Source organism: Staphylococcus pragensis (assembly GCF_004785665.1).
Lineage (GTDB): Bacteria > Bacillota > Bacilli > Staphylococcales > Staphylococcaceae > Staphylococcus > Staphylococcus pragensis.
In genome coordinates, this window is the sequence record NZ_SRPJ01000002.1 from 115,343 (window position 1) to 173,013 (window position 57,671).

Below are 57,671 nucleotides of genomic sequence, written 5' to 3' on the forward strand. Positions count from 1 at the left end.
ACAGCCAGCATCTTCTAACATACGTGCCCAATGAACGTTGTTTTCTTCGTCGAAACGTGCTTTTAATTCTACAAGCACAGTTACTTGTTTACCTTTTTCAGCAGCTTCTTTCAAGCTGTTAATGATAGGTGAATCTTTACTTACACGGTATAACGTTTGTTTAATCGCTACTGTGTTCGGATCATCAGCCGCTTCACGAATGAAATCAACGATAGGTTCGAATGATTCGTATGGATGGTGGAAGAAGATGTCACGTTTTAGTGCAAGGTCATACACATTGTTATTGCCTAAAGAACGTGGAATTTGTGGTGTATATTTCTCATACGTTAAATAATTTAATTTATGTGATAAATGACCAACTAGACCAAAGATAAATGTTAAATCTAATGGACCGTTTAAGAAATACACATCTTGTTTATCAACTTCAAGTGTTTCAATTAACCAGTCTAAATCATCTGGATTAGCTGTACGTCCATCTACTTCTAAACGTACGGCTGAACCACTTTTACGTTCTTTTAAGAAACGTTCGATTTCGATTAATAAATCTTCAGCACCATCTTCATGGATAGTTAAATCGGCATTTCTTGTAATTCTGAAAGTAAAGGTATTTAGAACCTCATATCCAGTAAATAAATAATTAATGAAATACGTAATTACGTCTTCGACCATAACTACATATTGTTTAGCTCCTTCATTGTAAGTTAAGAATCTTGGAATGAGTGAAGGAATTTGGACAATAGCTGAATTAATTGCATCCTCAGTATCAATATCAACGAAGATATTTAAGCTTTTATTATTAAGTTTTGGGAAAGGATGGTACGCATCAATGCCAAGTGGTGTTAAAGTTGGTAAGATTGTTAATTTGAAATCTCTTTCTAACTTAGTTAATAATGTGTCAGATAGTTCATCCGGTTTGCACATCACGATGTCGTAATCTTTTAATTCCTCAATTAATTCATTGTAGCGTTCGTATTGTTTATCAACGTATCTTTTTGCTTTTTCTTGGATAGCATCAACTTGTTCTTGTGGTGTCATTTGCGCTTTGTTTTCTGGTTTGTCATAGCCCATTTTTACTTGGTCTTTCAAACCAGCGACACGAACCATAAAGAATTCATCTAAGTTCGAACTAAAAATTGACACGAAATTTAATTTTTCGAGTAGTGGATTGTTATTATCGTATGATTCTTGAAGTACGCGATAGTTGAAATCCAACCAACTTAATTCGCGGTTATTGTAGTATTGTGGTAAACTGATATCATTTTCTCCCAATTGAGTTTGCATATTCCAAATACACCTCGTCATTTCCTCAAATATACTTTATTTATAGTGATTTAATAGTCAATGGCAGAATGACCTAATTCTAAGATAGCATATTAATTTTAAGATTTTGTAAAGATGATGGAAACTTTCCCTTTAAGTATCTTTTCGATATGTTTTTTCTGTCTATTTGCTTGATATTCTTCAGCAATAGGTTCACCGTCTGTGTAATAAACAGTTAGTTCGTAGTCATCTTCACCTTTTTTCTTTTTCTTCAATTCCACATCGTCAACAAAACTTGTGTGTGAAATATTTAGCGCGTTGATGAATTTAATGATGCCACCTAATGTTTGAATCGTGTCGATTTCTTTACTACTAAACCATTCTGTTTCTTTGCAATAAAATTTAAGTAGCGATTTATTTTTAAAGCTAGCGAGTAATGCAAGTTTCACACGGTCTTTATGTGTGTAACCATTAATCATTGAGTTCGCGATAATATAGTAAGTATGTGGTGAACTTGAATCTGAATCGATAAAGCTACCTAGATAATAAATATAAGCGCCTTCTTCAAATAGACGTTGGTCGTTATCGCTAATATCTAAATCACGCATCTCAATAAGTTGTGCTAGTAAAGATTTAGCTAATTTTAAACGCGCTTGTGAACTCACATCCTCGATATGATATTCACGTGCTAAAAAATGGATTGACTCTTTGCGCACATTATTTTTATTAAACACATCTGGATAGCTTTCACGAATTTGTTTAATGACATAGCCTTCGCGTAATCCGTTTCTTGAAAATGTAAACTGTGTTGCATCTACTTTTTTATAAAGTGTTTTAAAGACGGATACAGCTGGTAGAATAATGTCTACACGGTCACGACTTAACCCATCTAGGTTAGTTAAATCATCACGTGAACTTTTACGGATAATGTCATACACTTCATCAATATCTTTATTAGACATTGTATAGTTATGTACACCGCCGATAGGATAAGAATGTTCTGATTGATGGATACGCGCTACGTTTCGCGCAGAACCACCTACACCAACTAATGCCACTTCTTGATCTTTTAACCAATCTAATGTATCAAACTGTTGAGATAAGAACTTCTCCATATCTTTAATGGCACTTTTATCATTGTGATCTTTGCCTTCAAAGAATTTGCGTTTTAAAGTGACAACACCAAATGGGAAACTATGTGATTCAAATAGTTCTTTGTCTTTAAATAGAGTGACTTCTGTAGAACCACCGCCGATATCTACTGAGACACCATTTTCAATTTCAGTCGTATGTGTAATCGCATAGTAACCGTAATATGCTTCATCTTTTTCAGGTACGATTTTAATATCAAGACCGACTTCTTTCTTCACTTCTTTCACAATTTCATCGTTGTTCTTTGATTGACGGATTGCAGCCGTCGCAATCGGATGCAACTCTGTAACATTAAATTTATCTGAAACAGATTTGAAACTGTGTAATGCATCGATTAAGACATGTATGCCTTCTTTACTCATTTTATTATCTTTAGTGAGATATTGACTCAAACGAGCAGGGGTTTTAATATTAAGCAATTCACTAAGACCTGTATTTTTATCGAATTTAAATATTACTAATCGGATGGTATTTGATCCAATATCGATTAAACCTATACGTTCTTCCATCATGTCCTCCTCAATGACTAGAATATGTGTTGAATTTTATTACTTATTTATACTTTTATTTTACCGTAATATTGGGGATTGAAAAAGGGAGCAAAAGGAAATCTTAGTTTAATAATATGAAAAAGGAGTGAAACAGAAATCTTTGATGAAAAAGTTTCGTAGTCTCACTCCCTGTAAGGATGACTGGGATTGAAAATGCTTAATATAAGCACACTTTCAATTCAGTTAGCTGCTATCACTTTATAAAATTAGACTGTGGTATTTAATCATTTTCAAACTCTTGTATCCATTTATTTAGGTATTTTAACAGGGCCACCTGGTCCTAGTGGTATGCCAAGTAAGTACCAGACAATCACGAATATGGTCCAGGCGATACCTAAAGCAATGGTGTATGGCATGAGACTTGAAAGTAATGAACCCAGTTTCATATTTTTATCATACTTTTGCGCATAAGAAAGCAGTAATGGCATATAAGGCATCATTGGTGTAATAGGATTGGTAACTGAGTCACCCACACGATAAATCATTTGCGTGAAAGCAGGGTGGAAGCCAACTAAAATCATCATTGGTACAAATATTGGAGCGAGAATACCCCATTTAGCTGATGCACTACCAATTAACATATTGACTATACTACTTAATAAGATGATACCGATAATAAGCACGATACCATTCTGATGTTGTAATAATTTAGCACCATACACTGCGACGATAATGCCTAAGTTACTCCATTGTAAAAAGGCAAGTAATTGAGCTGCGAAGAATACAATTAAGATGAATGAACCCATTGAACCTAATGAATCTGCAACCATAGTACCTAAATCTTTTGTGCTTTTAATTTGTTTACTCATAACGCCATAAATGACGCCAAGAATTAAGAATAGGACTAGGATAACTAATCCGACACCGTTAATTAATGGTGAATCATCTATTAAACTACCTGTCTTCGGATTACGCAGCCAACTTGATTCAGGAATACAACAAATAATGAGCGCAATCACTAAGATAAGAAATGATATGTTTGCCCATAAAAGTGCTTTCTTCTCAGTAGGTGTTACTTTAGAAGATGTTTCATCCTCCTCATCTAAATCTGATTGACTTTCATCATATTTTCCTAAATGAGGCAGCACAATCTTAATTGTCACGAAATAAATCACGGGTAGTATTAAGAATACACTGGCAGCGATAAAGTACCAGTTCATTGCGACATTGATTTTAACGTTATCTGAAACTATTTTTGTAGCTGGTTCAGTAAAGGCATACACGAGTGCATCTTGCATACCGATTAATAGATTGGCACCGAAGCCACCAACTGCTGCAGCGTAAGCCATTGTTAAACCTGCGATAGGGTGGTAGCCAATCTTAATGAAAAGCATAGCAGCAAGTGGTGGTAAAATCACTGTGGCTGCGTCTCCCGCTAAACTACCTAAGATACCAATTAAAATAATTGTAGGTAAAATCAGTTTGTTAGAGGCTTTGTTTACGACAGAAATCATTAGTTTGTCAAAGTAGCCAGTTTTTTCAGCGGCACCGACACCAATCATAACTGCAAGCACCAAGCCAAGCGCTGGAAATTCAGAGAAATTTTTAATTGCATCATTCATAATCATCGCAATGCCATCTGTACTAATAATACTTTTAGCATGGATGATTTTCCCTGTACCGGGATGTTTAACTGAGATATTAAATAGTGAAACAATCCATGTGATGACAGCTAAACCGACACACATGAGAAAGAAGAGTACTGCTGGATCGGGTAATTTATTACCCACTTTTTCAACGCCATTTAAAAACTTTGTAAGTAAAGATGGTTTATCTTTTGTATTTGTGGTCATGAAATGGCCCCCTTTATTAGATAACGTAAAGTATAACAAACTAATTTTTAAAATATAGCAATATTCAGAAATTTAAATATAAGAATTATTTATTACTTGAATAAGTTATTTAAATTTATGAATTGTTAAATTGAGGTTTAAAATTTTTTGGGTTAAGCGCTATCATTCGTTTGCCCGCGTTTGAGATGCTTCATTTTGTGGAAAAAGAACGAAGAATACAACAATAAAGTTGAGTAGAAATCAATTTGGGAGCGTGAACAGTTATGAAACGTTTAGAAAACAAAATTGCAGTGATTACTGGAGCGAGCACTGGTATTGGGCAAGCGTCTGCGAAAGCATTAGCTGAAGAAGGTGCGCATGTCTTAGCATTAGATATTTCGGATGATCAACAAGTTCAAGATTTCGCGAAGACAGCGAAAGAAGAATATGGACGTATTGACGTCATTTTTAATAACGCAGGTGTGGACCACAGCGCAGGTCGTATTCATGAATATCCAGTGGAAGTGTTTGATAACATCATGAACGTAGATATGAGAGGGACATTCCTAGTAACGAAATTCTTACTTCCATTAATGATGGATAATGGTGGTTCTATCATCAATACCGCTTCATTCTCAGGGCAAGCAGCTGACCTATACCGTTCAGGATATAACGCTGCGAAAGGTGCAGTTATTAACTTTACGAAATCTATTGCGATTGAATATGGTCGTGAGAATATCCGTGCTAACGCAATTGCACCGGGTACAATTGAAACACCATTGGTAGATAACTTAGCAGGTACATCTGAAGATGAAGCGGGTAAAACTTTCCGTGAAAATCAAAAATGGGTAACACCTATGGGCCGCTTAGGTAAACCAGAAGAAGTAGGCAAGCTAGTAGCCTTCTTAGCGTCAGACGATAGTTCATTTATTACTGGTGAAACAGTTCGTATTGATGGCGGCGTGATGGCATACACATGGCCTGGCGAAATGTTAAGCGATGATAATTGGAAAAATACAGTAGAATAGAGATAAAATGTGGTAAAAAAAGTCGTTCTATTAATTTAGAACGGCTTTTTTAATTCGTTATTTAAAACGAAAAGACGACTAACACCAATACACCATTTAAAACCCCCAGTCTACTGCCATAGACTGGGGGTTGGTGTCATTATATGACGATACTGTTCGTTAAGATAAATATACCATAAATGAATATAAAAATACAATTTTTAACTAGTAAGTTACCATTTTATTTTGTCATAAGCATCATCGTTAAGTGAGCGGACGATTTCAGTTACAAGTCGTACTGAATTTTCATAGTCATCAGTATGCAACACTGACACATTTGAGTGCATATAACGTAATGCGACACCAATAGAAATCGTAGGGATACCTTCATTAGCGACATGAATACTACCTGCGTCTGTACCACCGCCTGGCGTTGTATCCCATTGAACAGTAATATAATGTTTCTTCGCCACTTCCTTGATGTGTTGACGTAACCCTTGATGTGCGACATTTGAAGCGTCCATTAATATAACTACAGGTCCATTACCGATAGCTGTCTCACTGCCTTGATTTGTCATTCCTGGTGTGTCATATGCTACAGCAACATCTACTGCGATGGCTAGATCAGGTTTAATTTTATTGGCAGCCACTTTAGCACCACGTAAGCCGACTTCCTCTTGCACAGTTGCGCCAGAATATAAATCGATGCCAATTTGTTCATCTTTTAAATTTTTAAGAACATCGATAGCAAGCGCGCAACCATAACGGTTATCGAAGGCTTTAGCTGTTAAATATTTGCCATTTGCAAGTTGTTCGAACTCACTATATGGCGTAATCATATTACCAATTTCTACGCCATGTTGTTCTGCATCTTCTTTACTGCGCACGCCAATATCGATAAACATATCTTTAATATCGATTGGCTTTTTACGTGCTTCTGGTGTAAGGACGTGAGGCGGTTTAGAACCAATGATACCGCGAATCTCTTTGCCATCGTCCGTCGTGATCGTTACTTTTTGTGATAACATCACTTGATTCCACCAGCCGCCAATCGGTTGGAACTTAATGAAACCATTATTATCAATGCTTGTCACGATGAAGCCAATCTCATCTAAATGACCTGAAACCATTAATGATTTTGTGCCTGTTTTACTTTCTTTTTTCCCGAAAATGCCACCCAAACCGTCTTCGATAATTTCATCACTCACAGGTTCTAGATAATGACGCATTGTTTCTTTAACTTTGCGCTCATAACCTGCAATACCATTTACGTCAGTCAATGACTTGAGTAATTCGATTGATTCTTTCATATGTATGTGCCCCCCTAATATATGTAATTACAATCATTGTAGCATGATTAAACTTAATTTTCTGAAAAAATAGCGGTTTAAAATATAAAAAGAATTGAAAAATCTCACATCCTCAATAAGTAAGTGCTATAATTTATTGTAAAGATGAATAAAAGGGAAGTAGAGGCATATCATGAAGAAATTCTTAATATTAGTGGGCATTGTTGTATTAAGTGTAAGCTTGTTAAGTGCTTGTAGTAAAGAGCGTTCCAAGACATATGAAGGTGATGTTGATGGTAAACATGTCATCACGACTTTGACTTATAAGAAAAATAAAGTATTAAAACAAAACACAATTAGTACGTTAAAATATAATGATTTAGGTATGTCGAAAGAAGAAGGTAAAAAAGCATTTGATGATAATCGTTCGCTGAAAGATTATAAAGGCGTATCGTATAAATTAGAAGATAACCATGAAAAATGGGTTGAAAATGTTGAGATTGATTACAAAAAAGCTAATCTTAAAGAAATTGGAAAACAACTTCCGTACGCTACATTATCTAAGAATGGTAAAAAAGTGAATATGGAAGGGTCAGTACGTTATTTAAAACATTTAGGATTTAAACAAAAATCGAATATGACAGATGACTAAAAAAGAAGGAGTAGGCATTTTCGCCTGCTCCTTTTTAAATTATGAAATACTATTTAATGCAGCGTCTAAATCATTAATAATATCTTCAGCGTTTTCAGTACCGATTGATAAACGTACCATTTCTGGAAGTACACCGGATTGACGTTGTTCTTCTTCAGTTAATTGTTGATGTGTCGTACTTGCTGGATGGATGACTAATGATTTTGAATCACCGACGTTTGCAAGTAATGAGAATAGTTGTAATTCATCAACGAAGTGAGCGATGTCTTCAATTGAACCATCAACACCAAATGTTAAGATAGCGCCTTGGCCTTTAGGTAAATATTTATTTGCAAGTTGATGATATTTACTGTTTTCAAGTCCTGGATAATTAACCCATGTCACTTTAGGGTGTTGATCAAGGAAGCGTGCTACTTTTAAGGCATTTTCAGAGTGACGTTCCATACGTAAATGAAGTGTTTCAAGACCGATTAGGAATTCATGAACGTTGTAAGGAGAAACGGCTGAACCTAAATCACGTAATAACTGAACGCGCGCTTTCGTAATGTATGCAGCTTCGCCAACATCTTTCGTATAAGAAATACCGTGATAGCTAGGGTCGGGTTCAACTAAACCAGGGAATTTGACGTTGTCCCAATTGAATTTACCACTATCGACGATGATACCACCGATAGAAGTACCATGACCGCCAATGAATTTAGTGGCAGAGTGAATGACAACGTCTGCGCCATGTTCGAATGGACGACATAAGTAAGGAGAGGCAAAAGTATTATCAATGATTAATGGAACCCCGTTGTCATGAGCAATATTTGCGACAGCTTCAATATCTAATACATCAATGGCAGGGTTACCAATTGTTTCTGCATAAATCGCACGTGTTTTATCATTAATTGCTTTTTTAAAATTATCTGGCTGACTTGGATCAACGAAATGGACTTTGATGCCTAATTTTCTAAAAGTAATATTTAATAAGTTGAAAGAACCGCCATAAAGGTTTGAAGAGGCAACGATCTCTGAGCCAGTTTCAACAATGTTGAGTAAGGCGAGGGTGATGGCTGCTTGACCAGAAGATGTAGCGAGCGCACCTACGCCACCTTCTAATTGAGTGACGCGTTCTTCGAAGACATTTTGCGTAGGGTTCATAATTCGTGTATAGATATTTCCAGGTTGGGCAAGGGAGAATAAATCTTGAGCATGTTGAGTATTATCAAAAACATAACTTGATGTTTGATAAATCGGTACTGCACGTGATTTAGAGAATTCATCGATGACTTGACCTGCATGAATCGTTTGAGTTTCAAATTTCCAATTTGGGCGTTGTTCTGACATGGTGAGGACCTCTAATAAATTGAATTTTCAGATAATTATATTTGTATATATTATACAGAAGTTGGAGGATAAATCAAACTGATTTACTCGGGATTGAAAAATTAATATAAATTAAGAGGCTAGACAAGAAAGCTAATCTTTTCGGAAACTAATTAACGGCTTCCCAAAAGCAGGATTTTCGGCAGAGACCGTCACGACTCGAAAAAATTTGAGAAACAATTTTGCTCATCGTTCGGTTCTGCTCAAATCCTAAACGCTTTTGTCCAGACCTCTGTGCTTTAACTGATTAATTTTAATTTATAATTTGCGATATCTTGAAGCGTACCATCGCCTCGTTTAATGACGATATGGTCTTTTGTAATTTCGTTTGGACTTTTAACGCCAACAGCAGCTGCGATATTGAATAAACCTTCATGTAAACTTGTTACATAATTAGTCACGCGATATTGCTTTTCATCAATAATTAATGCTTTTTCTTTTTTAGGATCCGTTGTTGCCACGCCAACTGGACACGTATTTAAATGACATTGTTGACTCATAATACAGCCAACACTTATCATCATACCGCGTGCGACGTTAACTAAGTCAGCACCTAAGCCTAAAGCAATAGCAATTTTATCTGGCGTAATTAATTTACCTGATGCGAAAATTTTTGTTTTATCACGCACGTTATAGCGTTCCAACATTCCAGAAACGATAGGTAAAGCCGTAAACAAAGGTAAACCTACGCCATCTTGAAGTTCTTGGAAAGTAGCCCCTGTACCACCTTCGCCACCATCGATAGTGATAAAGCTCGGATAAATATCTAGTTTCACCATAGTTTGTACTAACTTTTCAATTTCATCTACTTTGCTAACTACAATTTTAAAGCCGACTGGTTTTTGACTAATCCCACGAATTTTATCAACAAATTTAAATAACTCTTCGGGTGAATTAATAAAATTGAAGCGGTTAGGTGAGTTAATTGTTTTATGAGGTTCAACATTTCGAATCTTAGCGATTTCTTCTGTAACTTTATTACCTTCCATATGACCGCCACGTGTTTTAGCACCTTGAGCAAGTTTAAGTTCATATGCTTTAATTTCTTTGTGTTGATTTAACTCTTTGAATAAATCCTCGCTAAAGTTACCGTCTTTATCACGTACCCCGAATAATCCTGGTCCAATTTGGAAGATGATGTCGCCGCCACCTTTAAGATGGAACTCTGATAGACCACCTTCTCCTGTATTCATCCACGTTCCTGCTCGTGCTAACCCTTTTGATAAAGCAGTAATCGCATGAGAACCCAATGCACCATAACTCATTGCCGATTGACCTACAAGACGTTTGACTCTAAATGGATGCGCCAGCTCTTCCCCTAAGACAACTGCATTCTCATCAGATAAATAAAATGGATCAATTTCTTGTTTCTCACGATGTTCATCACGTGTAAATAATTTTTGATTATCTACTTTATACAGAAATGTAGAAATCATTTGGCTATTATCTACTTGTAACTCCGTAGCTTGTAATGGGAACATTGTATTGCGTATGTAGAATCCTTCTTTATATTCTCTTAACGTCCCGAAACTTGCCATACGTGAATTATATTTCCCTGATAGTACGATGTCTGTATATTCTTGTCTTGAAAATGGCTTTCCTTCTGTATCGTTCGCAAATAAATACTGACGTAATTCTGGGCCGATTTTTTCAGCAAAATAACGCACTCGACCTAATACTGGATAGTTACGTAATACGCTATGTTGTGTTTGTTTACGATCTTTCAATAAGAAAATGAATGCAAGTACTAGTAAGCCAATAATGATGATGAAAATCATAACATTAACTATAAATTGCATGGTAGTAAGTAATTCATTCATTTATATTTTTCCCCCTTTTCCCCTTTATATCTCAATAATATAGTATTTATTATTTTTTACAATTAAACATTTAAATTTTTTATAAATTAGTAAAAGTACAAATTTAATAAAAATCAATTGGTCTTAATGATAAGGTTATTTTAAAATAGTAAAATATGAGTGTTGTAAGTTTGAGGTGACATATGGAGAAAGAGAAAGAAGTTATTAAATATGTAGTACCTAGAAATCGATGGGGAAGTAATGAAATAGTAAAAAAAGATTTCCTACTTATTCCTATTTTTATATTTTTTCAAATATTGATGCCAATTATTATTGTGTTCGGTGTGTTAGGGGTAACGGCGATGATTACTCAAGATCCACCGCCATTATATTTTTATAACTTAACATTGAGTATTAGTTTCGTTGTTGCGCAATTCATAGTGATTGTAGCGTTTTTTGCCTTGCATAAATTTTATATTGCGGATGTTGCACGTCGCCAATTCTATTATGCTAAACAATATATAAGTATGATTGTGGTCACAGCCATCATTGCTTTAATCGCTTATTATGGCGTTAACATGATTGCATCGATGCTCTCATCACCTTTAGGTTATGACAAGACGCAAGCTCAAATTCGCTTGCAAGGATTATTTACCCATCCTAGTGGCATATTCTTTACATTTTTCACGATGGTCATTTTCCGACCTTTAATAGAAGAACTCATCTTTAGACATTTAATCATACATGAATTAGGTAAACGTTTAAGCTTAGGTCTTGTAGTTGCATTTAGTTTAGTTGTCGAAGTTAGCTCACATGTGTACGACTTAATATCTTGGCTAGAAATCTTACCATATATGATACTCTCACTCGGTGCTATCATTGTTTATTTAAGAAGCGGTAAGAACTTAGTAGCGTCTTTCTTGTATCATAGCTCTGTACAATTGGTCATATTTATTATTACAATGATTGAGAGGCTTTTTTAATTTTTGAAAAGTAATATCGCTTACTTTTCCAAGAATCAGAAGATAAGGAGAGACAGATGACTTCGAAATATAATGATTCGCAACAAACAAATGAACGACCACCATTGAGGAATGAATTTGCTTCTAAACGTGTAGTGAAAAGAGATTTCTGGCTTATCCCTGCCTATTTAGGATTTAATATGCTGTTTCCTACTATATTAGTATTGATTACTATGATAGGCGTGGCTCTAGTGGCAGGACATATGACTGAAAATGAATTTGAACGCAATTCTATGGCTTGGGGACAAATTTTCACTTTAATTGGTCAATGCCTAATATTATTGTTGTTCTATTTAATGCATTATAAAACGCTTATTCCCTTAGCTATTCAACGTTTTAAAGATTTAAAGAAACACATTGTACTAATTATTGTCGTATTAGTAGCAATGTATTTATTACAAGGCGTTTATGGCTTTTTTATAGAATTATTACCTGTGAAATATCAATTCGATGATACAGCTAACAATAAAGCCATTGAACAATTATTTACAGTTAAGTGGTTATGGCCAATTCTATTTTTAGATATCGTCATCATTACGCCAATTGTAGAAGAACTATTATTTAGACATCTTATCATTCATGAATTAGGTAAGAAATTAACGTATGGCGCAATGTATGTTATTTCTATTTTAATTTTTGCTGGGTTACACGTACTTGGTGCGACATCACCCTTTGAAATAGGACCCTATTTAATTATGGCTACTGGCTTCGTGGTTGCTTATCATCTTAGTGGTCGAAATTTAGCGACAACTATAACGTTACATATGATCAATAATTGTGTATCCTTTATAGCAATTATTGTTCCTATTATTGCAGGTAAATAATAGGGTATAAAGAAGTAAGACGTGATTCAGACGTTAGTGTACTGAAATTGAACGTCTTACTTTTTTGTTTTATAAATAAGATTTTCAATAAATAATTAAATTAATTTTTGCAAAAAATTAAATTTAAATACTTGATAAATAGTAGTAGGATAGGAATAAGGAGGTTAGAACTCGATGTTATTAGAAATTAAAAATCTAAGTTATAAAGCATCTCGCCGTACAATTTTAAATAATATTAACTTCCAAGTTGATAAAGGCGAAACGATTGCTATAGTAGGCCCTTCAGGTAGTGGTAAAAGTACGTTTTTAAAACAAATCAACAATTTAATTAGCCCTACGAAAGGGGAACTTTATTTTAAAGGAAAGCCGTATAGCGATTATCAGCCAGAAACACTGCGTTCTCAAATTAGTTACCTTATGCAACAAAGTGAGCTATTTGGAGAAACCATTGAAGACAACATGGCATTTCCAGCAATGGCCCATAACGACACATTTGATAAAGAAAAAGCTAAAAAATTATTAGAAATGGTGAATTTAGGGGACTATTCTTTAAATTCAAAAATTGAACACTTATCAGGTGGGGAACGTCAAAGAATTACAATTGCACGTCAATTGATGTATAAACCTGAAATATTGTTACTTGATGAATCTACAAGTGCCTTAGATACAAAAAATAAAGAAAAAATTGAAAAAATGATTTTTCAACTAGCAGATGAAGGTGTCGCTATTTTATGGATTACACATAGTGATGATCAAAGTATGCGTCATTTTCAAAAAAGAATTACCATTACTGATGGTGAAATAACGAAAGAGGAGGACTTACAACATAATGAGTAATACAGCCCTCTGTTTAACTGCCTTACTTTTATTAATCCCAATTATTATTTCCTACAAAGAAGGCTTACATATTATTAAAGATTTGGTAATTGCTTCTCTTCGTGCAGTTATCCAATTATTGATTTTAGGATTTGTGCTTAATTATATCTTCAAAATTGATGAAGCATGGATATTAATATTAGCGGTATTAATTATTATTATTAATGCCTCTTGGAATACGATTAACCGTGCGTCACCAGTAATGCACCATGTATTTATTATTTCCTTTGTAGCAATTTTTATAGGGACAGCGTTACCTTTAGCTGCCACAGTCTTAGCTGGAGCGATTGATTTCAAAGCAAATGAAGTCATTCCAATTGGTGGTATGTTAGCAAATAATGGTTTAATTGCGATTAACTTAGCATATCAGAATTTAGATCGCGCCTTTGTCAAAGATATTGGTGATATTGAATCGAAATTAACACTCGCCGCTTCACCTAAGTTAGCTTCTAAGGATGCGATTAGAGAAAGTATCCGTATGGCGATTGTCCCAACGATTGATTCAGTGAAGACATACGGTTTAGTCTCTATTCCAGGTATGATGACTGGGTTAATTATCGGTGGTGTGCCGCCTTTACAAGCGATTAAATTCCAACTATTAGTCGTATTCATTCATACTACCGCAACTATTATGTCTGCCTTAATTGCAACATATCTAAGCTATAATCAATTCTTCAATGCCCGTCATCAACTCATAGCACGTAATAACGATATCCAAGAAGATGATGAAGACGATAAATAATTTTTTGAAAATAAAAAGTCAGTTTCCGTTTGATAATTTGAGCGGAAACTGACTTTTTGTTTTTTACACGATTAAGATTTATCGACAAGAGAGATGTGGAAATGTACGCCAATAGTAGTCGGCAACACCTCAATACTTCCATCATGAAAGTAAATGGCATCTTGGATAATGGACAATCCCATGCCATGATGAGCGCTATCTTTTTTAGAAGTATAAGATTGCTTAATCAAATCATCTATATTTGTTTGAGGCAAACCTTGTCCATCATCGATATAGTCGATATTTAATATATTACTTTCTCTAGTAAAGCGGATTGTTATACTTGGGTGTTTATCATTATGTTCAATACTGTTATTAATTAAATTAATGAGTAAGCGTTCAAAATATAATTTATTACCGTAAAACTGTGACTCGTTATCTAAATTAAATGATAAAGCTAGCTGTTGATACCCTATGATAGAGGCGATGCGTTCCACCGTTGATTTTATAGGGAAGTTCTCTTTATCTTGTTTCATTTGTTGCGTTTCTAAATCAAACGTTTGATTCAAACTATCGATTAAGTCACTCATGAAATTAGCTTTTTCAGAAATAAGTTGAACATAAGGCTGTGATGCTTCATCAGTTTGAATTAATTTCGAATAGCCATAAATCGTTGTGAGAGGCGATTTCAAATCATGAGAAATTTGGCTAATCCATTTCGTTTTATAGTAATTAATCTGATTATGATAAAACTTATCTGATAACATTTGTTGAGTTAATAGACTTAACGAGTGCTCTAATTCCGGATACGTTTTACGTTTTGATTTTTTTCTCATACGCTTTCGTTTACGTTTAGATGTAGGTTGATATAATTTACCTTCAGATAAATTACCAATCCAATCAATGTAATAAGCCAAAGGTTTGGTTAAACGCTTCGAAATTAAGAAAGCTGTAATAGAGACAAAGAAAATATTAATAACAAAGAAAGTAATTAAAATCTTGAAAAAAGCTTTGTTCATATCGTGACCAGGCGTCCCTAAATCCTTTGAAGCGTCATATTCCCTATAGTTCAAATTTTTAGAGAAAGTTAAGGTGTGATTTGAAATATTATAATCATATTTATTATAATCTTGTGTTGCAATGCTCTCTAAAAGTTGAGGAGTACTAATGTGATTTGAATTTTTTATTTTATCGTTATTATCATGATGTTTATAAATATAGACTAGATAATTTTGACCATTACTAGTTCTAATAGAATTTGCAGTACGTATATCAGAAAGAATATAGGGCTTTATACTATGCCCTTTAAGAGATTTAGGATAAGTAATTTCACCTTGTTTATTTGTGAAATATAAATCAGCGTGATCTTGTTTAGCTAAGTTTTTTATTTTCTCATTTGGTTGATTGGTAATATCAAACATATCTAAATAATCTGTGTCTAGTTCATTCATGCTACCGCTAAAATTAAATACGATATTTAAAAATAATGAAGTTACAAAGACCATTGAAAAAATAAAGTTAATAATTAAAAAGATACTAATATATTTTAAAAATTTTAAAGTAAAACGTTTATTCATGATAATCTTCCTTAAACATATAGCCTTTGCCACGTACTGTTTTAATCATTTTAGGTTCATTAGGACAAGCTTCAATTTTCTTGCGTAATGTACGTATGTGAACCATTAATGTATTATCATCAACGCCTGTATCGTAACCCCAAACTTTAGTGTAAAGTTGATCTTTAGTAAGCACTTGGTTTTTATTATTAATGAGATACGTTAATAACTGGTACTCTCGATTAGTTAAATTAACTATTTCATTATTTACATATACTTCCATACTATCGAAGTTAATTTTTAAATTTTGATATGTATAAATAGGACTAGACTTCTTATTTAAATGAAGAGCCACTCTATAATAAAGTTCCATTGGATCAAATGGCTTTTTAATATAATCCACCGCACCATTTTCAAAGCCTTTATAAACATCGATATGAGTCGTTTTCGCTGTAACAACGATTACCGCAGTTTTAGATAAATCTATATATTTTAACAGCTGATATCCATCTTCTGATTTTAAATTTAAGTCTAGAAGAATTACATGATAATGCTTATTCAGTAATTCATTTTTAGCTTCATCAATATTAAATACAGACTGCACTGTATCAATACCTTTAGTAGTTAATGACAATTTCATTAGTTCATTAATATCTTTATCGTCTTCAATAATAAGCACATTCTCATTCATTGCGAACACCTCATTATTTATCTTATAAAACTTTTTAAAATTTAACTATTGTTGCATTAATGATTTAAGGAAAATTTAAGATAACTCTAAGAAGTAGTTAAGTACAGTGGTTTAGCATAAAGTTAAATCAATGATGTAAAAGGGGTTTGTACTAATGAAAAGATTATCTTATATTATCGGATTTCTTATTACTGTACTTGGACTATATAACATTTTGCGCTTGGTTTTTAGCTTAGTAGAAAATCATTTTAATTTAAACTTTGGAATCGATATCTTACTCCATAACAATTATGTAACTTATGGCACTATGATTGTATTAATTATATTGATGATTGCGGAAACGTTTGTGGAACAATATTTAGAGAATAGAAACGACCTATCTTAAATTTTTTGTACAAAAATAAAAATGAATATTATAATAAAACAGTTACTGAGCTTAAAAAATAGCGAGTAGCTGTTTTTTTTATGAAAAATTTAATAATTAGGAAAGGAGATTTCTGCATGTCTATCATGCGTATAGCAACCTTTATCATTAGCGTCTTTATCGTTGGAATGGTTGAAATGATGGTCGCCGGAATCATGAATTTAATGAGTGACGATTTAGGCGTTTCTGAAGCTGTCGTTGGACAACTCGTAACGCTTTACGCGCTAACATTTGCGATTTGTGGCCCTATATTGGTTAAACTGACTAACCGTTTTGCGGCCCGTCCAGTATTGCTTTGGACTTTAGTTGTCTTTATTGTAGGGAATGTCATTATCGCAATTGCCCCGAATTTTACTATTTTAGTTATTGGACGTATTATTTCTTCTGCAGCAGCTTCATTAATTATTGTGAAAGTACTTGCTTTAACTGCTATGCTTACTATCCCTAAAAATCGTGGAAAGATGATTGGTGTGGTATATACAGGATTTAGTGGCGCGAATGTCTTCGGCGTTCCGATTGGTACAATGATAGGTGACTGGGTTGGTTGGCGTTTTACATTTGTCTTTATTATTTTAGTGAGTCTGATTGCCGGATTATTAATGATTAAATATTTACCGACTACTTCAGAACTCAATTTTGCTAATCAACAGTTTAGTCATATTGATGAGAGTGGTCAGCAAACGTCTCACATTTTGAGACCAGCCGAAATCGTGAAATATTTAGCGATTACATTGTTAATTTTAATTGCTAACTCTGTGACATTTGTTTATATTAACCCGCTTATTTTGGAAAATGGACACAATATGGGCTATGTTTCATTAGCATTATTAGTTAACGGTGTTGCAGGTGTCGTAGGTACTTCAATGGGAGGTGTACTTGCGGATAAACTAACAAGTAAACGTTGGTTAATTATTGCTTTCTCAGTCTTTATCGTTATGATGATTATTATTAACTTAATATTATCAACTACACTTCTATTATTAGTTGGTTTATTTATATGGAACATTGTTCAATGGAGTACAAACCCTGCGATTCAAAGTGGGATTATTGAACACGTAGAGGGTGACACAAGTCAAGTGATGAGTTGGAATATGTCATGTCTTAATGCCGGTATTGGTTTTGGTGGTATTATTGGCGGCTTAGTTGTTTCTAATATGTCTGTCGAAGCGGTCACGCTTGTCAGTGCATTTATAGGACTATTAGGTTTAATTATTGTTCTTACTCTTAAAAATATACATTATGCGAAGAACTAAAAGTTAAGGCGTATCGTAATCTTTGCGATACGCCTTAGTTGTATATGTGGGGATTTTTATTGTTTGAATGATAAGGTTGCCATGGCATTGTGTCAGACGTTGCAAAAGTAACTAAATCACTTATCATTTGCTTGCTTAATTTAGTTTCTGAAGTTAAGTTTTTAATGTCGTGTGCCTTTAGGATATTCATTTTCCCAAACCAAAAGACAAGGTCTAGAATGTGATAGGCACTGTTAAAGTCAGAAGAATTGGGTAAGTGCCAATCGAAACGTAAATACCAACACTTTGCATGAGGTAAGGTATCTAATAAGTGCAGGGCAGGTGCTTTAAAATATAAGTCGGTGACAAGTTGCGCTTGTTGCTTACCTGTTTGTGACGCTGATCCCTCTACACTAATATCATTTAGCGCCATGACGTCTACAAAGCGTGAAGGATCTAATTTACGAGACTCGTTGCGAATATAACAATCTCCTTCATCATTAGTCACACCTACGACGATAGGTTTTGTGAACTGTGACAATGGACGCGTCATACTGTCGTCTTCGATAGGCGCATAAATTAATTCTAAACCTTTGGATTTACCACGAGAAGCTTCATCTGACGCTTGTAATTCCAATATGTCTGACACTGTTAAATCTTCTAGCTCTTTATTTGGGAAATGAGTATCTATCAATTTGTGAAAATGTTGTGCTTTTAAGTAGCCAGTTTCTTCTTTATTAAGTCTCAAGGTACCGCTGAGTAACATTACTTTATGATAAAGACTATCTAATTCAGGTATCTGCATTAATGCCATAATACTCATACTGCCAGCAGATTGACCCATCAATGTAATATTCTGCTGGTCTCCTCCAAAGCTTTCAATATAATATTGAACCCATTTCAATACATTAATTTGATCCGATAAGCCATTGTTTTTATCTAATTCTTTATTGAAATAAGACCAATCTAAAAAGCCTAAAACCCCTAAACGATAGTTAAATGTAATGACGATAACATCATGTTGTTGGACAATAGATTCAGGTGTATACAATTCTGCAGAACCATGTCCATTCACGAATCCACCACCATAAAAATAGATAATGACTGGTTTGTGCGTATGCTTATTATTTTGCATCCAGATATTTAAATATAAGCAATCCTCACTTTGTGGGAAAGTTACATTTTCAGAAGAAAAGAAAGTTTCCAATTTATTATAGGGTTGAGGAGGAATAGACTTAAAATGGGTGGCTTCAATATCATTCTCCCAAGATGTGTATAACTCAGAATGTTTAAAACGACGATGACGCGTAGGTGGATAAGCATAGGGAATACCTAAAAATTGAGCGATGCCGTCTTCATTTATACCATGTATCTTCCCGCTAGTCGTAGTGACTGTAACCATATTGCAACACCTTCCTCTCACTCCGTTCAAGCTAACTATAGCACTAAAAATGGCTGAAAAAAATACCAAACGTGAAGTCACTTTCACGCTTGGTATGGATTAAATTTATTTCTCTGCTTGCTCTTGATTAGCTTCTCGTTTCGCTTCTGCAAGTGTATCTTTTTTCATTTGCTTATTGATCTTCTTAGCACGTTTGTAATAGATACTTTCGAAATAGCTTGTAGTACCCATTTTATAGAAGATTAATGCTAATACAATGATCACAATGAAATCATAAGGGTAGTGAATTAAGTTGATTCCTTTAAATTCCTTACTACCAATAAATGACATAGTGGCTAATAAGATTAAGTAAATAATAATCCATAAACTACCGCCAATTTGTTTTTTAGTGTTTTTCCAATTCATTTTATATTCATAGAAGAAATAAATTGGTAAACCTAAAATGATAATGAAAATAACTTCAGCAGTTGTTGGCCACATTGCCCAGTAAATCGCTAATGAAGCGAGAACGAATGATAAAGGTGCCATCACTTTCAATAACGTACCACGGAATGGACGATGTAATTTAGGACCCATTTTACGTAGGGCAATTACTGTTGTTGGACCAGTTAAGTAAGCTACTAATGTAGCTGTTGAGATAACCGCCGCAAGTACACCCCAGTCACGGAATAACGTAACCATAATCATACTAATAATGGCATTGAATGCAATCGCAACTCGTGGAATGTTGTAAGTTGTATTGATTTTACCTAAGAATTTAGGAATATGACCATTTTGTTCCATCGCATTTAAGACACGACCTGTAATCGCTACGAAAGAAACACCTGTACCAAATGGTGAAACTACCGCTTCAATATATAATAAAATCGCTAACCAGTTAATACCTAACAAAATCGCCATATCTGCGAATGGTGAGTTGAAGTTAATTCCGTGCCAACCATGTTCATGAATCATTGATTGTGGCATAGAAGTAATAAACGTACTTTGTAAAATAACGTATAATGCGGCACTTAATGTTAATGAAATTGCGATACCGCGCGCAATATTTTTCTCAGGATTTTTAATTTCAGATCCCATATTAATAATCGTTTGGAATGCATTAAATGAGAAAATGATACCTGAAGTAGTTGTAGCCGCAAAGATTGGGGCACTACCATAAGGCATAAATTGACCCATAGATGAACCATAGTTACTAGTATCGAAACCAGAAAGCATTAACATAATGATTGTTAATAAAGGCACACCTAATTTAAAGACTGAAATTAAACTTGTAAATGACGTTAATAATTTTACTGACCAGTAATTCAGTAAAGAAAAGATAATGATAATAATATATACAGCAAATAAGCCAATCGTACTAATCGTTCCATTATGCATCAACGCACTAGTAGGCTTTGCCCAATCCCATGGCCAAGAGCTAATGTACTGAACAGCAGATACCGCTTCAATTGGGATAATCGTTACGAGTGAAACCCAGTTAGCCCACGCAGCAATGAATCCTAGTAAAGACCCGTGCGTATATTGTGCATAGTTACTCATACCACCAGATTGTGGGAACATTGTCCCGATTTCAATGTAATTGTAAGAAATTGTACCTATTACAATAAAACCAATAACCCACGAAATAATGGCAGCTGGGCCCGCTATAGAAGACGCTTCCCATGCACCAAAGAGCCAACCAGAACCAATTAAACTACCTAGACCAAGTAGTACTAATTGTGTCAAACTGATTTTATTACTATTGTTATTGTTGTTTCCCATAAAAACTCCTTTTAATATTGTTTTAATATTCATTTAAAATGACACTTTTTAATTATACGCCTATCGTATAATTAGTCAATTTACATTTTAGTAAATTTACAAAATATTGTGTTAACAATAGTTAAATTTAAACTTAAATAATATAATAACTGTATTGTTATCAAATTATTTAATAAGAAGGTGTTTAAGATGACGCATAAACAAGCCAATGATCAAGTTTTAGCTTTTTTGGAAAAGGATGGTCAATGGAGGGAAGCCTATCAATATCTTAGAGATTTAATATTTGAAGAAACTGAATTAGAAGAGACCTATAAATGGATGCATCCGTGTTATACATTAAACGGCGCAAATGTCGTATTAATCCATGGCTTTAAACATTATGTAGCGTTACTCTTTCACAAAGGTGCCATCTTGGAAGATGAATATCATACATTAATTCAACAAACGGAGAAGGTTCAAGCAGCGAGACAATTAAGGTTTGAAACATTAGATGAGATTAAAGCGCGTCGTGAAGAAATTCTTTATTATGTGAATGAAGCAATTAAAGTGGAAAAAGCTGGCAAGAAAGTAGAAATGAAGAAGACAGAGGATTACGACATACCTGAAGAATTACAAAGTAAACTTGATGAAGTGCCAGAGTTTAACGAGGCGTTTTATAATTTAACCCCGGGACGTCAACATCAATATATTTATCATATTTCACAAGCGAAACGCAGTCAGACAAGACAAAGTAGAGTGGAGAAATATTTTAATCATATCTTAGAAGGCAAAGGCATGTATGATAAGTAAAATGTAGTTCTAAGATCAAATTTCACTCGTTTAAGTTGTAAAGAAATTCTTAGATAAACATTTACTTATTTTTGTTGCGATGCTTCCCAGGTGGGCTGTCTCTAAAGCAGTTCTAAGGTAGATATTTACTTGTTTAAGTTGTGCGCTTTCCTGTGGGAAAGGCTCGTGCCTGTAGTCACTCGACACTTTCTTTTCCACTAGGAGTCGTCACAACTACACTTCGTAATCTACCTTAGAACTACTTACATAAGTGCCATGCACTTATGTTCATTAATAACTCTAACTCCTTCATGCATCACACAAAAGTATTCGTAGTTTATCTTTAGAATGTCTTACATAATCCTCATTTAAAACTATGAAATAAATTATATTGAAGTACCGTGTTTATTAAATATATATAAAGATTTTTAGTATTGTAGCGAGAATTTTATAAGTATTATAATTTTAATGAATTTAAGCGTTTAAGTACTTATATAGTTCTAAAATGGATAATGGAACGTAGTTGAGCGACGCCTGAGGGAACAGTACAAGTTGAAGATCTTAGAAACTTCCACAGATTTATCTGTGAGAAATTTCAGTCCCCTAGGCAAGCGTCTCAACTTAAGTGTAATGGAAATCCATTTAAGAACCACTTTAGAAATACTAGCTAGAAATACGAAGTATTGAATACATAATAAGCCCCTCCATAAAGTGAAATATGGAGGGGCTTTTAGGGAATGATATTATTATTTAATCAATAGATTAACCGTTTAATTTAACTAGGATTTTAGCTTGTGATTTATCATTTACTAGTTGTTCGAAACCAGATTCAACGATGTTTTCTAATTCGATTTCATCTGTTACTACGCTCTTAACATTTAAGCTTCCATTCGCAATTAAATCAATTGTTTGTTGGAATGTAGTAGGTGAGTAAGCGATAGTTGAAGCTAAGTGGATACCAGAGTTAGTTAATAACATTGGATCAAAGCTAACTTCGTGCGCAAAGATTGAAACGATAACGACTGTACCTCTAGGACGTGTTACTTTAACAGATTGTGCTAATGTCACACCTACACCAGCTACTTCGAAAGTAACGTCTACACCATTCTCAGTGTGTTCGTTAATATATTCAACTGGATCTACGTCACCAGAATTAATAATATGTGTAGCGCCTACTTCTTTAGCTTTAGCTAAACGTTCTTCTGATAAGTCGAAAACGAAGATTTTACTTGCGCCAGCTGCTTTGGCTGCAACGACAGCTAATAAACCGATTGGTCCAGCACCAAAGACTGCTACAGTGTCGCCGAATAATAAATTACCTTCTTTAACAGCTTGAACTGCTACTGCTGTTGGTTCTACTAATGCACCTTCTTTGTCAGATACATTTTCAGGTAAAGCATAAACATTTTCTTCAGGAGCATTAGTGAATTCTGCGAAACCACCATCTGAACCTAATCCGATGAATGAGTAACCATCATATAAATCTACGCTTTCGTCTTTTTCACGTTTAGAAACAGTTGGGTTAACAACAACGCGATCGCCTTTTTTATATTTAGTTACATCTTTACCAACTTCTTCAACCACACCAGCAAATTCATGACCTAAAGTAACAGGTGCTTTTTGACCTAAGAATGGGTCAGGTTTATCAGTAGAGATAAAGACAGGTCCTTCTAAATATTCGTGTAAGTCAGTACCACAAATTCCAGCCCAAGATACTTTAACTTTCACTTCGTTATCTTTTAATTGTTTAGGTTCGCGATCTTCAACACGAACATCTTTTTGACCATACCATACTGCTGCTTTCATAAAGTAAAACATCCCTTCGTTAAATACTAATTACATCTTTAGATTAATACTAACGATTTAGGAATTCAATTTTTCCTAATAAAATTTCGTTATTGATTTTGAAGATTTCGACAATTCTACGAACTTTGTTGCTGACAATAATATTTATTAGTATTTAATTTCTTTTGCTTTAAAAATGGTGTTGAACTTTTCCTAATTGTTATGTTGCTTAAATGTTATAAGCATAAAAATTAAATTGTGAAATTTTTTTAATAGTTTCAAACATGTAACGTTTCAAAAAATTATATAGGATATATATAAATAAATGATGAAAAATTAACGAATTTCATTGAAATTGAATTTACTAAAATTTTATGAAGCAAAGGTCATGAGACCCTTGTTTGACTTATGACACATTTGTTTAACAACGGGACTAATGGCCTTTTTATGTTCGTTTATTTTTCTTCAGGGTTTAAATAGGAAGGAGAAAGCTAATGGCGCTAAGTATTAAAAACTTAACCAAGATTTATTCAGGGAATAAAAAAGCGGTAGATAATATTTCATTAGATATCGAATCTGGGGAGTTTATTGCTTTTATTGGGACAAGTGGTAGTGGTAAAACGACAGCTTTACGAATGATTAACCGTATGATTGAAGCTACTGACGGAACTATTGAAATGAATGGGAAGAATGTGCGAAGTATGAATCCAGTAGAATTACGTCGCAGTATTGGTTACGTGATTCAACAAATTGGGCTTATGCCACATATGACTATTCGTGAAAACATTGTGTTAGTACCGAAACTTTTAAAATGGTCTAAAGAAAAGAAAGATGCGAAAGCGAAGGAATTAATTAAGTTGGTTGATTTACCTGAAGATTATTTGGATCGTTATCCATCTGAATTATCAGGCGGTCAACAACAACGTATAGGGGTTGTACGTGCATTAGCAGCCGAACAAGATATTATCCTAATGGATGAACCATTTGGTGCATTAGACCCTATTACGAGAGATACTCTACAAGATTTAGTAAAAGAATTACAACAAAAACTAGGAAAAACATTCATATTTGTAACACATGACATGGATGAAGCGATTAAATTAGCAGACCGCATATGTATCATGTCACAAGGTAAAATTGTGCAATACGATACGCCAGATAATATTTTGAGAAATCCAGCGAATGATTTCGTTAAAGAGTTTATTGGTCAAAATAGATTGATTCAAGACCGTCCTAATATGAGAACTGTGGAAGATGCGATGATTACACCTGTTACTGTTAATGCAGATGATTCGTTGAATGATGCAGTTAACGTTATGAGACAAAGACGTGTTGACACTATCTTTGTGGTGAATAATCATAATCGCTTATTAGGGTTCTTAGATATTGAAGATATTAACCAAGGTTTACGCCAAGGTAAAGAACTTATCGATACCATGCAGCGTGATGTTTATAAAGTACATATAGATTCAAAATTACAAGATTCAGTTCGCACAATTCTTAAACGGAATGTTAGAAACGTTCCAGTTGTTGATAACGATAATACGCTAATTGGTTTAATTACACGTGCTAATTTAGTAGATATCGTATACGACTCAATTTGGGGCGAAAGTGATGAAGAAATGGAATTATCAGATTCACATATGAACGATGTAGAACGTGAGAATGAAATTGGTAATCAAGAGAAAAAGGACCTAGCGCAACACCAACATGAAGATGCGACACATAAACAACAAGACGTAACGGATCGTTTTGATACAGAGAATTTGGATGATACGCATAATTCAGGAGTTGATCGTTAATGAAAGAATTTTTCCAAGAATATGGAAGCCAACTCGTATCGAAAACAATCGAACACTTCTACATATCAGTGATCGCGTTATTGCTTGCGATTGTCGTAGCGGTACCGTTAGGCATTTTATTATCTAAAACTAAGCGAACTGCGAATGTAGTGTTAACGATTGCGGGTGTGCTTCAAACGATACCGACGTTAGCCGTTTTAGCACTTATGATCCCAATCTTTGGTGTAGGTAAGACACCAGCGATTGTTGCTTTATTTATTTACGTATTGTTACCCATTTTAAATAATACCGTACTTGGTGTACAAAATATTGATAAAAATATTATTCAAGCTGGAACGAGTATGGGTATGACGAATTTTCAATTAATGAAAGACGTAGAGTTGCCACTTGCGTTACCGTTAATTATTAGTGGTATTCGCTTATCAAGTGTGTATGTTATTGCTTGGGCGACATTAGCAAGTTATGTCGGCGCAGGTGGTTTAGGCGACCTTGTATTCAATGGTCTGAACTTATATCAACCACCAATGATTATTAGCGCTGGTATTCTTGTTACTTGTTTAGCTTTAATTGTTGACTTCTTGCTTTCTTTAGTTGAAAAGTGGGCCGTGCCTAAAGGACTTAAAGTATCTAGATAATTGAAAAGGGAGGATTTCTAAATTTATGAAAAAGTTTAAATTAACTTTCATACTTCTGGCATTGTCCCTCCTTGTATTATCTGGATGCGGATTACCAGGTCTAGGCGATGGCGATGCGAAAGACAGTGTAAAAATCACTGCAACAGAAACTAGTGAAACGAAGATAATGGCAAATATTGAGAAATTAATGATTGAACATTACACACATGACAAGGTTAAACCAACGATTATAGGTAACTTAGGATCTAGTATCATTCAACATAACGCGTTACAACGTGGTGATGTGAATATGTCAGCGGTACGTTATACAGGTACTGAATTGACAAGTGTTTTAGACGCGCCACCGACGAAAAATCCGAAAAAGGCGATGGCAGAGTCGCAAAAACTTTTCAAAAAGAAATATGATCAAAAGTTCTATAATTCATTTGGATTTGCCAATACTTATGCATTTATGGTGACAAAAGAAGTTGCTGATAAATATCATCTTGAAAAGGTTTCGGATTTAAAAAAATATAAAGATGAATTACGTCTTGGTATGGATACGCAATGGATGAACCGTGCGGGTGATGGTTATCCAGCATTCCAAAAAGATTATGGCTTTAAGTTTGCGAGTGCACGTCCAATGCAAATTGGTTTAGTTTATGACGCTCTAAAGAATAAAAAATTAGACGTGGCTGTAGGTTATTCAACGGATGGACGTATTGCAGCGTATAATTTAAAAATTCTTAAAGATGACCGCAAGTTCTTCCCACCGTATGATGGTAGTCCGTTAGCGACAGAGAAGTTAATTAAAGACAATCCAGAAATTGATAAAGCATTAAAGAAATTAGAAGGTAAAATTAGTACAAAAGAAATGCAGAAATTAAATTATGAAGCGGATGGTAAAGGTAAAGAGCCTGCCGTTATTGCTGAAGAGTATGTGAAAAAACATAACTATTTCGAAGATGATAAGAAAGGTGGTCAAAAATAATGAAAGGTAACTTATTAAGCTCGCTTTATGAATATTATACCTTGAACTTTGGCTACCTTATGGAGTTATTTTTCAAACATTTATTAATGTCGATTTATGGTGTGTTATTCGCGTGTATCATTGGAATACTATTGGGAATACTAATTGCCAGATATTCTAAATTAGCATGGCCCATTATCACGATAGCGAATATAATTCAAACTGTACCTGCTATCGCTATGTTAGCTATTCTAATGTTAGCGTTAGGTTTAGGGCCAACAACAGTAGTTGTAGCTGTGTTCCTATATGCGTTACTTCCTATTATAAAAAATACGTATACTGGAATTACAGAAGTGGATGCTAACATTAAGGATGCTGGTAAAGGTATGGGTATGACAAGTAACCAAATTATGCGCATGATTGAACTGCCTTTATCATTATCTGTTATTATCGGAGGTATTCGTATCGCGCTAGTTGTAGCTATTGGTATTGTGGCTATTGGTTCATTTATTGGTGCACCAACACTTGGTGATATCATCATTCGTGGTACGAACTCAACAGATGGTACGGTTTATATTTTAGCCGGAGCTATTCCCATTGCTTTAATTGCGATTATTATTGATTTAGGGTTACGCGGTTTAGAAAAAAGATTAGACCCAACTCATAAAAGTAAAAAGAATAAACAAGTTCAAAAAATTAATTAATAAGTGTTAGATAAATAAGAAAAGCGTTGTATACGCGTGAAGTTGCACTATAATAGTGCGCTTTCACGGTAACAACGCTTTTTATTATTAGAATAATACTGAAGCAAGTGGTGGAACGATGGCTACGATAATGACACCTACGATAACCACTGCGATACTTCCCATTGATTCTTCTGTTTCCCCTAATTCTTTTGCTGCGGCAACGCCTAATGTATGTCCGCTAGTACCTAACGCTAAACCTCGTGCGATAGGGTTAGAGATTTTAAATAATTTAACAATTTTAGTACCTAATGCAGAAATTACGACTGCGTTTAAAATAACGGCTAATGATGTTAATTCTTTCACACCGCCAATACCTTCAGAAACTGGTAAAGCAATTGCTGTTGTAGCAGCTTGTGGTAACATTGATGCACCGATTTGATCTCCTAAACGGAAAAGGATTGTTACTAAGTAAATTAAGATTAAAGCAACTAATGTACCGATTGCGATACCGCCAAAAATTTGTAGCCAATATTTCTTCAATACGTCACGCTTTTTATATAAAGGAATCGCGAAACTGATTGTTGCTGGTTCTAAGAAGAAGTTGATGATGTCGCCACCAATTTTATAATTTTCATAGCTAATGCCTGTAACTTTTAAGAAAACAATACCTGCTACCATTGCCACAAAGAGTGGTGCAAGTAAGAAGAAACCATTTGTCTTTTTATAAAAGTATTGTGCGATAACAAACGGAATGAGTGAGACTAATATCCCAAAATATGGTGTAGTGATACCTAAATGCTCTGCCATTATTTACCCTCCCCAAGTTTTGTGTTTTCATTTTGTTCTTTAGATGGGAATAATGATTTTGTAACGAATAACTGTGAAACAAATCCCACACAAATAAGTAATAATAATGTTGAAATAATGATTAATAATAAGATTAAAATCGGATGTTGACTTAAGATAGGTAATGAATTAATTACAGAAACCCCAGCTGGTACGAATAAGAAACTAATGTTATTTGTTAGTGCTGTACCGACACCTTCAACTTGTCCCAATTTTACAATTCCTGTACATAATAATATGAATAATAATACCAGTCCGATAACCGATGCTGGCATTGGAAATGGTATAAAGCTTTCAATAATTTTTGAAATTAATAAAACGACTGCAATGGTTAAAGCTTGTTGGAAAAAGCTATATGTTTTTTCAACTTTGCCATTTCCATGACTACGCGTTTCTTGCGTCTTTGCTTGACTCATTATTTTTCGCTCCCTCTCTCTATTTCTCTTAAGTTCAGTTTATTATTGAAGCGGTTACTTTTGGGAGATTAAAAGGCGAGTTACAAAAAATGTGTTGTGAGATGCATTATTTGAAAGGTGACTATCAATAAGGGAAAAGAAGTTCTTAGCTACTTTAAATAAGAGTTAACACATAGTTACTTTTCAGAGAGTTAGAGGTAAAAAAAGAAAAGCTTTTAATCTCATCTTAGCGAGCTGAATTTGAAGGCTCTCCATGGATTAAAAGCTTAGATTTAGTATGATGATACGTAAACGTATTTATTTTAAACCAATTTCTTGCTTGAATGCTTTCATATAAGAACGACTGACTTGATATTTAATGCCAGTTGTCATCGTCACTTGATAAGTGTAGTTAAACCATTGTTCTACGCTATCGATGTGCTGTTTATTAATAATCGTGGCACGATGAATTTTAATGAATTGTTCCTCTGGCAATTTTTTATCATAAGAATTGAGCGGTTCTGTTGATTCATAATCTCTTTTGATTGTAGATATGGTTGTAACACCATTGTTAACTGAAACACCAACGATGTCTGCTAAGTTAATAACGTAAATACGTTCATCGACCTCGATAGGAATAACAGATGGTGAAGCGGTAGTTGACTTATCATTTGGCATAGGGTTTTCTTTTTGTGCAAAATCAGACGATTCTGTCGTATTTGAACGAAGTAATAGGGCACGTTCTACTTTTTGAACGGCTTGCGCGATACGTTCTTGTTCAAAGGGTTTTAAAATATAGTCTAGTGCGTTGAGTTCAAATGCTTTTACAGCAAAGGTATCATGTGCTGTGGCAAAAATGATATAAGGTGCCTGTTTCATTTTTTGAATTTTTCCAGCTAAATCAATGCCACTTTCATCCATTAAATTAATATCAAGAAAGACAAGGTCATACGTTTCATAAAGCAATTTTTCAAGTGTCTCTTCAATATTTTCAGCTTCTTCTATTAATTCGAATCCGCCCATCTCGTCTAATAAATAGTGTAATTCATTACGTGCTAGGGGTTCATCATCTACAATTAGCGTTTTCACTTAGTCTTCCTCCTTTAAATGATGATAAGGGATGTGACAACTCACAGTAGTACCTTGGTCATTAGAATTGAAATGAAGTTGAGCAATAGAACCATATATTCCTACTAAACGACGGTTCAAATTCTCCAATGCGCTTCCTGTACCTGTTTCAGACATGACACTCATTTGACCAATCAATGGTAATTTCTCTGCATCAATACCGTTTCCGTTATCACTTACAGCAATTTTAAGCGCTTGTTGCTCATAGTGAGCATCGACTTTAATGATGTTATCTTTACGTCGATGTTTAAACGCATGCTTAATTGCATTTTCAACTAATATTTGAATAATGAAAGGTGGAATTAACACGTTTTTACAATTTTGGTCGACATTATAATGAATCGTAAAGCGATCTGGGAATCTTGCTTGTTCTAATGATAAGTACGCTTCTACTTGTTGTAATTCTCTCTCCAAAGTAATGGTATTATTACGCGCCCCTTGTAAGTTTGATCGAAAGAACTGGCTTAAATGTAGTAATAATTTGCGGGCCTTTTCACTATCGATACGTACAAGCGCCGAAATCGTATTAATCGCATTAAAGAAGAAATGAGGATTCACTTGTGCTTGTAATGACTTAATTTCGGCATCACGCAAGAGCTTACTTTGCATCTCAGCTTGTCCAAGTTCTAATTGACTTGAGAAAATGTCTGCCAAACCACGCGCAAGTTGTTTCGTTGAAGTTGTGATGTCACGTTCTTCAGTAAAATAAAATTTTAAAGTGCCAGCTATTTCATTATTCGTCATTAAGGGGATAACAATCGCAGCTGTCAAAGGACAATTCGGGTTGTTACAACCAATACTTTCTTTTGAATGGGCTTCCTTCAATTGCCCAGTGCGAATCACTTCTTTAGATAAATGAGTGATAATTTCTTTCTTCGCAACATGATGGTCACTTCCAGCTCCCACATGTGTTAGGATATCTGTTTTATTAGTAATCGCTACGGCAGATACTTTCATTAGCTTTAAAATGATTTCAGCTACTGGCCTTGCTGATTTCTCATTTAATCCCGAACGAAAATAGGGTAACGTTTTATTCGCTAGTTCTAATACGTCATGGGTTTGTATCGCACGTGTTTGTTCTTCTTGTTTAAGCGTCGATAAGATGATAGATAAGAAAATAGCAGTACCAATACTGTTAATTAAAATCATAGGTAATGATATAAATTGAACTAATGACCAAGCAGCTGTTGCATCATCAGCAAAAACAAAAATACAAATCATTTGAATGGCTTCATTTAATGCTCCTATTACTGCGCCAACAAGCATAGTAGGGTAAGTATAACGACGCATCGTACGGTAACCATATACTCCTGATATTAAGGCAATAATTACAGAGGAGATTAAATAAGTATAGGCATTTGCACCACCAATAAATAAACGTGATAAACCAGATATAATACCAACAATAATAGCCACAAACGGTCCGCCAATCAGACCTGACATACCAATGGTTAACACACGTGTATTGGCCATCGAAGCATTGTCATTCAAATGATAATAAATATTGCTAGAAATAATTTTGCCATTTTCAATCTCAATTCCTGTGAAATTAGAAATAATCGCGAAAAGGGAGAAAATAATCGTTAATTGCCATTGAGAGCGTAATTTCTCACGTTCACCCATCATCTTTTTAAAATGATTAACATTCATCAATATGTAGGCAATGATAATGATTAAACCTACGCGCTCAAGCAATAATATAAATAAGTTAAACATATTAAGACACCTTAATTTTAGAAAATTTAAATATACTGTTTATTATAATATGGAAAATTTGATGTTAATAGATTAAAATTAATAACTATATTTACCAGTTATTTTAGAATTAGTCGTTTAAGATATTTTTAACTATTTTAATAAGAAATATTTCATAAAATAAAGTATTTTATTAAGTCAATTAACCTTAATTATGATAAGGTTTTTAATATAAACTATTTTAAATAGTTTTTAGGGTATATTAGGAGGAATTTTTCAAAATGGAGTCTTCAAAAGAGTTTAGGGGAGATAATAAACTACTCATAGGTATTATTATAGGTGTACTAACGTTTTGGTTGTTTGCGCAATCACTCGTTAACATTGTACCAACGCTACAATCATCATTTAATACAAATATGGGTACAATCAATATTGCAGTAGGTTTATCTGCATTATTCTCAGGATTATTTATTGTTGGTGCTGGGGATATTGCTGATAAATTTGGACGCGTCAAGATGACCTATTTAGGTTTAGCTTTAAATATTATAGGATCATTATTATTAATTATTGCACCAATTGCTTGGTTATTATTAATTGGACGTGCGTTACAGGGACTATCAGGTGCGTTCATTATGCCATCAACGCTTGCGATTATTAATGAATATTACATTGGAAAAGACAGACAACGTGCTGTAAGTTTCTGGTCAATCGGTTCTTGGGGCGGTAGTGGTATATGTTCACTATTTGGTGGATTTATGGCTTATACAGTTGGTTGGCAATGGATTTTTATTGTGTCTATCGCTTTATCTATCTTAGCCTTTTTCTTAATTAAACATACGCCTGAAACAAAGTATGAACCAGGACCTGAAGAAACAGAGAATAACTCTAAATTTGATGTAATGGGATTAATCTTGCTTGTGATTACGTTATTAAGTGTTAATGTCATGGTGACACAAGCCGCTGATCGTGGATTATTCTCACCAATGATTTTATCTCTTGGTGTAGTATTCCTAGTGGCTGGAATTTTATTTATCATTCGCGAACTTAAAGCAGATAATCCACTTGTTGATTTTCATTTATTTTTAAATAAAGGTTACAGTGGTGCGACACTCTCTAACTTCATGTTAAATGGTGTCGCAGGTGGTACTTTGATAGTTGTTAACACATATTATCAAAGTCAATTAGGATTTAGCTCGTTACAAGCGGGTCTCATTTCTATTACGTATCTTGTAGCTGTACTTATCATGATACGTGTAGGTGAAAAGTTATTACAAAAACAAGGAGCAAAAAGACCATTATTAATGGGTAGTGGCTTTACCTTTGTTGGTTTACTATTACTATCATTAACGTTTTTACCAAATGTAGCGTATATTATTTCAAGTATAATAGGTTACTTATTATTTGGTATTGGTTTAGGTACATACGCAACGCCTTCAACAGATACAGCGGTTGCTGAAGCACCTGACGATAAAGTTGGGGTAGCATCTGGTGTTTATAAAATGGCGTCTTCATTAGGAAATGCCTTTGGCGTAGCGATGTCTAGTACCATTTACGGTTTTTGTGCTTCACAAATGAATTTACAACTTGGTGGCGCAGCAGGAGTAATATTCAACGCAGGTATTGCTTTAACTGCTTTCGTTGTTATCTTATTCTTAGTTCCAAAAAAAGCAGGTAAAATTTAATATTATATACAAAGTTAGGAACAATGTAGAAATCTTTTATTAAACTGGATTTCTGTATTGTTCCTATTTTTAATAAAAATAAATTAATTTATCTAAAAATTAAGAATATTGTGTGTATTGTATTGACTGACAATAAGTGAAGTAGTATTTTAAAATCATCATTAATAAAAAGGAGTTATGACATATGAAAATAGCGATTGCTGGTTCAGGGGCGTTAGGAAGTGGATTTGGAGCAATGTTATACCGTCAAGGTTATGACGTTACATTAATTGATGGTTGGGAACCTCAAGCTTCAGCCGTTAAAAATGATGGCTTACATATTGATATCAATGGAGAACAACATCATTTAAATATTCCTATGTATCAAGATACGGAAATCCCAGAAAATGCTAAATACGATATCGTCTTTTTATTTACTAAAGCCATGCAACTTCAAGACATGTTACACCATATTCAATCGCATATTCATGACGAAACGATTATGGTTTGTACGATGAATGGCTTAAAACATGAGCGTAAAATTGCAAACTATGTAGATGAAGCGCGTATCGTAAGAGGGGTAACGACTTGGACGGCTGGTTTAGAATCTCCAGGACATACCCATTTAATGGGTGCAGGGCCTGTTGAAATCGGTGCGCTTGTGGAAGAGGGACACCCCAATGTTGACACAGTATTTGATATTCTGGAAAAAGCAAAACTTAATCCTCATAAAAGCGAAGATTTACAACAATCTATTTGGAAGAAAATTTGCGTAAATGGTACAGCCAATGCATTATGTACGATTCTAGAATGTCGTTTATCTAATCTAAATGAAAGTGATTATGCGAGAAAGCTTGTTTATAAAATTACTCAAGAAATTGTTCAAGTTGCGACAGTAGATGGGGTACATTTAAACGCAGATGAAGTTTACAATTATCTCATTGATTTAAATGATAAGGTAGGTCCTCATTTCCCATCGATGTATCAAGATTTAATTAATAATAATCGTTTAACTGAGATTGATTATATTAATGGCGCTGTGGCTAAATTAGGTGCTGAACATCATATCGAAGCGCCAGTTAATCAATTTGTAGCTAATATGGTTCACGCTAAAGAAGAACAACGTCACGCGAAATAATCTAAACGTGTTAAGTCTTTGAAATTACATGCAAATGTGATGTTCAAAGGCTTTAACTATGTTCACTTTTAAAATATGAATTTTGGGGTAAAACTATAAATAATTAAGAAGATGATCAACAAAATAGGAGTTGTGATAATAATGAATCAAACAACGAAACGTATCCTTTTGACTGGTGTTGTAGGCGGTCTGTTGAGTGGAGCTGTAAAGATGGGGTGGGAAGGTCTCGTACCTCCTAGAACACCTGAACGTGATGAAGAGCCACCGCCAATGACATTACTTAATAAAGTAGGTTTACCTGAGAACGTTAAAAATGCTACGTATCACTATAATGGGAATGATGTTCCAGTAACAGTCATGTGTATTCACTATGGCTTTTCAGTTGCTAATGCATTATCTTATGGTTTATTAGCTGAAAAATGTTCAAAGGTTACGGCTTTAAAGGGTTCATTATTCGGTATAGCCGTGCATATCGCATTCCATGAATATATTTTACCGAAACTTGAATTGACGCCACCAGTTAAAGAATTACCAATTGAAGAGCGTATTTCAGAATTGCTAGGTCATATTGTATGGATGAATACGATTGATTTCGTTCGAACTTCTGGACAATAAGTACGAGTTTAGATATTCATTTTCAATAAAGAGAAATAGAAAGGTGAGTATAAAGTATGACCAAAATATTTGTAACAGGCGCGACAGGATTAATCGGTACAAGATTAGTGCAACGTTTGAATGAGGAAGGTCATGAAGTGGCAGGCTTCACGACATCTGAAAAAGGTAAAGAGAAATTAGAACGTCTTAATGTCAAAGCATACATCGGCGACATCTTAAAGGCAGATACGATTGACGCAGCAATTGGAGATTTCCGACCAGAAATCATTATTAATCAAATTACTGATTTGAAAAATGTGGATATGGCGGCGAACACAAAAGTACGTGTTGAAGGTGGTAAAAACTTAACAGATGCAGCTTTAAAATATGATGTGAAGAAAGTTGTAGCGCAAAGTATTGGCTTTATGTATGAACCTGGAGAAGGTTTAGCAACTGAAGAAACACCTCTTGATTATAACTCTGAAGGAGACCGTAAAATTACGGTTGATGGTGTGGTTGGTCTTGAAAAAGAAACAGCACGCATGGATCAATATGTCATTTTACGCTTTGGTTGGTTATATGGTCCAGGTACTTGGTATGGTAAAGACGGCATGATTTATAATCAATTTAAAGATGGTGAAGTGACAATGACAGATGGTGTTACTTCATTTGTGCATTTAGATGATGCCGTTGAAGTTTCTATTCAAGCGATGGCGTTTGATAATGGTATTTACAATGTGGCAGATGACGAACCAGTTAAAGGCTCAGACTTTGTGGCATGGTACGCTAAAGAAGTAGGTGTTGATCCTAAAGTAACCATTCAACCTGCGCAACCATTTGAAAGAGGTATTACGAACGACAAATTTAAAGCTCAAGGCGGAAAATTAATTTATAACACTTGGAAAGATGGTATGCATCCATTGAAATAATGGGAGCGAAAAGGGAGCTGAACCACATTGCGGTTTCAGCTCCCTTTTGTATTTGGAATTATTGTTCTTTTTCTTGTGTATGTTCTGTTTGCGATGATTTATCTGATTCACGACGTTGGCGTTCAATACGTTGTTTTAGCTTTTCACCTTCAGCTTTACCCACTTTAGCATAATGACTATGTGCAAAATGCATTTGAATAATTAAGAATGTTGCACTGACCGCCCAATATAAACTCAATGCTGAGGCAGATTGTAGGGACGCATAGATAATAAATAATGGAGATAAAATCATCATAACGTAATACGATCTGCGTTCATTCTTAGGATAGTGAATGGAGTTCACTAATGGTTGAATAAAGTAAAGGAAGGCAGCGATACAAGTCATAGCGATATCTGTATGCATTAAGTTAAACCATAAGAAGTGAGGATGTTGGATAATACCACCACTTGTCGGATATTTAATGCAAGTATACAATCCTAATAAGATAGGGATTTGAATTAAAATTGGTAATGTCCCAATTAAATTCTTAAATGGATTGATACCGTAATCGTTGTATTTCTTCATTAATAATTTATTTGCTGCGCTTCTTTCTTCTGGTGTCTTAGCTTGTTTAATTTTTTCCTGAATTTTATTAATTTCAGGTTTAACTACTTTTGTTTTGCCACGCACGACGTGAATATTTTTAACTTGTACAAACATTAAAGGCATCAACACAAGACGGATAATTAACACAATAACGATAATTGCTAAACCATAATTATCATGGAATGAGCGTCCTAAGAAATGTAGTAACGCATCCATTGGTCTAACGAATACTGTGTAAAAGAATCCGTGTTGATCTTCTTTATGAGAATAATCGCACCCAGCTAATAAGACAACTAGACTCATAAAGAATAAGGACCATTTCTTTTTCATGTCTCTACTCCTATGCATTGAGGTCTTTAATAATCTTAGTCTTTAGTATGTTTAGCTTAACACACATCGACATATTTTATACGCTTTTATGTTGATTATTCACTATTTTTTGAGTAAGAAGTGTTAGTTATAATGTTCAAGAATATCAATGCAAATAAACTTGTTAAAAGTATAAGTATGCTCATCAATGCTACTTTAGCAGACGTAGGTAACCACGACATAATAAACTGCCAGTCTGTGTTAGCTAAAATAATCGATGGCAATAAATGAATAAGTCCTAAAGTCAATGCAAAAGCCACTAATAGCATTAAAATTCTTATTTTAATATTGCGTGAGCTAAAATTGAACTGCATAGGTTTGCATTTAATAATGAAACGATAGATGAGCACTAAAACCCTAATAATAGCTAATCCTATGATGACTGTAAGCGCAATAATAATGCTTTGCCATTGATTAATTAAATTCTGAAGTGTTGTGACATGCTGATTCGCACTCATCTGAGTATCTAAATGATGTGCAAGTTTTGGGACATTTTTAGAATAGGCATTTGCGAGCACGACGATGCCGTAATCTTTTTTAGGATTCAAAATAATATATGATGAGTAATTCTCTAATGTACCGAGATGATACACCAATGTGTCTTTAGTACTCTCATCTATGAACCAACCTGTGCCGTAACTTGTTGGCGATGAATTTTCCTCGGTTTTCACTTTAGGTTGATGTGTTTCTTTAATTAATACACTTTGCTTAGAATGTGCATTGAGTTGAAAACGAATCCAAGGTTCTAAATCTTTAGTGCCTGTCATCATATAAGCGGCAGGGTTGTCACCAAGATTGAAGTCTGGATTATAAGCGTAGGCCTTACCATACTTCACTTTATATCCTTGAGCGTCATCTGCTTTTTTCTCATTACTTTCTTTAGTAGTTGAGTGATGCATATTTAATGGTTTGAAAATGTGGTCCTTCATGTAATTTGAATAGGATTCATGAGAAACATTTTGTACAATGAGGCCTAACATATCATAGTTCATATTGGAATACTGGAACTGTTTGCCAGGCTTCGAATCAAGTGTACGTCCTTTGATACTGTTGACTATACCAGCTAAATTATTATTCTTTTTAGTGATTTTATCGTTATCGGTGATATCGCCAGGAATACCACTCGTTTGAGCGATTAATTGATCAACAGTAATGTCTTCTTTTTTACCTTTATACTTCATATAAAATCCAGGTATATACTTACTTATTTTATCGTTTAATTTAATTTTGCCATCTTCTACGAGTTGCATAATGGCATAACCAGTAAATGCTTTTGTGTTAGATGCAATTTCGAAACGTGTTTTCGGAGAAACTTTAACCTTCTTATCAATGTTAGCGTAGCCATAACCTTTATTAAGAAAAACTTTATTATGTTTAATAATTAACACCGACATACCTGGGATATGATCATCCTTCATTTCATTGGTAATCATTTTATCAATATAAATTTGAGAGGAAGGGCTAAACATAGAATAACTAGGCTTCATTTTAGTACCTATTGAAATAATAGCGACAATAATGAGCAAAATAATACCACTTACTAATAATTTCTTTTTCATTCTTTCTTTTCCCTTTAAATAACTTTCTATATAGTGAACAACCTAAATGTATAACTGTGATAAGTATAGCAACATTTTTTTGAAATAGCTCAACAAAGGGATTTATACGTTGTTAGCAACATTTTTGAGATGACTATATTATAAAAATATACCTGAAAATATAATGGTAAAAAGTAACTTTAAGAGTATAAATATCTAATAAATCTTATGTTAGTGGCTATACTTTTATTAGAAATGGGAGTATATTTTATCCATTGAAATTGAATATAAAAGAGGTAAGGGTTAAATGTTCACTCAATTTAAAAGACTTTTAATTGGTAAGCCTAAACGAAATAGAGATTTGAAAAATGAGAAAATCAGTAATTTCAAAGCGCTAGCCATTTTATCATCCGATGCCTTGTCATCCGTTGCGTATGGTCCTGAACAAATTTTAATTACATTATCTGTTGTGGGAGCAATTGCATCATGGTATACGTTACCTATTGCTTGTGCGGTATTAATTCTATTGGCTGCGTTAATTCTATCGTATCGCCAAATTATTTATGCCTATCCTAAAGGTGGCGGGGCCTACATGGTGTCTAAGACAAACTTAGGAGAAAAATGGGGCTTACTTGCAGGTGGTTCTTTACTTGTCGATTATATATTGACGGTAGCAGTTAGTATTGCATCAGGTGCTGATGCATTTGTAGCAGCGTTCCCATCTTTATATCATCACAAAGTATTGATTGCATGTTTATTAGTGTTATTTATTTTGATTATGAATTTACGTGGTTTAACTGAATCAGCCACTGTATTATCATATCCAGTTTATTTATTTATTATCGGGTTAATTATTATGATTATTATTGGTGTTTGGAAAGTTGCGACAGGTCAAGCGACACCTCATATGCACGCAAGTGTAGGTACGGCCGTACCAGGTGTGACCTTATTCCTGTTATTAAAAGCCTTTTCATCAGGAGCTTCATCACTCACAGGGGTGGAAGCAATTTCCAATGCCGTTACAAACTTTAAAGATCCAGGTCCTAAAAATGCCGTTAAAACTTTAGTGACTATGGGTGGTATCTTAGCTTTCTTATTAGTAGGTATCGTAGGTTTAGCTTATTGGTATGGTATTATGCCACAAACTGAAACGACAGTATTATCTCAATTAGCAGCAAATATTTTAGGACATAATGTTGGCTATTACTTTGTACAAGCTACTACAGTGATGATCCTTGTATTAGCAGCCAACACAGGTTTTACAGCTTTCCCAATGTTAGCGGCAAGTATGGCGAAAGATAAGTATATGCCTCGTATGTTCAGAGTACGTGGTGATCGCTTAGGTTATTCTAATTCAATTATTACTTTAGGCGTTTGTGCGATTTTATTAATTATTATTTTCAAAGGTAAAACTGAGAACTTAATTCCGTTATATGCGGTAGGTGTGTTCATTCCATTTACATTAGCACAATACGGTATGGTGCTTAAATGGATTAGAGGTCGTGAAAAAGGTTGGGCTACGAAACTCATTGCAAATGCAGTGGGTGGTACCATCACTTTCATCGTATTTATGATTTTCTTGATTACTAAATTTACACATGTATGGCCAATATTAATCTTTTTACCAATTGTAGTTTATGTATTCTTGCGTATTAATAATCACTACAAAGATATTGCGAAACAATTGAAATCAACTGCAATGGTACAAGATATGCCGATTGTTGATAAAAACTTAGCTGTTGTACCTGTTAGTACAATTACATCTGCGATTGATAAATCCGTATATTATGCACAGATGATTGCGGATGATGTGATTGCTGTACACGTCTCATTTGGCGAAGAAGCGGACAAAGGTTTTGCTGAAAAGTGGAAAAACCATTTCCCAGATGTGCGTTTAGTTATCTTGCATTCAGAATACCGTAGCGTTATCCGTCCGATTTCACGTTTTATTGATAAAATTAATAAAAAAGCAAATGATAAAAATTATGTCATTACTGTAGTAGTACCGCAGTTTATTACTAAAAAATCATGGCACAATTTCTTGCATAACCAAACTAGTATTCGCTTGAAAATGCATTTATTCTATCAAAAAAATGTCATTTTAGCGACAGTACCATTTAAATTACAGAAATAATAAAAAGCAGGAACTTGAAATGTTGTTTTTCAAGCTCCTGCTTTTTTAATTGTTTAATGTTGTGCTTCATGTGCTAACACAATTTCGTTATAGTTGATATTTTCACGCAACTGTGTCGCAATTTCATTTGATACTTTATTACGAGCAATTAATTCATCAAGTAACTGACGTTGAATGTATAAAGCTTCAAGTTTAACCTCATGTTGCTGTTGCGTTGTTAAGGCATAAATCTCTTTATTTTCCTCTTTTTGTTGTCTTCTATTTTGATTTTGACGAATTGTACGTGATAATGCGTGATATTGGTTAATAATTAAACTTACTTCAAGGACGTTTGAACTATTTTGTTCTTCCCGCATTCTCATAATAATGTTGTGATTTACGACACGCATAATTTGTTGTACTTTATTAAAGCTATTTTTATAGGCATTTCGTTGAGCTTTACGTTCTTCTTTAACTTTATGACGCTCTTGCTTATACTCTTCACGTTTTTCTTTGATAGATGCGCGATCCTCTTTAGAAGTAGCTTTATGTTCTTCACGCATAAGTGCACGATCTTCTTTGTGAACTTTGTGTGCTTCTTTACGTGAATCTTTTCTAGCTTTGAAGCGTAGGAAGAGCATTTTGAACAGACGGCTTACTTTACGTATAAATGACATTTCACGATAAGATTGGCTGAATTCCATCACGTTACGATAGTCAGTTAAATCTTTTTTAGAAATACGTTCTTTATCAATTAGACGCTCAAGTGTTTCAGTTTCTTCTTTTTCAGCAATCTCCTGTAAACGACGCAATTCTTTCGTATTTTGATTATCGGGTTCCATGTTTATTAAGAATGATAATTCATTAAAATACTGGTTGAGAATTGGACGATAATCTACATTTTTATTATCTTTTGCTTTTGTCTTAAAGGCATCAAGCACATTTTGAACCATAAAGATTTTAGCCGATTGATACGTCATGCCTTTAAAGTCTGAGACTTTTTCAGAAGGGGTGATAATAGGTAAAACAATTTGAGCCATGATTAAACTAATTAATACCATTAAAGAGGCAATAAATAATAAATCATTACGATAAATAAATTCTTGTTCACCATTCATCATATAAGGTAGTGTCAGTGCCATAGAAAGTGAGATAGTACCATGAATACCACACATGGTCATGATAAAGGCATAGTGACTACGCTTAGGCGGTCCCGTATCTTCTTCTTCATCAAGGTAAGATTGGACATTTTTAGGATAATAAAAGTCTTTGAACCATAAATATACCCATATGTATCTGAAGATATAAATCGCAAGTGCAATCAGTAATGTAACCATAATAAGGAAAGTAATATTTTGAGGTTCTTTATGAACGATTTCCATAAATACTTCCGGTACAATGAAGCCTAATACGACAAAGACAAATCCATTTAATGCATAACTTAACGTGTTCCAAATTTGGTTGTAGTTCATCTGTAATTCAGTTTGGGCGCGAATTAAACGATCACGCTCTAAGCCGTGAATTAATCCAGCTACAACGACAGCGATAATTCCTGAGGCATGGACTTCTTCACCGATAAAATAAATCGCAAAAGGTGTAAGTAATTGGATAAATGTTAATGTATTACTATCTTTCAAACCTTTATTTGCAGTTAAATAAATTCTTAGTCGGACTACTAATGCGCCTCCAATAATACCAACTAAAATGCCAAGGATGGTTGAAAGAATGAATTGGCCAATAGCATCAAAAGCTGAAAAACTACCTGTAACTAATGCTGTCACTGCAATTTTAAATGAAATGATACCAGCAGCATCGTTAAGTAAAGATTCGCCTTCTAAAATGGACATCGAACCTTTGGGTAAGACTTTACCCTTTGTAATAGCTGAAACTGCTACGGCATCAGTAGGGCAAAGGATGGCTGCGATAGCAAATGCTGCAGGCATAGGTAAACTAGGCCAAATCCAATGGATAAAGAAACCTACACCAATAACGGTAGTAAATACCAGTCCCATTGCCATTAGAATAACGGGTTTGCGATATTCTAATAGTTTCGTACGGGAAACATGTGTCCCTTCGACAAATAATAATGGGGCAATCACTGCCATCATAAACACTTCAGATTCAAATTCAAAATGAATTGGAATAGGGAGAATAAAAAGGCAGACACCTAACGCAATTTGAATAAAAGCAGTAGGAATTTTAGGGAACCTATTATAAATAATAGAACTAATAATGACTGCACAAATAAATAAGAGAAAAGCTTCTAATAGTTCCATATATAACTCCTTTTTTAAATTTTGATAATAGTATTATTTTACATGATGTTAAATAGGCTATCAAAAAAGTATAACTATTATACAAAAAAATGATTAATTTAACTTATTTCGTTCTATATATTTTACCTTGAAAAATATTGACTTAAACTAAAAAAAGCGAAGTACAATCGTATTCTAATAAGAAAAGATTGTATTTCGCTAAGATAAATTATAAAGGCGCTATCTTAATAATTAATAGATTCACGTCCTTGTTTACGTGTACGCTCGGCCAATGCTTCTGCATTCTTTTTATATTTTTTATATAAGAAGAATAAGAAAATGAACCAGAACGGTGAAATGAAAACTGCCATTCTTGTATCTGCGCTAAAGAACAATAAGATAAAGACAAAGAAGAAGAAGGCTAGGACAACATATGCCATTGCTTGTCCACCAAATAATTTGAATTTATTCTTACGATGTTCTTCAGGATTTTTACGTACATAGATGATATAAGAAATAATAATCATAGCCCATACAACTAAGAAGAGGACGGTTGATAATGTTGTAACGTAAATAAATAGTTGCATGGCATCTGGGAAGATAAAGTTCAGTAAAGCGGCTGCCAGCAATGTACCAGATGAAACTAGCATAGATAAGTATGGCACGCTATTATGATTAGTTTTACTTAATACTTTAGGCCCTAAACCTTGTTTAGATAAACCAAATAAAATACGGCTATTTGAATAAATACCACTGTTGGTTGCTGAAGCAGCAGCAGTTAAAACAACAAAGTTAACTAATCCTGCTGCGAAAGGTAATCCAATTAAACTAAACATCGTAACAAATGGACTGCTTTCTGAATTAATTTTATTCCATGGAATGACTGACATGATAACTAATAAACCACCCACATAGAATAATAAGATACGCACAGGCACGTTATTAATCGCTTTAGGAATAACGTTTCTTGGATCTTTCGTTTCTCCAGCTGTAACACCGATTAACTCAATCCCAATGAATGAATAAACGGCGATTTGGAATGCCATTAAGAAACCGAATGGTCCATTAGGGAAGATACCGCCATGATTGACTAAGTTACCAAATGAGGCATGTCCATATGATGTTCTAAATGAGAAGAAGATCATCACAAGACCTATAATAATCATCGCAATGATAGTGATGATTTTAATAATTGAGAACCAAAACTCTAATTCACCGAATAACTTAGCACCAAGCATATTGAAAGAAATAAGCATGAGTACAATAAATAGAACCGTAATCCAGTGAGGTACTTGCGGAAACCAGAAACTAAAATATTGTCCCATGGCCGTTAAATCAGACATACTTGAAGCAATCCAAGAAAGCCAATACGTCCAGCCGATAACGAACCCTCCAAAAGGTCCGAGATATTCATTCGCAATATCTACAAACGAATTAAAACGTGTATTACTTAATAATAATTCCCCGAGTGCACGCATAAACGCAAAGAGTACCATACCAATAATCATGTAAGTAATTAGTAATGAAGGTCCTGTCAATGAAATGGTTTGCCCAGAACCTAAGAATAAACCTGTACCAATGGCGCCACCAATCGCAATTAATTGGATGTGTCTGTTACTTAATTCTCTCTCTAACTGTCTTGCCATATACTTCCTCCTCAGAATACATGGTGTTCATGTTTTTTGAAAACGCTTTCTTATTTTTGTATTTTACAGGTCACTTTTAACAGATGAGCGTAAAACGAGATAAACGGTAGTATGTATTAGTTTGAATATTCTGTTATTTGGGAAAGTGTTAATTTTTAATTTTAATAAATTATGTGCCATTGCTAAAAGTTATTTTTATTATACTCTTAATTTTTAGAAATACAAATATATTTATTAAAATGAAATAACCAGAATAATTTAAATTTAAAAGTTTATATGACATAATAATTGGAACTTAATAAATAATAGAGTAAGAGGGACAATTATATGAAATTTGGAGCCATATCAGATTTGCACATTGATCGTCATCCGAAGTTAGATGCGCATGCTTATTTGGAATCACTCACACGTATTATTAGAAAACGAGACATAGATATATTATTAATCGCTGGGGATATTTCAAATCATTTTCAAGCAAGCTATCAGTTTATTCGTGATTTAAAACATAATACTTCTATTCCAGTATTATTTGTGCCTGGCAATCACGATTATTGGGCACCGGACGATGTGAATACCTCTAAAGAAATTTATGAATTCTACGCTAAGCAACCGGAATGTCTCATTGGAAAGCCTTATGTGATTAATGATGAGTGGGCGATTGTCGGTCATACAGCTTGGTACGATTACAGTTATGCCGATGATAAGTTTGATCTTGAACGTATTAAGCGAGGTAAATATTATGGGGCAACATGGCAAGATAAGGTGAAGATTGATTGGCAAACAGATGATAGAACGCTTTCTCAATGGACCGCAACGCAAACTGAAAAGGATCTAACTAACGTAAGTGATAAACACATTATTTTAATGACACATATTGTTACACATCCACAATTTGTCGTGCCCACACCTCATCGAATTTTTGACTTCTTCAATGCGTTTATTGGCACACGTGATTTTGATAATTTGTATCAAAAGTATCCTATTCATTATAGTATTATGGGACACGTTCATTTCCGCAAAGCTATCGTTGATAAAGGCATTACCTATATGTGTCCTTGCTTAGGCTATCGACGTGAATGGCGCACAGATGATATAGATACAGAAATGAATCATGCATTAGTGGATTTTGATATTTAACATATTTAAAGTTTTAAAAAGTCCTCACTAAGTAGAATTATTCAAAACTACTTAGTGAGGATTTATTATGGTTGAAGATAAATACACTTCTTACCAGGTTCATTAAAACTACGTTCCATTGTTGCTTTACCAATCTTAATGACTTGAAAGCGATTTGGAACAATAGCAGGAAAGATAAATTTACGAAATACATGACTCCATAATGGATCAATATAATAGTAATAGTTCTCGTCATAGCCAATTAACAACGTTACGTGAATATTAGAAACTAACTCAGTTGTTGTATTATCAAATTTAAACTTTTTGCGGTCAGGTGCATCGCCAAGACTCGTATGATACATAATAACAGGTTGTCCTTGGTCAAGTATGGATTCTAACTCAGTTAAATCTGTACCTGTACCGTCAACGAAGCGGTTATCAAATGTTTGTAAATAGGGAACGTAGGCATCTGGAAAGATGGTTTGATGATGTCCAAATTTAATCAATAGTTGATGACCGACATAACCTTTATGGGGATTATTCGGATGCGTTGGCCAACGTTTCATAATGTCTGTTGCCTTAACGTCATAATGATTATATTGAAGTAACATAGCTGCTGAAACGCCTTCACATCCCATCACCATAGGAATAGGAAATAATTGGCTAATCGGTTTTACAGGTAATATGGTTTTCTTCATATTGGTTCTCCTTCATTCACTCGTAACATGTTGCGCGCGTTCTTTTTAAAGTAAATTCATTATATACCCTCGCAGGTCTTTCGTATATTGATTTGAACTGGGTATATAATAGTTAATAGTTTAAATTTTGTTTTTTAAAAAGGAGGACAAAATGAACTACCGTTTTAAAGATTTAAAAAAATTAAAGATTGTAGGAATAAAACGCAGATTCAGTAACGGAAAAGAGATGCAACATGGCATTCCAGAATTTTGGCAAGAAGTAAATGATAAACAATTAACTGAAGACATCATTGGAAAAAGCAACCATCAATTATCAGGAATATTAGGTATTTGTCGTGCACTAGACAATGGAGAAATGGAATATATGATTGGTGTACCTACTAATGAAGACGTTGATGATGAGGGCACTTATGAATTAATAGAGTTAGATGCTCAAACGTATATTGTTTTTGACGCTATTGGCAAAGTGCCTCAAGCTGTTAAAGAGACAATTGCACAAATTCATCAACACGTCTTACCACAACTTGATGTCACAGTTAAACGAGCACCGTTTTTTGAACATTATTTACCGGGAAATACTCAAAGTGATGATTATATTACAGAAATTTGGATGCCTATTTCTCGCTAATCATTGAAAAAATGATTCCATTGTCATGCTTATATACAAAGATACATCACAATAGAATCATTAATGAATCAATTATTTACGGACAGCATGAACGATATAGTTCATGTTGTTTTTATGTTTGCGCATTGTTTTAAACATTCTTAAAAACATTGGTCGATTGGTAGGTTTTAAGGCATTTTTAATAATCTTAAGTGTACCCATAATGCCTTCATCACTAATCATTCCAGGAGGCGACATTGTAAGCATCGCTGCATTCAAGATAATATCAAAATTGTTATCTTCAAAGGGTAATTTCGCAGCATTTGCTTGTGGTAAACAAATAGGTTTCTCTACATGTATTTGTCGAAAAGTTATAACAAAATAATGAATAAATAAAAATGGCAAAGTAATCTCTTGAATCAAGATTACTTTGCCAAACTCATTCTAAATATTTTTTCGATTGTGATGTCTAAAATAAATCATTTGAAGGGCGATTAATAATATAGCTGTGATTGTAATAACTAGAACATACGGCATAATATTATATTCCCCTTTTAAACCAACTATAGGAGAAATAATGCCGCCAAGGATAAATTGAAATAGCCCTAATAAACTTGAAGCATTACCACTTCCACCTGTACGTTCTTCCATAGCCATAGAGAATCCGAGAGGACCAACAGAAGCTACTGGACAAACATTTAAGAAGAAAGCAATTAGTAATATCCATAAAGGACCATGTAAAAGAAGGGTCATTGTAATGAATACAACGCCAATAATTTGAATTAAAGTTAAATATATAAACAAACGATAACGATGAATATATGTAACTAATATAGCAACACTTTGGCTGACAACGATAAGTCCTATGCCGTTAATTGCAATCATTATACTATATTGCAAAGGTGTCATATGATAAATCTTCTGAGTGATGAATGGTGAAGCAGATGAAAAGCTAAACAACATGACGTAAGTTAAACCTTGTAAGAACATAGGAATAACGAAACCTGGCTTTCTTAACAACTGCCCGAAATCTAAGAAAATGGCTTTGAAATTTAATCTACGAGCTTCATCTTTAACCGTTGAAGGCATATTCAACGCAAAGCCACTTAAAATCACGAGACTAATAATAGTTAGGATAACGAAAATGATTCTCCATGAACCTAGTGTTAATGATAAGCCACCAAGTAGGGGAGCAATAATCGTTATAATACCGTTAACCACCATGAGTGAAGCTAGAAATTTAGCAAGTAAGTCACCTGTATATTTTTCTCCTGCAAAAGCTTTAGCAATAACGATAATACCACCTGCTGTCAATCCTTGAACCAAACGTATAATAATGAATGACGAGAGGTGCGTTACAAAGATAGAACTTACAGAGGTTAAGAGAAAGATACATAAAGTGATAATACCTGTTTTTTTATATCCAAACGCATCTGCTAAAGGTCCTAATAAGAATTGACCTAATGCTAACCCAATCATTGTAAATGATAAAGTCAACTGCACTTCAGAAGTAGAAGAACCAAAGTGATGTTGCACTGTAGGTAACGCAGGCGAGTACATATCAATAATCATTGGACCAAAGGCAGTCATGCTACCTAAAACAATAATTAAAAACAAGGGGAGTTTCGTGCTTGTTGTATTCTGCATATAGAATCTCCTTGAAAAGATTTGTAAATTACATTATATCGGTTTTTCAAACATTTGTAAGTTATAAAAATAGTTTTATTAAATTAAGGAATAAAAAATTGAAGTTTGCATAGGTAGGGGAAGTAGGGGCCTCGTAAATTCGGAGTTGATATAATATATAAGTCATCGTTTTACTTCTATGCTGTAATTAACATGGAAGGAGGTGACATCATGTTCAGCATCATATTTGTATCTGTAATAGCTCCTATAGTAGTAGGAGTTGTACTCACCTCATATTCTTATTGGCTGAATAAGCGTGATAAATAATTAAACGACGACATAGTCAATACACCAAAAGAGCCCGATAACTATTCGCAGTAGTTATCGGGCTCGGTGTTTGTCATGCTTAGCATCATATTTGTTACTTGTATTATAACATCATAGTAGATTTGAATGCAAAAATTAGTACCTTGTAAGATGAAATGCGGTTTTAGTCTAACAAATTACTATTGATTGGTTGCGTCTTTAGCACCATTAATTAGACTATCTAATTTATTTTTAATGTCGTCCACTTTCGTATTCACATCATTTAATAAGCTATCTACTTTACCTTGATTTTCATTATTTTGCTGCGCATTGTTAGCTTCTTTTAATTTATTAACTTGCTCTTGATAAAACTGAGTCAATTTAGAATCATTATTATTTTCTTCATTATTCTTCAGTTTGTTAATCTCATCTTGAATTTGTGAAATACGTGAATCGCTATCAATTTTGTCTTTGATATCGTTTTTAGCTTTTTCCACTTGGCTTTGAATGATATCTTTTTGATCGTTGACTTGGTTTTCATAGTTTTTAGAAACTTTATTAGGATCATTGCTAACTTTTTCATCTTCGCCACTCATATGATTAACAATTGCTTTCGTAGCAAAGATAGCAATAATCACTAATAGAATCGCTATAATCGCAATTAACCATTTTTTAGATTTTCGATTTTTCTCATTTTCTTCTTCTAATTGTTGTTCACGACGGAAATCACGTTCATTATAATAACGTTCACCATGGTCATCATAGAAGTCATCACGACGATGGTCATCACGAGACGCATAGTCTTCACGATATCTTGGATCTTCTGACTCAGGACGACGTTGACCATTTTGCTGGCGATAGCCGTCATCATTTTGTCTACGCTCTTGACGATAACGTGCGTCCTTATTGTGTTTAGAAGGTTGACGATATTGGTCATCGTATTTATAAGATTCTTTATATTTATCTGTACGTTTCATGTTGGTCACCTCATTAATATTTATTTTTTCATTATTTGTTGGAGTAATCGTGCCACATTTTCCGCGGTACGTTGAATATTGTGTTTCCCATTAGTTAATAAATCATCTATCTCCATAGGTTGTTCGATGATGCTAAAGGCACTGTCAATCCCATGCTCATAAACTGCTTCATAGCCATCTCCTAAGCTACCACAAATCGCTACGACAGGTATATCATACTGTTTTGCTGCTTGTGCTACACCAATAGGCTTCTTGCCATAAATGGTTTGTGCATCCATTTTGCCTTCTCCAGTGATGACTAAATCGGCATCTTTTACTCTCTTTGAAAATTGAGTTTCCTTGAGAACGATATCGATTCCTTTAGATAGGGAAGCATTTGAGAAAAATGCTAGAATACCTGCACCTAAACCACCAGCCGCACCGGCACCAGGTACATCTTTAACATTTTTATCAATATCTCTTTCAATCATATCATGATAGGTAGTTAGGGCGGAATCCAACTTTGGTATCATCTTATCTGTCGCACCTTTTTGAGGACCATAAACAGCGGTTGCGCCATTATCACCTAATAAAGGATTAGTCACATCACAAGCGACTTCAAACTGTATATGATTTAGGCGTGAATCAAATTGAGAGATATCAATATGTGCTAGTTGTGAAAGATAACCGCCACCTAAAGGTAATGTTTCCTCATTTTCATCTAAAAATTGAACACCGAGGGCGGCAAGCATACCACTGCCACCGTCATTCGTCGCACTTCCACCAATTCCTAAAATAATCTTTGAAACGCCATGATCAATCGCATCTTTAATCAGTTCTCCTACACCAAAGGTCGACGTCTTTAATGGATTACGTTCATGAGGTTTAAGTAAATCTAAACCAGAAGCGGCTGCCATTTCTATGATTGCTACATTATTATCTTGTGAGCGGGCGTAACTTGCTTCAATCTCCCGATGTAGGGGGTCATGAACTTTAACTTTATATGTTTCAGCGTTTAATGCTTCCCTTAATGCGTCAGTGGTGCCTTCACCACCATCTGCCATAGGAATAATGTCATAGTTGATTGTTTTATTAAATATTTTTTGAAAGCCACATTGAATGGCTAAACCAGCTTCTTTAGCTGACATGCTTTCTTTAAATGAATCAGTTGCAATTACAATTTTACTGATTGGCATATCCTCACCCTTTAAATAATGGTTAATTTATAAAAATGGTATATAATAATATTTAAAATTAAAATTTATTAGATAAGTCTTCCTAAGTTATAAGAAGGAGAGAGAAATGTTTAGATTAAAACAACACGAATTATACATCTGGTTAATAGGTTTATTAATCTTCTACTGTTACATCGCATTGATGATGCCTCTACATAGTTCGGATTGGTTTTGGGGCAGTCATCAAGGGATGCAAGCTATGATTACTCATTTTAAATATATTGATGGTGATTATATAAGTAATGTCTTGGCATTTGCTATCACACAATCTGTAACATTGCGCGTTGTCTCATATGGCATCATTTCTATACTTTTTGTCCTAATGTTGCTTAAATTCGTGACATATACATTTTCAACTAATACATTCATTTTAATCATTCTCTTCATATTTATTATACCCGATTCAATTTTTGCGCAAAGCTATGGCAATTTTGAATTATTTTATAGTTATGTATTTGGGACTTGCATCGCACTCTATATTTTACATTTTGCAATTTCAACTTTTATTGTTGAAAATGAGTTCAACTTTGGGAATGTCTGTTTATTTTGGATAGCCTGTGTCATAGGTCAATGGTTTGCGGAAACACTCACTTTCTATAATGTCATGATATTGTTGAGCGCAATATTCATTTACTTCATTTGGAAGCGGAAGCTCAACTATAACCTATTAATAGGCTTTATGTTAACGTTGTGTGGTACATTGATCATGTTATGTAATGAAACCTACATTCATTACTTTATCAATATCGAGAATTTACGCGCTCAGATAGATGAATTAGGATTCTTTCATAAAATAAAACTGACATTATTTGAACAGTTACCTCAATACATATTTTTCAATCATATCTTTTTAATAAGTGTAATTGCTATTGTTTTAATTATATTATTGATAAATAATGTCGCTTTCAAAGAGTGGACTAAATATAAACGGTTAGTGTTAATATTTGGGATTAGCGCATTACCTATATACAAAATATTGATTTATGACCCTTTCAACTTGAAACAATTGGCTATCTTATATAGCTATGGCTTCGTCAATATTATCATCTGCCTTATATTCTATATTAGTGTGTTTATAGCGAGTTTCCATATAGTTAAAAATCATTATATGCGCGTTGTTATAGGAGGTATAGGCATTTCAATTATTCTTAATGCGATTCCTGTATTTTTAATTGGAAAAGTAGTGCCACAATATTTCTTTATTATATATACTTTATGGTGTCTACTTGCCGTTATTCTTCTAACTACACTAGGTAGACTAACCACAACTATTTTCAACATACTTAAATTATTAAATATATTATTAATGGTAGTTTATATGATTGTTTGTACGACGCTTTATATTGAAAATGATAAACGATTAGAGTCTATACATACACAAATAGGTAAGCATAAAAATGAACTGGTCATCCATCATTTACCATTTGAAACATACTTTAGTGGTATGACGCCAACCAGTGAAATTGATAAAGACAACTTCAAAGAATATCATCACATTCCTAATAATAAAAAAATAAAAGTAATGCCGTTTGAAATTATAGAAACAAACGACTAAGGAGAATTATTATGAAGTTAACAAAAACGCACTATGAAATTATAAAATTTGTGATAGTCGGTGGGATTAATACGCTTGATTATTATCTCGTGTACTTAATATTATTAAAGTTATTTAATGTACATTATATGCTGAGTCATATTATAGGTTTTGTAGTGAGTTTTATTATTTCTTACTATTTAAATTGTTATTTTGTTTATAATGTAAAACCAACTTTGAAAAAGTTTTTAAGTTTCCCTTTAACACAAGTTGTGAATATGGGAATGCAAACATTATTCTTATATGTTTTTGTAAGATGGTTTAATTTTCCATCTGAAATCGCACCGTTTGTAGGATTAATTGTTACCATACCAATTACATTTATATTATCAAAATGGTTATTGCGTGATAAATAAATTGTACTCATGCGCCTTTTAATGATCTAAACACAGATTCATTAGAGGGCGTTTTTTAGCGGTGGTTAATTGAATAATTAGGCTTAGCTAAAAAATAAATTAGCATATTTATACAAAAATTATAGAAATAAAAAAACGTTGTAATTCAAAAATTCATGGCTCATACTATTGATATTAACGCTTTTAAGGTGGGTAAAAGATGTCTCAAAGTGAAAATCTAAAGTTAGCTCAAAGAGGCGCGTATCTAAGTTTAGTTGTATATATTATTCTATCCATTTCTAAATATATTACCGGTTTTGTATACGATTCAGCAGCAGTAAGGGCAGACGCTTTAAATAATATGACCGATATTATAGTATCAATTGCGGTGATTGTAGGACTTAAGATTTCTATCAAGCCGGCTGATAAGAACCATCCTTATGGCCATTTGAAATCTGAGAATATTTCAACATTATTAGTATCATTTATTATTATGTTTGTAGGGATACAAGTTGTAATTGAAAATGCCCCTCGCATATTTACACATGAACATAACACACCTAATGCCATTACGATTGTTATCAGCTTAATCAGTGGTATCATAATGCTTGGTGTTTATGCAATTAACCATCGCTTAGCTAAAAAAACAAAAAGTAGTTCTTTAGATTCAGCAGCAAAAGACAATATGTCTGATGGGTTAGTAAGTATTGGGACAGCAATTGGATTAGTATTTACTCAATTTGGATTATCTATTGTCGATGTTATTTTAGCCACACTATTAGGCTTACTCATTATTTATACTGGTTTCGGTATTTTCAAAGATTCTATCTTTGCTTTAAGCGATGGTTTTAATGAAAAGGATTTAGAAGATTATCGTAATGAGGTATTAGAAGTCAAAGATGTGAAAGATGTAAAAAATGTAAAAGGCCGTTATCATGGCAGTAGTATCTTTTTAGATGTCACAATAGTGGTAGACGCACATTTATCATTACAAGAAGCGCATGAAATCTGCGATAGAGTGGAGACCCATTTACATAGCGTAGGTAGTTCTTCAGTATATGTTCATCCAGAACCGGATACATTAGATTAAATAAAAAGGTTCACTATTGAGCAGAGAGCTTAACAGTGAACCTTTTATCTTTACCACCAACCATTGGCTTGTCTGAAGCTAATCGCTGCTTCAATTGAACCATAACGTTCTTTGGCGTATTGAATCATGCCTTTAGTTTGTGTTTCAACTGAACCGTATCCCCAAGATTGGTTCGTTTGACCTAAGCCATGATATTGGCCATTTGAAGCATTTGGATTACCACCAGATTCGGGTAGAACAATGCTTTCCCAAAGCGCTTCTGTTCCCCCCGCTGCAATAAATTGTTCATAAACAGATTGCGTACTTTCGCTTGATGTATTGACACTTGATGTTGAAGCCGATGACGAAGATGATTGATTATATTCATAATTTTGTTGTTGTGATTGAGTTGATGTAAGTTCACTCGCATGTGCTTGTCCAGATTCTATACCGGCCCCACCTAACGAGACCATAGTCATTAATGCAAATATTGTTTTCTTCATAATAAAAAACTCCTTTGTTAATCGGTTAATATTGAGAGCGGTGCCCCAACACAGAGACTTTCGAAAAGAAAGTCTACAAGCAAAGCAAGTTGGGGATATGACGAAATTATTTTGATTTCTGTCCTACTCTCATTTCTCGGTATCCCAATTTATCTTGCTGTCGATTACGGTGACTATACTTTAACACCTTTAGACATGTCATAGGTTACTGCCATATCAAAAGTAATTATCAGAGATGTAAACCAAGTAACAAACATGTCAGTTTTAAGACATTTATGCCAAAGTGATGATAAAAAGCAAAGATTATGAAAAATATTGAAATAGTTTTATAATGAAATTATTAGAGAAAGAGGCACTCAGATACTTAGCACAAAGAAGAAATTTTCAAGCCTCGTTTTACTTTTCAAAAGAGTATAACGAAGTCAATACAGGAAGGTGTTTTATATGCCAAAATTAATCTTATGCCGTCACGGACAAAGTGAATGGAATGCTAAAAACTTATTTACAGGTTGGGAAGATGTACAATTATCTGATCAAGGTCGAGAGGAAGCGATTAAATCTGGCCGTAAGTTAAAAGAGAGCGGTATCGAAATTGATGTGGCGTATACATCATTATTAACAAGAGCCTTAGAAACAACGCATTATTTATTAGCTGAATCTGACCAACAATGGATTCCGGTTCATAAAAGTTGGCGTTTGAATGAGCGACACTATGGTAAATTACAAGGTTTAAATAAAGATGAAGCGCGTAAAGAATTTGGTGAAGAACAAGTACATCAATGGCGTCGTTCATATGACGTGAAACCTCCAGCGGAAACTGAAGAACAACGCGAATCATATTTACAAGACCGCCGTTATCGTCATTTAGACCACCGCATGATGCCATATTCTGAAAGTTTAAAAACGACGCTTGAACGTGTTGTACCGATTTGGACTGATAGAATCTCACAACATTTATTAGATGGAGAAACTGTGTTAGTTGCCGCACACGGTAATTCAATTCGTGCGCTTATCAAATATTTAGATAATATTTCTGATGAAGATATTGTCGGCTATGAAATTAAAACAGGTGCACCATTAATTTATGAATTAGATGAACAATTAAACGTTACAGATCATTATTATTTATAATTTTCTATTGAAAAGAGTGGATTGGAATTCTTTATAATTAGAAAGATTTCCAATCCACTCTTTTTTTAGGAGTTAAATGTTAAAAATGCGTGTAGTTTGCAATTAAGTTTTATGAACTACAATAAAGTGATTTTTAAATGACTGTATGAAAAGTCACTTATTTACGTTTATGTTGCTTAATTATTTTTAAAGCACGTTTACGCGTTTTAATGTTGGGACTGTTTAAATTGCGGCGTGCCGTCTGTAAATCTTGTTTCATATTTGGGCCTCCTTTTCTAAAAGAATAAAGGAAATTACGTTCTTTGTAAATAGTAATAATTACGATTTATAAAATTTACAACTATTGATGTGAAAATTAAACCTAAATCTGTATAATAAGCAACAGTATCTGACACTTAGCTTCTTGAGAATGGAGGAAAACAATGTCGCATAAAAGAAAATTGGCAATGATTTATACAATGTTGTTAGGCGGTTTCTTTGGATTATTAAATGAAACTTTACTAACGACTGCGTTGCCACGAATTATGAAAGATTTTAAGATAGAATATTCGCAAGTGCAATGGCTCACGACGGCCTTTCTATTAACTAATGGGGTAGTTGTCCCGTTATCGGCGTTCATTATTCAACGTTATACGACGAGACAAGTGTTCTTAACAGGCATCGTGATCTTCTTAATAGGAACGTTATTAGGCGGTTTTAGCCCGAACTTTACAATCTTATTAATTGCGCGCGTCATCCAAGCGTTAGGCTCAGGTATCATGATGCCACTGATGATGACCACGATACTTGATATTTTTGAACCACATGAACGTGGTAAATATATGGGCTTCTTTGGTTTGGTTATCGGTCTAGCGCCAGCTATAGGACCAACATTATCTGGTTATTTAGTTGAATATTTTAACTGGAGATCACTATTCCATGTCGTAGCTCCAATTTCAGCAATTACATTTATTCTTGCTCTGAAAATTGTTAAAAATGTGGGCACAAACGTTAAAGCACCAATTGATATCATTTCAATTATCTTATCTATTCTAGGATTTGGCGGATTACTATATGGTGTAAGTTCAATTTCACATGATGGCTGGAATAATCCGATTGTTCTATTAACGGTTATAGGTGGCATCATCTTAGTAGGATTATTTATTTGGAGACAACAACGTCTTGAAACACCTTTGCTTAGCTTTAAAGTGTTTAAAAATAAGGAATTTGCGGTCGGTTTATCAATCATGGCAGCGACTATGATTTCAATGATTGGCTCTGAAACAGTGTTACCCATGTTTGTGCAAAACGTCTTAAATCGCACACCTGTAGATTCAGGATTAATATTACTTCCAGGTGCGATTGTTATGGCCATAATGTCGATGATATCTGGATGGTTATATGAAACCTTCGGCGCTAAAATATTAGCTATTATCGGTATGTTAATTGTTATTGTCACGACATCTTACTTTGTCTTTATGGATGAACATACTTCGACCATCATGCTCGCAACGATTTATGCGGTTCGTATGATTGGTATTGCTTTAGGATTAATGCCAGTCATGACCCATACTATGAATCAATTGACACCGGAATTAAATGCTCATGGTTCTTCGATGACAAATACGCTTCAACAAAT

At 34.1% G+C, this 57,671-nt stretch carries 51 protein-coding genes and 1 pseudogene (2 of these 52 running past the window's edge); 26 read left to right on the forward strand and 26 right to left on the reverse strand.

Going from position 1 to position 57,671, the window contains the following annotated elements; genetic code table 11:
- The 3 genes from E2558_RS06315 to E2558_RS06325 all read right to left on the reverse strand — a co-directional run.
- Positions 1 to 1,281, reverse strand: the 5' portion of a protein-coding gene (locus E2558_RS06315) for an RNA degradosome polyphosphate kinase (RefSeq protein WP_126565543.1). The gene continues 885 nt to the left of window position 1, outside the view; the window shows 1,281 of its 2,166 coding nt (coding positions 1–1,281); its start codon is at positions 1,279 to 1,281; its stop codon lies beyond the left edge, outside the window.
- 98 nt (positions 1,282 to 1,379) lie between these two features.
- Positions 1,380 to 2,921 (reverse strand): exopolyphosphatase, encoded by a 1,542-nt coding sequence (ppx, locus tag E2558_RS06320; RefSeq protein WP_126565544.1) that lies wholly within the window; start codon positions 2,919 to 2,921, stop codon positions 1,380 to 1,382.
- A 290-nt stretch (positions 2,922 to 3,211) separates the two neighbouring features.
- Positions 3,212 to 4,756 (reverse strand): AbgT family transporter, encoded by a 1,545-nt coding sequence (locus E2558_RS06325; protein ID WP_126565545.1) that lies wholly within the window; start codon positions 4,754 to 4,756, stop codon positions 3,212 to 3,214.
- A gap of 263 nt (positions 4,757 to 5,019) precedes the next feature.
- On the opposite strand from E2558_RS06325, the gene E2558_RS06330 reads away from it, so the two are divergent.
- Positions 5,020 to 5,763, forward strand: coding sequence for an SDR family oxidoreductase (locus E2558_RS06330; protein WP_126565546.1), 744 nt, complete (start codon positions 5,020 to 5,022; stop codon positions 5,761 to 5,763).
- Positions 5,764 to 5,975: 212 nt separating this feature from the next.
- On the opposite strand, the gene E2558_RS06335 is transcribed toward E2558_RS06330, so the two are convergent.
- Positions 5,976 to 7,052, reverse strand: a complete 1,077-nt coding sequence (locus E2558_RS06335; RefSeq protein ID WP_126565547.1) for a M42 family metallopeptidase — start codon at positions 7,050 to 7,052, stop codon at positions 5,976 to 5,978.
- A 172-nt stretch (positions 7,053 to 7,224) separates the two neighbouring features.
- On the opposite strand from E2558_RS06335, the gene E2558_RS06340 reads away from it, so the two are divergent.
- Positions 7,225 to 7,683 carry a DUF1307 domain-containing protein gene (locus E2558_RS06340; protein WP_229716391.1) on the forward strand — a complete coding sequence of 153 codons (459 nt, stop codon included), beginning with the start codon at positions 7,225 to 7,227 and terminating at the stop codon, positions 7,681 to 7,683.
- A gap of 39 nt (positions 7,684 to 7,722) precedes the next feature.
- On the opposite strand, the gene E2558_RS06345 is transcribed toward E2558_RS06340, so the two are convergent.
- Together E2558_RS06345 and E2558_RS06350 are read right to left on the reverse strand one after the other, a co-directional pair.
- On the reverse strand, positions 7,723 to 9,012 hold the full coding sequence (locus E2558_RS06345) for an O-acetylhomoserine aminocarboxypropyltransferase/cysteine synthase family protein (RefSeq protein WP_126565549.1): 1,290 nt from the start codon (positions 9,010 to 9,012) through the stop codon (positions 7,723 to 7,725).
- A gap of 278 nt (positions 9,013 to 9,290) precedes the next feature.
- On the reverse strand, positions 9,291 to 10,871 hold the full coding sequence (locus E2558_RS06350; protein WP_126565550.1) for an FMN-binding glutamate synthase family protein: 1,581 nt from the start codon (positions 10,869 to 10,871) through the stop codon (positions 9,291 to 9,293).
- Positions 10,872 to 11,053: 182 nt separating this feature from the next.
- Here E2558_RS06350 and lnsB point away from each other — a divergent pair, with 182 nt between their 5' ends.
- The 4 genes from lnsB (at position 11,054) to E2558_RS06370 (ending at position 14,314) form a co-directional block, all read left to right on the forward strand.
- Complete coding sequence (lnsB, locus tag E2558_RS06355) at positions 11,054 to 11,833, forward strand: CPBP family lipoprotein N-acylation protein LnsB (protein ID WP_126565551.1); 780 nt, start codon at positions 11,054 to 11,056, stop codon at positions 11,831 to 11,833.
- A gap of 56 nt (positions 11,834 to 11,889) precedes the next feature.
- Complete coding sequence (locus E2558_RS06360) at positions 11,890 to 12,696, forward strand: CPBP family intramembrane glutamic endopeptidase (RefSeq protein ID WP_126565552.1); 807 nt, start codon at positions 11,890 to 11,892, stop codon at positions 12,694 to 12,696.
- Between the two features lie 174 nt (positions 12,697 to 12,870).
- A complete protein-coding gene (locus E2558_RS06365; RefSeq protein WP_126565553.1) occupies positions 12,871 to 13,533 on the forward strand; it encodes an ABC transporter ATP-binding protein in 663 nt (220 codons plus the stop codon).
- On the forward strand, positions 13,526 to 14,314 hold the full coding sequence (locus tag E2558_RS06370) for an ABC transporter permease (RefSeq protein WP_126565554.1): 789 nt from the start codon (positions 13,526 to 13,528) through the stop codon (positions 14,312 to 14,314). The genes E2558_RS06365 and E2558_RS06370 overlap by 8 nt, the downstream gene beginning before the upstream one ends.
- Positions 14,315 to 14,385: 71 nt before the next feature.
- On the opposite strand, the gene E2558_RS06375 is transcribed toward E2558_RS06370, so the two are convergent.
- Both E2558_RS06375 and E2558_RS06380 read right to left on the reverse strand, forming a co-directional pair.
- Complete coding sequence (locus tag E2558_RS06375) at positions 14,386 to 15,870, reverse strand: HAMP domain-containing sensor histidine kinase (RefSeq protein ID WP_126565555.1); 1,485 nt, start codon at positions 15,868 to 15,870, stop codon at positions 14,386 to 14,388.
- Positions 15,863 to 16,540: a response regulator transcription factor gene (locus tag E2558_RS06380; protein WP_126565556.1), complete on the reverse strand. Its 678-nt coding sequence runs from the start codon at positions 16,538 to 16,540 to the stop codon at positions 15,863 to 15,865. The genes E2558_RS06375 and E2558_RS06380 overlap by 8 nt, the downstream gene beginning before the upstream one ends.
- Before the next feature lie 154 nt (positions 16,541 to 16,694).
- Here E2558_RS06380 and E2558_RS06385 point away from each other — a divergent pair, with 154 nt between their 5' ends.
- On the forward strand, positions 16,695 to 16,925 hold the full coding sequence (locus E2558_RS06385; RefSeq protein WP_126565557.1) for a hypothetical protein: 231 nt from the start codon (positions 16,695 to 16,697) through the stop codon (positions 16,923 to 16,925).
- Positions 16,926 to 17,041: 116 nt separating this feature from the next.
- On the forward strand, positions 17,042 to 18,217 hold the full coding sequence (locus E2558_RS06390; protein WP_126565558.1) for an MFS transporter: 1,176 nt from the start codon (positions 17,042 to 17,044) through the stop codon (positions 18,215 to 18,217).
- Between the two features lie 34 nt (positions 18,218 to 18,251).
- Here the strand turns inward: E2558_RS06390 and E2558_RS06395 are convergent, their stop codons facing one another.
- Both E2558_RS06395 and E2558_RS06400 read right to left on the reverse strand, forming a co-directional pair.
- Positions 18,252 to 19,598, reverse strand: coding sequence for a carboxylesterase family protein (locus E2558_RS06395; RefSeq protein ID WP_126565559.1), 1,347 nt, complete (start codon positions 19,596 to 19,598; stop codon positions 18,252 to 18,254).
- A 105-nt stretch (positions 19,599 to 19,703) separates the two neighbouring features.
- Positions 19,704 to 21,359: an APC family permease gene (locus E2558_RS06400; RefSeq protein WP_126565560.1), complete on the reverse strand. Its 1,656-nt coding sequence runs from the start codon at positions 21,357 to 21,359 to the stop codon at positions 19,704 to 19,706.
- Between the two features lie 189 nt (positions 21,360 to 21,548).
- Here E2558_RS06400 and E2558_RS06405 point away from each other — a divergent pair, with 189 nt between their 5' ends.
- The gene (locus tag E2558_RS06405; RefSeq protein WP_126565561.1) at positions 21,549 to 22,148 is read left to right on the forward strand and encodes a YdeI/OmpD-associated family protein; all 600 of its coding nucleotides are present in this window, start codon (positions 21,549 to 21,551) and stop codon (positions 22,146 to 22,148) included.
- Between the two features lie 741 nt (positions 22,149 to 22,889).
- Here E2558_RS06405 and E2558_RS06410 read toward each other — a convergent pair.
- Positions 22,890 to 23,933 (reverse strand): 2,3-butanediol dehydrogenase, encoded by a 1,044-nt coding sequence (locus E2558_RS06410; protein ID WP_126565562.1) that lies wholly within the window; start codon positions 23,931 to 23,933, stop codon positions 22,890 to 22,892.
- A 473-nt stretch (positions 23,934 to 24,406) separates the two neighbouring features.
- Between E2558_RS06410 and E2558_RS06415 the strand changes: the two genes are divergently transcribed.
- From E2558_RS06415 to E2558_RS06430, 4 genes are read left to right on the forward strand one after another with little or no spacing between them, the layout of a single operon-like run.
- A complete protein-coding gene (locus E2558_RS06415) occupies positions 24,407 to 25,714 on the forward strand; it encodes a betaine/proline/choline family ABC transporter ATP-binding protein (RefSeq protein WP_126565563.1) in 1,308 nt (435 codons plus the stop codon).
- Positions 25,714 to 26,349, forward strand: a complete 636-nt coding sequence (locus E2558_RS06420) for an ABC transporter permease (RefSeq protein ID WP_126565564.1) — start codon at positions 25,714 to 25,716, stop codon at positions 26,347 to 26,349. The genes E2558_RS06415 and E2558_RS06420 overlap by 1 nt, the downstream gene beginning before the upstream one ends.
- A gap of 25 nt (positions 26,350 to 26,374) precedes the next feature.
- On the forward strand, positions 26,375 to 27,319 hold the full coding sequence (locus E2558_RS06425; protein ID WP_126565565.1) for an osmoprotectant ABC transporter substrate-binding protein: 945 nt from the start codon (positions 26,375 to 26,377) through the stop codon (positions 27,317 to 27,319).
- A complete protein-coding gene (locus E2558_RS06430; RefSeq protein WP_126565566.1) occupies positions 27,319 to 28,002 on the forward strand; it encodes an ABC transporter permease in 684 nt (227 codons plus the stop codon). The genes E2558_RS06425 and E2558_RS06430 overlap by 1 nt, the downstream gene beginning before the upstream one ends.
- An 87-nt stretch (positions 28,003 to 28,089) precedes the next feature.
- Here the strand turns inward: E2558_RS06430 and lrgB are convergent, their stop codons facing one another.
- From lrgB to E2558_RS06450, 4 genes are all read right to left on the reverse strand, one after another.
- Complete coding sequence (lrgB, locus tag E2558_RS06435) at positions 28,090 to 28,791, reverse strand: antiholin-like protein LrgB (protein WP_126565567.1); 702 nt, start codon at positions 28,789 to 28,791, stop codon at positions 28,090 to 28,092.
- A complete protein-coding gene (gene lrgA / locus E2558_RS06440) occupies positions 28,791 to 29,246 on the reverse strand; it encodes an antiholin-like murein hydrolase modulator LrgA (protein ID WP_126565568.1) in 456 nt (151 codons plus the stop codon). Before lrgA ends, lrgB begins: the two co-directional genes overlap by 1 nt.
- A 297-nt stretch (positions 29,247 to 29,543) precedes the next feature.
- A complete protein-coding gene (locus E2558_RS06445; RefSeq protein ID WP_126565569.1) occupies positions 29,544 to 30,314 on the reverse strand; it encodes a response regulator transcription factor LytR in 771 nt (256 codons plus the stop codon).
- Complete coding sequence (locus tag E2558_RS06450; protein ID WP_126565570.1) at positions 30,315 to 32,069, reverse strand: sensor histidine kinase; 1,755 nt, start codon at positions 32,067 to 32,069, stop codon at positions 30,315 to 30,317.
- Between the two features lie 260 nt (positions 32,070 to 32,329).
- Between E2558_RS06450 and E2558_RS06455 the strand changes: the two genes are divergently transcribed.
- The 4 genes from E2558_RS06455 to E2558_RS06470 all read left to right on the forward strand — a co-directional run bounded on the left by E2558_RS06455 (position 32,330) and on the right by E2558_RS06470 (position 36,370).
- Positions 32,330 to 33,730: an MFS transporter gene (locus E2558_RS06455; protein ID WP_126565571.1), complete on the forward strand. Its 1,401-nt coding sequence runs from the start codon at positions 32,330 to 32,332 to the stop codon at positions 33,728 to 33,730.
- A gap of 184 nt (positions 33,731 to 33,914) precedes the next feature.
- Positions 33,915 to 34,847: a 2-dehydropantoate 2-reductase gene (locus E2558_RS06460; protein WP_126565572.1), complete on the forward strand. Its 933-nt coding sequence runs from the start codon at positions 33,915 to 33,917 to the stop codon at positions 34,845 to 34,847.
- 141 nt (positions 34,848 to 34,988) lie between these two features.
- Positions 34,989 to 35,462 carry a DUF1440 domain-containing protein gene (locus tag E2558_RS06465; RefSeq protein WP_126565573.1) on the forward strand — a complete coding sequence of 158 codons (474 nt, stop codon included), beginning with the start codon at positions 34,989 to 34,991 and terminating at the stop codon, positions 35,460 to 35,462.
- A gap of 56 nt (positions 35,463 to 35,518) precedes the next feature.
- Positions 35,519 to 36,370: an NAD-dependent epimerase/dehydratase family protein gene (locus E2558_RS06470; protein WP_126565574.1), complete on the forward strand. Its 852-nt coding sequence runs from the start codon at positions 35,519 to 35,521 to the stop codon at positions 36,368 to 36,370.
- 58 nt (positions 36,371 to 36,428) lie between these two features.
- Here the strand turns inward: E2558_RS06470 and yidC are convergent, their stop codons facing one another.
- Complete coding sequence (yidC, locus tag E2558_RS06475; protein ID WP_126565575.1) at positions 36,429 to 37,286, reverse strand: membrane protein insertase YidC; 858 nt, start codon at positions 37,284 to 37,286, stop codon at positions 36,429 to 36,431.
- A gap of 95 nt (positions 37,287 to 37,381) precedes the next feature.
- Positions 37,382 to 38,884, reverse strand: a complete 1,503-nt coding sequence (locus E2558_RS06480) for a serine hydrolase domain-containing protein (RefSeq protein ID WP_126565576.1) — start codon at positions 38,882 to 38,884, stop codon at positions 37,382 to 37,384.
- A 286-nt stretch (positions 38,885 to 39,170) separates the two neighbouring features.
- On the opposite strand from E2558_RS06480, the gene E2558_RS06485 reads away from it, so the two are divergent.
- A complete protein-coding gene (locus E2558_RS06485) occupies positions 39,171 to 40,997 on the forward strand; it encodes an APC family permease (RefSeq protein WP_126565577.1) in 1,827 nt (608 codons plus the stop codon).
- A 53-nt stretch (positions 40,998 to 41,050) separates the two neighbouring features.
- On the opposite strand, the gene E2558_RS06490 is transcribed toward E2558_RS06485, so the two are convergent.
- Positions 41,051 to 43,252 (reverse strand): cation:proton antiporter, encoded by a 2,202-nt coding sequence (locus E2558_RS06490; protein ID WP_126565578.1) that lies wholly within the window; start codon positions 43,250 to 43,252, stop codon positions 41,051 to 41,053.
- A gap of 224 nt (positions 43,253 to 43,476) precedes the next feature.
- Complete coding sequence (locus E2558_RS06495) at positions 43,477 to 44,877, reverse strand: amino acid permease (protein WP_126565579.1); 1,401 nt, start codon at positions 44,875 to 44,877, stop codon at positions 43,477 to 43,479.
- A 327-nt stretch (positions 44,878 to 45,204) separates the two neighbouring features.
- Here E2558_RS06495 and E2558_RS06500 point away from each other — a divergent pair, with 327 nt between their 5' ends.
- Complete coding sequence (locus tag E2558_RS06500; protein ID WP_126565580.1) at positions 45,205 to 46,014, forward strand: metallophosphoesterase; 810 nt, start codon at positions 45,205 to 45,207, stop codon at positions 46,012 to 46,014.
- A gap of 65 nt (positions 46,015 to 46,079) precedes the next feature.
- On the opposite strand, the gene E2558_RS06505 is transcribed toward E2558_RS06500, so the two are convergent.
- On the reverse strand, positions 46,080 to 46,691 hold the full coding sequence (locus tag E2558_RS06505; protein WP_126565581.1) for a C39 family peptidase: 612 nt from the start codon (positions 46,689 to 46,691) through the stop codon (positions 46,080 to 46,082).
- A 151-nt stretch (positions 46,692 to 46,842) separates the two neighbouring features.
- Here E2558_RS06505 and E2558_RS06510 point away from each other — a divergent pair, with 151 nt between their 5' ends.
- On the forward strand, positions 46,843 to 47,319 hold the full coding sequence (locus tag E2558_RS06510; RefSeq protein WP_126565582.1) for a GyrI-like domain-containing protein: 477 nt from the start codon (positions 46,843 to 46,845) through the stop codon (positions 47,317 to 47,319).
- Positions 47,320 to 47,391: 72 nt separating this feature from the next.
- Here E2558_RS06510 and E2558_RS12455 read toward each other — a convergent pair.
- Both E2558_RS12455 and E2558_RS06520 read right to left on the reverse strand, forming a co-directional pair.
- Positions 47,392 to 47,652: pseudogene (locus tag E2558_RS12455) on the reverse strand (class I SAM-dependent methyltransferase); the annotation flags it as partial.
- 90 nt (positions 47,653 to 47,742) lie between these two features.
- Positions 47,743 to 48,945: a putative multidrug effflux MFS transporter TcaB gene (locus E2558_RS06520; RefSeq protein ID WP_126565583.1), complete on the reverse strand. Its 1,203-nt coding sequence runs from the start codon at positions 48,943 to 48,945 to the stop codon at positions 47,743 to 47,745.
- Positions 48,946 to 49,155: 210 nt separating this feature from the next.
- Between E2558_RS06520 and E2558_RS06525 the strand changes: the two genes are divergently transcribed.
- Positions 49,156 to 49,251 (forward strand): type I toxin-antitoxin system Fst family toxin, encoded by a 96-nt coding sequence (locus E2558_RS06525; protein ID WP_115345419.1) that lies wholly within the window; start codon positions 49,156 to 49,158, stop codon positions 49,249 to 49,251.
- A 179-nt stretch (positions 49,252 to 49,430) separates the two neighbouring features.
- Here the strand turns inward: E2558_RS06525 and E2558_RS06530 are convergent, their stop codons facing one another.
- A complete protein-coding gene (locus E2558_RS06530; protein WP_126565584.1) occupies positions 49,431 to 50,207 on the reverse strand; it encodes a hypothetical protein in 777 nt (258 codons plus the stop codon).
- A gap of 20 nt (positions 50,208 to 50,227) precedes the next feature.
- A complete protein-coding gene (locus tag E2558_RS06535) occupies positions 50,228 to 51,382 on the reverse strand; it encodes a glycerate kinase (protein ID WP_126565585.1) in 1,155 nt (384 codons plus the stop codon).
- A gap of 106 nt (positions 51,383 to 51,488) precedes the next feature.
- Here E2558_RS06535 and E2558_RS06540 point away from each other — a divergent pair, with 106 nt between their 5' ends.
- From E2558_RS06540 to E2558_RS06550, 3 genes are all read left to right on the forward strand, one after another.
- Entirely contained in the window at positions 51,489 to 52,976 is a 1,488-nt protein-coding gene (locus E2558_RS06540; RefSeq protein ID WP_126565586.1) for a hypothetical protein, read from the forward strand.
- Between the two features lie 11 nt (positions 52,977 to 52,987).
- Positions 52,988 to 53,371, forward strand: coding sequence for a GtrA family protein (locus E2558_RS06545; RefSeq protein ID WP_126565587.1), 384 nt, complete (start codon positions 52,988 to 52,990; stop codon positions 53,369 to 53,371).
- A 199-nt stretch (positions 53,372 to 53,570) separates the two neighbouring features.
- Positions 53,571 to 54,440 carry a cation diffusion facilitator family transporter gene (locus E2558_RS06550; RefSeq protein ID WP_126565588.1) on the forward strand — a complete coding sequence of 290 codons (870 nt, stop codon included), beginning with the start codon at positions 53,571 to 53,573 and terminating at the stop codon, positions 54,438 to 54,440.
- A gap of 50 nt (positions 54,441 to 54,490) precedes the next feature.
- On the opposite strand, the gene E2558_RS06555 is transcribed toward E2558_RS06550, so the two are convergent.
- Positions 54,491 to 54,922 (reverse strand): aggregation-promoting factor C-terminal-like domain-containing protein, encoded by a 432-nt coding sequence (locus E2558_RS06555; RefSeq protein ID WP_126565589.1) that lies wholly within the window; start codon positions 54,920 to 54,922, stop codon positions 54,491 to 54,493.
- A gap of 444 nt (positions 54,923 to 55,366) precedes the next feature.
- Here E2558_RS06555 and E2558_RS06560 point away from each other — a divergent pair, with 444 nt between their 5' ends.
- Positions 55,367 to 56,053, forward strand: coding sequence for a 2,3-diphosphoglycerate-dependent phosphoglycerate mutase (locus E2558_RS06560; RefSeq protein WP_126565590.1), 687 nt, complete (start codon positions 55,367 to 55,369; stop codon positions 56,051 to 56,053).
- Between the two features lie 157 nt (positions 56,054 to 56,210).
- On the opposite strand, the gene E2558_RS06565 is transcribed toward E2558_RS06560, so the two are convergent.
- Complete coding sequence (locus E2558_RS06565) at positions 56,211 to 56,312, reverse strand: putative metal homeostasis protein (protein WP_103298466.1); 102 nt, start codon at positions 56,310 to 56,312, stop codon at positions 56,211 to 56,213.
- Between the two features lie 163 nt (positions 56,313 to 56,475).
- Here E2558_RS06565 and E2558_RS06570 point away from each other — a divergent pair, with 163 nt between their 5' ends.
- On the forward strand, positions 56,476 to 57,671 hold the 5' portion of the coding sequence (locus E2558_RS06570; RefSeq protein ID WP_126565591.1) for an MDR family MFS transporter. It continues 250 nt past the right edge of the window; 1,196 of the gene's 1,446 nt are visible here — the first part of the coding sequence; it begins with the start codon at positions 56,476 to 56,478; its stop codon lies off the right edge, out of view.

What these genes read in the sequence shown, in the direction of transcription:
- E2558_RS06385 (WP_126565557.1), top strand. Translation starts at nt 16,695, where the DNA reads ATGAAAAGATTATCTTATATTATCGGATTTCTTATTACTGTACTTGGA.
- E2558_RS06540 (WP_126565586.1), top strand. Translation starts at nt 51,489, where the DNA reads ATGTTTAGATTAAAACAACACGAATTATACATCTGGTTAATAGGTTTA.
- E2558_RS06330 (WP_126565546.1), top strand. Translation starts at nt 5,020, where the DNA reads ATGAAACGTTTAGAAAACAAAATTGCAGTGATTACTGGAGCGAGCACT.
- E2558_RS06510 (WP_126565582.1), top strand. Translation starts at nt 46,843, where the DNA reads ATGAACTACCGTTTTAAAGATTTAAAAAAATTAAAGATTGTAGGAATA.
- E2558_RS06465 (WP_126565573.1), top strand. Translation starts at nt 34,989, where the DNA reads ATGAATCAAACAACGAAACGTATCCTTTTGACTGGTGTTGTAGGCGGT.
- E2558_RS06455 (WP_126565571.1), top strand. Translation starts at nt 32,330, where the DNA reads ATGGAGTCTTCAAAAGAGTTTAGGGGAGATAATAAACTACTCATAGGT.
- ppx (WP_126565544.1), bottom strand. Translation starts at nt 2,921, where the DNA reads ATGGAAGAACGTATAGGTTTAATCGATATTGGATCAAATACCATCCGA.
- E2558_RS06535 (WP_126565585.1), bottom strand. Translation starts at nt 51,382, where the DNA reads ATGCCAATCAGTAAAATTGTAATTGCAACTGATTCATTTAAAGAAAGC.
- E2558_RS06360 (WP_126565552.1), top strand. Translation starts at nt 11,890, where the DNA reads ATGACTTCGAAATATAATGATTCGCAACAAACAAATGAACGACCACCA.
- E2558_RS06485 (WP_126565577.1), top strand. Translation starts at nt 39,171, where the DNA reads ATGTTCACTCAATTTAAAAGACTTTTAATTGGTAAGCCTAAACGAAAT.
- E2558_RS06470 (WP_126565574.1), top strand. Translation starts at nt 35,519, where the DNA reads ATGACCAAAATATTTGTAACAGGCGCGACAGGATTAATCGGTACAAGA.
- E2558_RS06505 (WP_126565581.1), bottom strand. Translation starts at nt 46,691, where the DNA reads ATGAAGAAAACCATATTACCTGTAAAACCGATTAGCCAATTATTTCCT.
- E2558_RS06545 (WP_126565587.1), top strand. Translation starts at nt 52,988, where the DNA reads ATGAAGTTAACAAAAACGCACTATGAAATTATAAAATTTGTGATAGTC.
- E2558_RS06420 (WP_126565564.1), top strand. Translation starts at nt 25,714, where the DNA reads ATGAAAGAATTTTTCCAAGAATATGGAAGCCAACTCGTATCGAAAACA.
- E2558_RS06490 (WP_126565578.1), bottom strand. Translation starts at nt 43,252, where the DNA reads ATGGAACTATTAGAAGCTTTTCTCTTATTTATTTGTGCAGTCATTATT.
- E2558_RS06405 (WP_126565561.1), top strand. Translation starts at nt 21,549, where the DNA reads ATGACGCATAAACAAGCCAATGATCAAGTTTTAGCTTTTTTGGAAAAG.
- E2558_RS06555 (WP_126565589.1), bottom strand. Translation starts at nt 54,922, where the DNA reads ATGAAGAAAACAATATTTGCATTAATGACTATGGTCTCGTTAGGTGGG.
- E2558_RS06395 (WP_126565559.1), bottom strand. Translation starts at nt 19,598, where the DNA reads ATGGTTACAGTCACTACGACTAGCGGGAAGATACATGGTATAAATGAA.
- E2558_RS06365 (WP_126565553.1), top strand. Translation starts at nt 12,871, where the DNA reads ATGTTATTAGAAATTAAAAATCTAAGTTATAAAGCATCTCGCCGTACA.
- E2558_RS06430 (WP_126565566.1), top strand. Translation starts at nt 27,319, where the DNA reads ATGAAAGGTAACTTATTAAGCTCGCTTTATGAATATTATACCTTGAAC.
- E2558_RS06380 (WP_126565556.1), bottom strand. Translation starts at nt 16,540, where the DNA reads ATGAATGAGAATGTGCTTATTATTGAAGACGATAAAGATATTAATGAA.
- E2558_RS06415 (WP_126565563.1), top strand. Translation starts at nt 24,407, where the DNA reads ATGGCGCTAAGTATTAAAAACTTAACCAAGATTTATTCAGGGAATAAA.
- E2558_RS06520 (WP_126565583.1), bottom strand. Translation starts at nt 48,945, where the DNA reads ATGCAGAATACAACAAGCACGAAACTCCCCTTGTTTTTAATTATTGTT.
- E2558_RS06345 (WP_126565549.1), bottom strand. Translation starts at nt 9,012, where the DNA reads ATGTCAGAACAACGCCCAAATTGGAAATTTGAAACTCAAACGATTCAT.
- E2558_RS06390 (WP_126565558.1), top strand. Translation starts at nt 17,042, where the DNA reads ATGTCTATCATGCGTATAGCAACCTTTATCATTAGCGTCTTTATCGTT.
- E2558_RS06525 (WP_115345419.1), top strand. Translation starts at nt 49,156, where the DNA reads ATGTTCAGCATCATATTTGTATCTGTAATAGCTCCTATAGTAGTAGGA.
- E2558_RS06550 (WP_126565588.1), top strand. Translation starts at nt 53,571, where the DNA reads ATGTCTCAAAGTGAAAATCTAAAGTTAGCTCAAAGAGGCGCGTATCTA.
- yidC (WP_126565575.1), bottom strand. Translation starts at nt 37,286, where the DNA reads ATGAAAAAGAAATGGTCCTTATTCTTTATGAGTCTAGTTGTCTTATTA.
- E2558_RS06495 (WP_126565579.1), bottom strand. Translation starts at nt 44,877, where the DNA reads ATGGCAAGACAGTTAGAGAGAGAATTAAGTAACAGACACATCCAATTA.
- E2558_RS06410 (WP_126565562.1), bottom strand. Translation starts at nt 23,933, where the DNA reads ATGAAAGCAGCAGTATGGTATGGTCAAAAAGATGTTCGTGTTGAAGAT.
- E2558_RS06530 (WP_126565584.1), bottom strand. Translation starts at nt 50,207, where the DNA reads ATGAAACGTACAGATAAATATAAAGAATCTTATAAATACGATGACCAA.
- E2558_RS06450 (WP_126565570.1), bottom strand. Translation starts at nt 32,069, where the DNA reads ATGTTTAACTTATTTATATTATTGCTTGAGCGCGTAGGTTTAATCATT.
- E2558_RS06375 (WP_126565555.1), bottom strand. Translation starts at nt 15,870, where the DNA reads ATGAATAAACGTTTTACTTTAAAATTTTTAAAATATATTAGTATCTTT.
- E2558_RS06425 (WP_126565565.1), top strand. Translation starts at nt 26,375, where the DNA reads ATGAAAAAGTTTAAATTAACTTTCATACTTCTGGCATTGTCCCTCCTT.
- E2558_RS06370 (WP_126565554.1), top strand. Translation starts at nt 13,526, where the DNA reads ATGAGTAATACAGCCCTCTGTTTAACTGCCTTACTTTTATTAATCCCA.
- E2558_RS06340 (WP_229716391.1), top strand. Translation starts at nt 7,225, where the DNA reads ATGAAGAAATTCTTAATATTAGTGGGCATTGTTGTATTAAGTGTAAGC.
- lrgB (WP_126565567.1), bottom strand. Translation starts at nt 28,791, where the DNA reads ATGGCAGAGCATTTAGGTATCACTACACCATATTTTGGGATATTAGTC.
- E2558_RS06565 (WP_103298466.1), bottom strand. Translation starts at nt 56,312, where the DNA reads ATGAAACAAGATTTACAGACGGCACGCCGCAATTTAAACAGTCCCAAC.
- lnsB (WP_126565551.1), top strand. Translation starts at nt 11,054, where the DNA reads ATGGAGAAAGAGAAAGAAGTTATTAAATATGTAGTACCTAGAAATCGA.
- E2558_RS06400 (WP_126565560.1), bottom strand. Translation starts at nt 21,359, where the DNA reads ATGGGAAACAACAATAACAATAGTAATAAAATCAGTTTGACACAATTA.
- E2558_RS06325 (WP_126565545.1), bottom strand. Translation starts at nt 4,756, where the DNA reads ATGACCACAAATACAAAAGATAAACCATCTTTACTTACAAAGTTTTTA.
- E2558_RS06480 (WP_126565576.1), bottom strand. Translation starts at nt 38,884, where the DNA reads ATGAAAAAGAAATTATTAGTAAGTGGTATTATTTTGCTCATTATTGTC.
- E2558_RS06350 (WP_126565550.1), bottom strand. Translation starts at nt 10,871, where the DNA reads ATGAATGAATTACTTACTACCATGCAATTTATAGTTAATGTTATGATT.
- E2558_RS06335 (WP_126565547.1), bottom strand. Translation starts at nt 7,052, where the DNA reads ATGAAAGAATCAATCGAATTACTCAAGTCATTGACTGACGTAAATGGT.
- lrgA (WP_126565568.1), bottom strand. Translation starts at nt 29,246, where the DNA reads ATGAGTCAAGCAAAGACGCAAGAAACGCGTAGTCATGGAAATGGCAAA.
- E2558_RS06560 (WP_126565590.1), top strand. Translation starts at nt 55,367, where the DNA reads ATGCCAAAATTAATCTTATGCCGTCACGGACAAAGTGAATGGAATGCT.
- E2558_RS06500 (WP_126565580.1), top strand. Translation starts at nt 45,205, where the DNA reads ATGAAATTTGGAGCCATATCAGATTTGCACATTGATCGTCATCCGAAG.
- E2558_RS06460 (WP_126565572.1), top strand. Translation starts at nt 33,915, where the DNA reads ATGAAAATAGCGATTGCTGGTTCAGGGGCGTTAGGAAGTGGATTTGGA.